Origin of the sequence: Larkinella punicea, assembly GCF_003334855.1 — a bacterium.
GTDB lineage: Bacteria > Bacteroidota > Bacteroidia > Cytophagales > Spirosomataceae > Larkinella > Larkinella punicea.
The window spans coordinates 230,686-288,356 of sequence record NZ_QOWE01000007.1 but is presented as its reverse complement, the minus strand read 5'-3'; the positions used below and the strand labels follow the sequence as shown (position 1 = coordinate 288,356).

General features: G+C 52.2%; 49 protein-coding genes (2 of these 49 only partly in view). 26 read left to right on the top strand and 23 right to left on the bottom strand.

The window, feature by feature from the left end; genetic code table 11:
* The 8 genes in view from DUE52_RS10750 to DUE52_RS10715 are tightly spaced (at most 51 nt apart) and all read right to left on the bottom strand, a layout consistent with a single transcriptional unit that may run on beyond the window.
* Window positions 1-509: the 5' portion of a glycosyltransferase gene (locus DUE52_RS10750; protein ID WP_114406005.1), read on the bottom strand. Its footprint begins 277 nt before the window's first position; only the first 509 of its 786 coding nucleotides appear in the window; its start codon is at window positions 507-509; its stop codon lies beyond the left edge, outside the window.
* Between the two features lie 51 nt (window positions 510-560).
* The gene (locus tag DUE52_RS10745) at window positions 561-1,868 is read right to left on the bottom strand and encodes a T9SS type B sorting domain-containing protein (protein WP_114406004.1); all 1,308 of its coding nucleotides are present in this window, start codon (window positions 1,866-1,868) and stop codon (window positions 561-563) included.
* A 15-nt stretch (window positions 1,869-1,883) separates the two neighbouring features.
* Window positions 1,884-2,789 carry a glycosyltransferase family 2 protein gene (locus tag DUE52_RS10740; protein ID WP_114406003.1) on the bottom strand — a complete coding sequence of 302 codons (906 nt, stop codon included), beginning with the start codon at window positions 2,787-2,789 and terminating at the stop codon, window positions 1,884-1,886.
* Window positions 2,790-2,813: 24 nt separating this feature from the next.
* A complete protein-coding gene (locus DUE52_RS10735; RefSeq protein WP_114406002.1) occupies window positions 2,814-3,650 on the bottom strand; it encodes a PKD domain-containing protein in 837 nt (278 codons plus the stop codon).
* Between the two features lie 41 nt (window positions 3,651-3,691).
* Window positions 3,692-4,816: an acyltransferase family protein gene (locus tag DUE52_RS10730; protein WP_114406001.1), complete on the bottom strand. Its 1,125-nt coding sequence runs from the start codon at window positions 4,814-4,816 to the stop codon at window positions 3,692-3,694.
* A 19-nt stretch (window positions 4,817-4,835) separates the two neighbouring features.
* Window positions 4,836-6,272, bottom strand: a complete 1,437-nt coding sequence (locus DUE52_RS10725; protein WP_114406000.1) for an MOP flippase family protein — start codon at window positions 6,270-6,272, stop codon at window positions 4,836-4,838.
* Between the two features lie 17 nt (window positions 6,273-6,289).
* Window positions 6,290-8,518, bottom strand: a complete 2,229-nt coding sequence (locus tag DUE52_RS10720; RefSeq protein WP_114405999.1) for a GumC family protein — start codon at window positions 8,516-8,518, stop codon at window positions 6,290-6,292.
* A gap of 14 nt (window positions 8,519-8,532) precedes the next feature.
* Entirely contained in the window at window positions 8,533-9,348 is an 816-nt protein-coding gene (locus DUE52_RS10715) for a TolC family protein (RefSeq protein WP_114405998.1), read from the bottom strand.
* Window positions 9,349-9,729: 381 nt separating this feature from the next.
* On the opposite strand from DUE52_RS10715, the gene DUE52_RS10710 reads away from it, so the two are divergent.
* Together DUE52_RS10710 and DUE52_RS10705 are read left to right on the top strand one after the other, a co-directional pair.
* Window positions 9,730-10,953, top strand: a complete 1,224-nt coding sequence (locus tag DUE52_RS10710; RefSeq protein WP_114405997.1) for a glycosyltransferase — start codon at window positions 9,730-9,732, stop codon at window positions 10,951-10,953.
* Window positions 10,954-10,971: 18 nt separating this feature from the next.
* Entirely contained in the window at window positions 10,972-11,592 is a 621-nt protein-coding gene (locus tag DUE52_RS10705) for an acyltransferase (RefSeq protein WP_114405996.1), read from the top strand.
* A 5-nt stretch (window positions 11,593-11,597) separates the two neighbouring features.
* On the opposite strand, the gene DUE52_RS10700 is transcribed toward DUE52_RS10705, so the two are convergent.
* The 5 genes from DUE52_RS10700 to DUE52_RS10680 all read right to left on the bottom strand — a co-directional run bounded on the left by DUE52_RS10700 (window position 11,598) and on the right by DUE52_RS10680 (window position 17,481).
* A complete protein-coding gene (locus DUE52_RS10700) occupies window positions 11,598-12,464 on the bottom strand; it encodes a beta-1,6-N-acetylglucosaminyltransferase (RefSeq protein ID WP_229312134.1) in 867 nt (288 codons plus the stop codon).
* Window positions 12,465-14,180, bottom strand: a complete 1,716-nt coding sequence (locus tag DUE52_RS10695; RefSeq protein ID WP_114405995.1) for a GMC oxidoreductase — start codon at window positions 14,178-14,180, stop codon at window positions 12,465-12,467.
* 13 nt (window positions 14,181-14,193) lie between these two features.
* The gene (locus tag DUE52_RS10690; RefSeq protein WP_114405994.1) at window positions 14,194-14,766 is read right to left on the bottom strand and encodes a gluconate 2-dehydrogenase subunit 3 family protein; all 573 of its coding nucleotides are present in this window, start codon (window positions 14,764-14,766) and stop codon (window positions 14,194-14,196) included.
* A gap of 61 nt (window positions 14,767-14,827) precedes the next feature.
* Complete coding sequence (locus tag DUE52_RS10685; RefSeq protein WP_114405993.1) at window positions 14,828-16,261, bottom strand: O-antigen ligase family protein; 1,434 nt, start codon at window positions 16,259-16,261, stop codon at window positions 14,828-14,830.
* A 41-nt stretch (window positions 16,262-16,302) separates the two neighbouring features.
* The gene (locus tag DUE52_RS10680; protein WP_114405992.1) at window positions 16,303-17,481 is read right to left on the bottom strand and encodes an acyltransferase family protein; all 1,179 of its coding nucleotides are present in this window, start codon (window positions 17,479-17,481) and stop codon (window positions 16,303-16,305) included.
* A 536-nt stretch (window positions 17,482-18,017) separates the two neighbouring features.
* Here DUE52_RS10680 and DUE52_RS10675 point away from each other — a divergent pair.
* Both DUE52_RS10675 and DUE52_RS10670 read left to right on the top strand, forming a co-directional pair.
* Window positions 18,018-18,467 (top strand): response regulator transcription factor, encoded by a 450-nt coding sequence (locus DUE52_RS10675; RefSeq protein WP_114405991.1) that lies wholly within the window; start codon window positions 18,018-18,020, stop codon window positions 18,465-18,467.
* 274 nt (window positions 18,468-18,741) lie between these two features.
* Window positions 18,742-19,929, top strand: coding sequence for a glycosyltransferase family 2 protein (locus tag DUE52_RS10670; RefSeq protein ID WP_114405990.1), 1,188 nt, complete (start codon window positions 18,742-18,744; stop codon window positions 19,927-19,929).
* Between the two features lie 123 nt (window positions 19,930-20,052).
* Here the strand turns inward: DUE52_RS10670 and DUE52_RS10665 are convergent, their stop codons facing one another.
* From DUE52_RS10665 to DUE52_RS10655, 3 genes are all read right to left on the bottom strand, one after another.
* Complete coding sequence (locus DUE52_RS10665) at window positions 20,053-21,765, bottom strand: GMC oxidoreductase (protein WP_114405989.1); 1,713 nt, start codon at window positions 21,763-21,765, stop codon at window positions 20,053-20,055.
* A 13-nt stretch (window positions 21,766-21,778) separates the two neighbouring features.
* Window positions 21,779-22,369, bottom strand: a complete 591-nt coding sequence (locus DUE52_RS10660; RefSeq protein ID WP_310587801.1) for a gluconate 2-dehydrogenase subunit 3 family protein — start codon at window positions 22,367-22,369, stop codon at window positions 21,779-21,781.
* Window positions 22,370-22,570: 201 nt separating this feature from the next.
* Window positions 22,571-23,443, bottom strand: a complete 873-nt coding sequence (locus DUE52_RS10655; protein ID WP_114405988.1) for an AraC family transcriptional regulator — start codon at window positions 23,441-23,443, stop codon at window positions 22,571-22,573.
* A gap of 268 nt (window positions 23,444-23,711) precedes the next feature.
* Between DUE52_RS10655 and DUE52_RS10650 the strand changes: the two genes are divergently transcribed.
* From DUE52_RS10650 to DUE52_RS10580, 15 genes are all read left to right on the top strand, one after another.
* Complete coding sequence (locus DUE52_RS10650; protein ID WP_114405987.1) at window positions 23,712-25,589, top strand: sodium:solute symporter family protein; 1,878 nt, start codon at window positions 23,712-23,714, stop codon at window positions 25,587-25,589.
* 346 nt (window positions 25,590-25,935) lie between these two features.
* Window positions 25,936-27,156, top strand: a complete 1,221-nt coding sequence (locus DUE52_RS10645) for a glycoside hydrolase family 130 protein (RefSeq protein WP_114405986.1) — start codon at window positions 25,936-25,938, stop codon at window positions 27,154-27,156.
* A gap of 222 nt (window positions 27,157-27,378) precedes the next feature.
* Window positions 27,379-30,402 (top strand): SusC/RagA family TonB-linked outer membrane protein, encoded by a 3,024-nt coding sequence (locus tag DUE52_RS10640; RefSeq protein WP_229312133.1) that lies wholly within the window; start codon window positions 27,379-27,381, stop codon window positions 30,400-30,402.
* Between the two features lie 33 nt (window positions 30,403-30,435).
* Complete coding sequence (locus DUE52_RS10635; protein WP_114405984.1) at window positions 30,436-31,959, top strand: SusD/RagB family nutrient-binding outer membrane lipoprotein; 1,524 nt, start codon at window positions 30,436-30,438, stop codon at window positions 31,957-31,959.
* A gap of 175 nt (window positions 31,960-32,134) precedes the next feature.
* Entirely contained in the window at window positions 32,135-33,232 is a 1,098-nt protein-coding gene (locus DUE52_RS10630; RefSeq protein ID WP_114405983.1) for a serine hydrolase domain-containing protein, read from the top strand.
* Window positions 33,233-33,327: 95 nt separating this feature from the next.
* A complete protein-coding gene (locus tag DUE52_RS10625; RefSeq protein ID WP_165840910.1) occupies window positions 33,328-33,540 on the top strand; it encodes a YgaP family membrane protein in 213 nt (70 codons plus the stop codon).
* A gap of 49 nt (window positions 33,541-33,589) precedes the next feature.
* Window positions 33,590-34,225, top strand: a complete 636-nt coding sequence (locus tag DUE52_RS10620; RefSeq protein WP_114405981.1) for a Crp/Fnr family transcriptional regulator — start codon at window positions 33,590-33,592, stop codon at window positions 34,223-34,225.
* A 74-nt stretch (window positions 34,226-34,299) separates the two neighbouring features.
* On the top strand, window positions 34,300-35,100 hold the full coding sequence (locus DUE52_RS10615) for a sulfite exporter TauE/SafE family protein (protein WP_114405980.1): 801 nt from the start codon (window positions 34,300-34,302) through the stop codon (window positions 35,098-35,100).
* Window positions 35,101-35,215: 115 nt separating this feature from the next.
* Entirely contained in the window at window positions 35,216-36,634 is a 1,419-nt protein-coding gene (locus DUE52_RS10610) for an MBL fold metallo-hydrolase (protein ID WP_114405979.1), read from the top strand.
* A gap of 43 nt (window positions 36,635-36,677) precedes the next feature.
* Window positions 36,678-37,250, top strand: coding sequence for a YeeE/YedE family protein (locus tag DUE52_RS10605; protein ID WP_114405978.1), 573 nt, complete (start codon window positions 36,678-36,680; stop codon window positions 37,248-37,250).
* A 17-nt stretch (window positions 37,251-37,267) separates the two neighbouring features.
* The gene (locus DUE52_RS10600) at window positions 37,268-37,747 is read left to right on the top strand and encodes a YeeE/YedE family protein (RefSeq protein ID WP_114405977.1); all 480 of its coding nucleotides are present in this window, start codon (window positions 37,268-37,270) and stop codon (window positions 37,745-37,747) included.
* A 308-nt stretch (window positions 37,748-38,055) separates the two neighbouring features.
* Window positions 38,056-38,322, top strand: a complete 267-nt coding sequence (locus DUE52_RS10595; protein WP_114405976.1) for a hypothetical protein — start codon at window positions 38,056-38,058, stop codon at window positions 38,320-38,322.
* 133 nt (window positions 38,323-38,455) lie between these two features.
* The gene (locus DUE52_RS10590; protein WP_114405975.1) at window positions 38,456-40,882 is read left to right on the top strand and encodes a glycoside hydrolase family 2 TIM barrel-domain containing protein; all 2,427 of its coding nucleotides are present in this window, start codon (window positions 38,456-38,458) and stop codon (window positions 40,880-40,882) included.
* Between the two features lie 392 nt (window positions 40,883-41,274).
* Complete coding sequence (locus DUE52_RS10585) at window positions 41,275-44,325, top strand: SusC/RagA family TonB-linked outer membrane protein (RefSeq protein WP_229312132.1); 3,051 nt, start codon at window positions 41,275-41,277, stop codon at window positions 44,323-44,325.
* An 84-nt stretch (window positions 44,326-44,409) separates the two neighbouring features.
* Window positions 44,410-46,095 carry a RagB/SusD family nutrient uptake outer membrane protein gene (locus DUE52_RS10580; RefSeq protein ID WP_114405973.1) on the top strand — a complete coding sequence of 562 codons (1,686 nt, stop codon included), beginning with the start codon at window positions 44,410-44,412 and terminating at the stop codon, window positions 46,093-46,095.
* Between the two features lie 169 nt (window positions 46,096-46,264).
* On the opposite strand, the gene frr is transcribed toward DUE52_RS10580, so the two are convergent.
* The 4 genes from frr to DUE52_RS10560 all read right to left on the bottom strand — a co-directional run bounded on the left by frr (window position 46,265) and on the right by DUE52_RS10560 (window position 49,238).
* Window positions 46,265-46,825 carry a ribosome recycling factor gene (frr, locus tag DUE52_RS10575; RefSeq protein ID WP_114405972.1) on the bottom strand — a complete coding sequence of 187 codons (561 nt, stop codon included), beginning with the start codon at window positions 46,823-46,825 and terminating at the stop codon, window positions 46,265-46,267.
* A 121-nt stretch (window positions 46,826-46,946) separates the two neighbouring features.
* Entirely contained in the window at window positions 46,947-47,663 is a 717-nt protein-coding gene (pyrH, locus tag DUE52_RS10570; protein ID WP_114405971.1) for a UMP kinase, read from the bottom strand.
* A gap of 119 nt (window positions 47,664-47,782) precedes the next feature.
* Entirely contained in the window at window positions 47,783-48,283 is a 501-nt protein-coding gene (locus DUE52_RS10565; protein WP_114405970.1) for an acyl-CoA carboxylase biotin carboxyl carrier protein subunit, read from the bottom strand.
* 31 nt (window positions 48,284-48,314) lie between these two features.
* Entirely contained in the window at window positions 48,315-49,238 is a 924-nt protein-coding gene (locus DUE52_RS10560; protein ID WP_114405969.1) for a DMT family transporter, read from the bottom strand.
* A gap of 266 nt (window positions 49,239-49,504) precedes the next feature.
* Here DUE52_RS10560 and DUE52_RS10555 point away from each other — a divergent pair, with 266 nt between their 5' ends.
* Both DUE52_RS10555 and DUE52_RS10550 read left to right on the top strand, forming a co-directional pair.
* A complete protein-coding gene (locus DUE52_RS10555) occupies window positions 49,505-50,467 on the top strand; it encodes a glycosyltransferase (RefSeq protein ID WP_114405968.1) in 963 nt (320 codons plus the stop codon).
* Window positions 50,464-51,285: a glycosyltransferase family 2 protein gene (locus DUE52_RS10550; protein ID WP_114405967.1), complete on the top strand. Its 822-nt coding sequence runs from the start codon at window positions 50,464-50,466 to the stop codon at window positions 51,283-51,285. The genes DUE52_RS10555 and DUE52_RS10550 overlap by 4 nt, the downstream gene beginning before the upstream one ends.
* Window positions 51,286-51,297: 12 nt before the next feature.
* On the opposite strand, the gene dusB is transcribed toward DUE52_RS10550, so the two are convergent.
* A complete protein-coding gene (gene dusB, locus DUE52_RS10545; protein WP_114405966.1) occupies window positions 51,298-52,287 on the bottom strand; it encodes a tRNA dihydrouridine synthase DusB in 990 nt (329 codons plus the stop codon).
* A gap of 184 nt (window positions 52,288-52,471) precedes the next feature.
* Between dusB and DUE52_RS10540 the strand changes: the two genes are divergently transcribed.
* Both DUE52_RS10540 and DUE52_RS10535 read left to right on the top strand, forming a co-directional pair.
* Window positions 52,472-53,428, top strand: coding sequence for a CPBP family intramembrane glutamic endopeptidase (locus DUE52_RS10540; protein ID WP_114405965.1), 957 nt, complete (start codon window positions 52,472-52,474; stop codon window positions 53,426-53,428).
* Complete coding sequence (locus DUE52_RS10535; protein ID WP_114405964.1) at window positions 53,421-53,630, top strand: DUF2007 domain-containing protein; 210 nt, start codon at window positions 53,421-53,423, stop codon at window positions 53,628-53,630. The genes DUE52_RS10540 and DUE52_RS10535 overlap by 8 nt, the downstream gene beginning before the upstream one ends.
* 53 nt (window positions 53,631-53,683) lie before the next feature.
* Here DUE52_RS10535 and DUE52_RS10530 read toward each other — a convergent pair whose 3' ends face one another.
* Window positions 53,684-54,214, bottom strand: a complete 531-nt coding sequence (locus DUE52_RS10530) for a hypothetical protein (RefSeq protein WP_133299808.1) — start codon at window positions 54,212-54,214, stop codon at window positions 53,684-53,686.
* Between the two features lie 166 nt (window positions 54,215-54,380).
* On the opposite strand from DUE52_RS10530, the gene DUE52_RS10525 reads away from it, so the two are divergent.
* Both DUE52_RS10525 and DUE52_RS10520 read left to right on the top strand, forming a co-directional pair.
* Window positions 54,381-55,214, top strand: a complete 834-nt coding sequence (locus DUE52_RS10525; protein WP_114405962.1) for a phosphatidate cytidylyltransferase — start codon at window positions 54,381-54,383, stop codon at window positions 55,212-55,214.
* A 90-nt stretch (window positions 55,215-55,304) separates the two neighbouring features.
* The gene (locus DUE52_RS10520) at window positions 55,305-56,036 is read left to right on the top strand and encodes a carboxypeptidase-like regulatory domain-containing protein (RefSeq protein ID WP_114405961.1); all 732 of its coding nucleotides are present in this window, start codon (window positions 55,305-55,307) and stop codon (window positions 56,034-56,036) included.
* Window positions 56,037-56,368: 332 nt separating this feature from the next.
* On the opposite strand, the gene DUE52_RS10515 is transcribed toward DUE52_RS10520, so the two are convergent.
* A complete protein-coding gene (locus DUE52_RS10515; RefSeq protein ID WP_114405960.1) occupies window positions 56,369-57,148 on the bottom strand; it encodes a UDP-2,3-diacylglucosamine diphosphatase in 780 nt (259 codons plus the stop codon).
* Window positions 57,149-57,260: 112 nt separating this feature from the next.
* Here DUE52_RS10515 and DUE52_RS10510 point away from each other — a divergent pair, with 112 nt between their 5' ends.
* Window positions 57,261-57,671: the 5' portion of a hypothetical protein gene (locus DUE52_RS10510; RefSeq protein WP_114405959.1), read on the top strand. Its footprint extends 366 nt past the window's final position; 411 of the gene's 777 nt are visible here — the first part of the coding sequence; its start codon is at window positions 57,261-57,263; the stop codon falls past the right edge of the window.

Here is a 57,671-nt window from a genome sequence, read left to right as displayed (position 1 = left end):
TTGCTCCGTCTTAAATGCGGGTGATCGCTGTAGAGATAAAATTTCAGGTGGTTGGCATACCAGGGTTCCGGTTTGTAAACCATGCGTGAAAAACCTTTGCCATACGGTTTCAGATAAGGGTAGGCGAAGTAGGCGTAAAACCGGACGAGGTCGAGGTCTTTCTCCTGATTCATGATGTCCAGCGCGTCCCTGAAGTGGGTTGCAAACGCGGCTTTCGGCACAAAATCCTCCTGCACATACAGCGTATACGGCGTTTTGACGGCATCCTGCCCCTTGTTGATGTTATTACCGAGTCCCCGGTTTTTCGGCGTGGTGACGAGCTGGAAATCGTATCGCTTCATCAACTCGGTGAGGGCGTTGACGTGTTCCGGCTTGCTGCCGTCGTCCGAAACCACCACACCATCGAAGGAACAGTTCAGGTCTTGAAAAGCCTTTAATAACCGCTCCAGCGAACCGCTGCGGTTGTAATGAGTGACCAGTAAAGTGACGCCCGGAAAGTGATTTTCCATAGTTTTAAAGTAATTAGAATCGTTGCGATCAATGCAGATAAAAACCGGCTTTCAGCGCAGCAGCAGCACCTGGCCGATTTTGATATACGCGCTGGTTTTCTGATTAGGCTCAACCGCCTGATATGTTATTTTCCAGGGATAAACGCCTGCCATACACGGCTTTCCCTGATACATCCCGTCCCACCGGATTCCGTTGGTGCCGGTTTTAAAAATGACGCTTCCCCACCGGTTAAAAATTTGTAATTCAAACGATACGTTGTCTTCGTGGTAAATAACCAGGACATCATTAATTCCATCCTGATTGGGCGTAAAGGAATCGGGTACATAAATTTTAGGTCCCTGACATTCCGACGCCTGAATCGGCGTAATGCTTAGCACATTCGATGCGGTTTTGCATTGCGTGTTCTGGTCGTTTATCGCATTCGGAAATTGCGTACACACCAACCGGTAATACCGTTTGTCGGCGTAAATAACCGGAATCACATACGTTGAACCCGTTGCGTTGGGAATCGCTTCCCACCTCACACTATCCCTGCTTTCCTGCCACTGATACACCGGTTTGTCATAACCGGGTCCCAGCGACGAGGTTACCAACTGCGTTGTATTGGCGCAAACAGCCAGATTGGCACCGGTGTTGCCGCTGTAGGTAATCCGGAGCAGCGGGTGGCAGGGCCGGAACTGAATATCGTCCAGCGCCAGGTCGTTGCCGCAACCGCCCGGCCCGTTGTTGATCAGCTTCACCACCACCATATTGCCATCCGCCGGCATCGTAAACAAAATCGAATACCGAATCCAGGTGGGCGTCATGGATCGCCCGATGGCCCCCGTGTTGATTACCTGAATGCTGCTGCCGTCGGCTCGTTCAATTTTCATGGTGATGTTCGGGTCCAGTGGTACCGGCTCAATCGGATTGCAACCATTGGCCCGAATGGGATTCATCAAATTCAGCACCCAAACCGAAAATTCGTACGTAATGCCCTGACACAGACCCGGAACCGGCTGGCTGTAAAATTCACCGGCTTCATAAGACGCATTCACAATGGCCATCACCCCGTTGCCGTCATCCGGCGTATGATCTTCTTCAACCCTGTGCCAGGTCGAACCGTAGCAGTGGGTCGAATTGGCCAGAATGTATTCCCCGTCACCCGGACAGCGATCGGCTACAAACTGATACGTCGTTTTGCCCGTTTCCAGGGGGGTGACCACGCTGCTGCCAAACGTCTCGTTGATAATGGCCTCCCCTAAAACGCCGTTGCAGGACTGCGCAAAACCGGTCGTCAGAAAGCCCATACCCAGGAGCATCATCAGGATGGTTTTACGAAATAGAATCTGTCCTGCCGCCATCCGATCAGTAACCATAAAACGGGGTTCGGATCAGGAAGGAGTGGTGCCGGACGCCGAAAACGGCAGTCTCAAATCCCGGAAAGCCTGCCGGACGCGGGTCGTAAAGGCTTTGGTGAGGCTACCGTCGGCGATCAGCCGCCGGTCGCTCGTCCACACCCGCGCATTCGGATCGGAGACCCGAACCGTACGGCCTTTTCCCTGCTGTTGCAGCGACAGCGACATCCAGCCGTCTTCGCATTTCCCGGACGGCGGGGGTTTGATCCCGGCGGCCACCAACTCGGCCACCGAACCTTCGCGGCCACTATCCAGCGCAAAACCGCCAACCGCCAGGGCGTCGGCCCGGCGAAAGGCAAAGTTGAACCCGTAGACATTCATGTACACCTTGTCGCGGTTTCGAATGTTGTTGACGAGCTGCGCCGTTTTTTCGTAGCCCCACAAGGCGAGCCGCGACGATTTCTGACTCGGCAAAAACGAATACAGCCCGTAGGTACAAGCAATGTCCGGATTGTGCAGGGGGGCCGTAATGGCCTCCGCCCAGCCCGAGGGATACAGACAATCCGCATCGGCATTGGCCATATAGGTTCCCCGGGCCGCTTCCAGACCGGCCTGCCGGGCAAACGCCACACCGGGCCGGCGTTCGATAATGGAACGAACCCCGCACTTGTCGAGCAATTCCTGCGTACGGTCGGATGAGTTGTTGTTGACCACCAGCAGTTCCGCCGAATGGGAAAGTTTCTGATCGGCCAGCGACGATAGCGTGTGCAATAAGTTAGCCTCTTCGTTGTAAGCCGGAATGACGATGGAAATCTCCGGTTTATCGACGGTATACTGGGCCAGCCGGGAGCGTAATTCTTTGAGTTGTCCCGAAGAAACACTTTCCGGATAATAAACAAATGAATGTTTAGAAAGCCAGTCTGGTAAAAGTAGATTGCTCACGGGCTTACAGGTTGAGGTTCTGACTTATTGAGCTAACAATTTCATGCGGCACTCGCCATTTTTAACCGTAATCACACCCGACCACGAACGGCTTTTCGACTGGGCATAAAAGCTGTAATTTCCGTCGGTATTCTGGAACGTAACATTGCCGTCCAAACCGCAGGAGGTGGGGACTCCGGAGGTCTGAACGGTGTTGATAACGCCCTGCATGGCATTCGCTACGTAGACTTCAATGTCGGAGCCGTCGCCCCGGCCATTGGTATAGAACATCACACTGCCCGAGGTCGGTATTCCGGTGATGGAAACGCTTTTGGAAACCTCGTCAGTGCTGTTTCCATTCTTCGCAATTAATCGCGCCGAATAAATGCCGTTGGCTTTAAATTCTATGGTCGGATTGGCATCGGTCGAGGCCTGTCCGTCGCCAAATTCCCATTGGTAACGGTCGGCATTCACGGATTTATTGGTGAACTGGATGCGACTCGCCGAACCGCTAACCGGGGCAAAATCAAAACCGGCCGTTACGTATTTTACCAAACCGTCAATCTCGATGCTGTTGGAAACCTGGTCTTCTCCGACGTCATTTTTGGCCGTTAGCACAATCGTATAAGTGCCGTCGGTTTTGTATTCGATTTCCGGTGCTTCATCAGTTGAAGCACGCCCATCGCCGAATAGCCACTGATACCGTTTGGCGTTGAGTGACTTGTTGGTTAACTTTATTTTCCCCGGCGAACCGGTCACTTTTTCAACCGAAAAATCAGCAACGGGTTGGGGCGTAATCGTGGGCTGACAACTGATCGTAACGAATACGAGGGTAATCAGATACACGACGGAGTTGATGATAGAATTTGACCTTATTTTCATGAATATTTCCTTTTACTTCTCTTTTCTCTAAACACTTTCCGTTAACTTATTTTTGAAACCACCTTCTTTTTTCCAAACAAAATGGCGTTAATGCCTTTGTTGAAACGCATTTCAATGTGGTGATAGGTCCATTGTGACACGATATAAATCAGGTAATAATTGAAAAACACCAGATAGATATAGGCCGAAGGAGGGAGCTTGAGCAACCGAATAAAAATCACATTGAACAGACTCAACAACAGGGTATGTGTCATGTAAATGGAATAACTGTAGGTTCCAATATTTTTTAAGAGGTTCGATTTTTTTAATAAAGCCGAAAGGATGCCCCGTTCGAATGAAAAAGTCAGGATGGCAATAAAAAAAATGAATTCGTAAATGAATCCGATTGCTTTTAATTCTTTCCCAAAATAAATCATGGTGAACAGAACCAGCATCGACAGAATTTCGGCTATAGAAAAGAATCCTGATTTTAGGGTGACCAGAACCGGATAAAACCGATTGAAAACGTAGTAGCCTAAAGAGCCGGTAAAAAAACCGATAATACCTCGTAAAAAACCGTAGTCAAAGCTGTAATTGATTTCATATCGACCTGTTACAACGACCAGGATGAAGAGTGCCAGAATGGGTAATAAACCCAAAAAAAGGTATTTCAGCGTTTGCAATCCGGTTTTGAACAGCAGCACCAACACGGCACCAAAAAGCAGGTAGGAAACCATTTCCGCACTGATCGACCAGCTTGGAATGTTCCAGCTCACGTCGTGGACACCCGGCATTTTCACCGAATTCAGCAGGAAAAGGGAGGTGAAAAAGGTAAAGACATTGTTGCTTTCGTTAAACGGCTGATTGATGTGGATGTAGCTTGAAAAATAAAGTTTGATATTCTCGATGATGACAAAGCAGACTAGTAAAATAAAATGCAGCGGATAGATTCGGAGCAAGCGTTTCTTGATAAAGGTCCCGAACTCGGCTCCGGTCGCCATGGTGGGGTAACTATACGTAATGACAAAACCACTTAACACGAAAAAGAAGTCGACAAACATGTCTGAATTATCAACAAAAGGGTTGTTGAGTAAGGGCGTGTCGGCAAAAGGTGATGCATGAAACAAGACCACCATCGAAGCAAAAATGCCCCGGAATATATCGAGAACCTGGAATCGATGTTTCATGAGTGGATTCTGGTCTGTTCTACAAAGATTGTCGGAATGTCCTGATTTCTGGCAGGGTTACTTTATACCGCAACGTCAGGGTTAAATAAATCAAGCCGCCAATGGCTACTTCCGCTACCGTATTGAGTACCCCGGCATAACCGACGAAATATTTATAGGCAAAGATCATCAGCACCATCAAGGCACAGAAACTAAGCGGTTTGATGATGTTTGCTAAAAATTCTTTTATAAAACTTCCAATGAGTGAATGAGCAATGTAAAAATTCAGGATTAAACTGATGAAGGTGGTCGTCAGATACGAAAAAGCAATACCCGTCACGTGCCAGTATTTTCCGAAGAAATAAAGCAACGGCACCTTGATCACCAGCGTGGCCAGGTTTAGATAGAACAGCAAATTGGGCTTCCCTTTCGTGAACGCCAGGGTGAACAGCGGGTGGGCCAGACAGCCAAAAAAGCTTTGGAAAACAAAAATCTTAATCAACGGAATGGTGTTGTCCCAGCCCGGCCCGTAAAACAGTGGAACAACGCTTTCGGCGGTGATGTATAAACCGGCCAGAAGCGGCAGATTCAGGTAACTGATGATGTCCAGAATTTTCAAATATGAGTTTTTTAATTCCAGATCATTGCCCTTCATCTTGGCCAAAACCGGGTAGGCGACCTGTAAAATAATGGGATTCAGTTTGTTGATGGGAAAAACCGCCAGTTGATAGGCGATGGTATAATAGCCTAGCGATGTTACACCCAGCAAACTACCAACGATGATGTTATCCGCATTCCCCTGAATAAAACCAATTAAACCGTCACCGACATTGAACAACCCAAACCGGAGGTGTTCTTTAATGATGCTGAGGTTGAAATAAAATGAAGGGATGAAATACTTCAAACCGAGGATAATCGACAGCGCCGTTCGGACCACGTGCATGATCAGATAACCAATGATGAGGGACGTCTCGGCAAATCCATTATAGGCCATGGCAATGGCAATGGACGTACCGGTAAAGGTGCCGATGATTTCAATAATGGCGACCGATTTAAATTGCAGTTCTTTCTGGAGAATGAACAGATAAATCTGGCCTAAATAATTAATAATGAAATAAAAGGAAGCCAGCTTAATGACTTTGTCCAGCCGGGGTTCGTGGTAAAACGAGACGACGAGCGGGGAGCTGAAATAGACGATCAGGAAGACGGTTCCTCCCAGTAATAAACCCATAAAGTACAGGGTTGAAAGTACTTTGGGGTCGTTTTCCTGCTTGGAAATGATGGAGTTGGAAAAGCCTAGATTGCTGAAAATGAAAAAGAAATTGATGATCAGCGTGCTGACGCTGACCACGCCAAAAATTGACGGTTCCAGAATGCGGGCCAGAATGGAAACCTGCAGAAACTGGAACACCGTCGAAATTACGGTGGAAATTGTGATCCATTTCCCGCCACTGATGGCCTGTTGTTTCGTACTCATGTTCCTTTAAAAATCAGCTACGATAGTTTTCCGTATTGAAGCGTCCGCTGGTTTTCCAATGAACGGAGGGTGCGTTGCACTTCCACCGAATGCTCGGGCTGAACCGGTCTTTGCTGGGCATCGGCCTTGCTGGGGGCGTCGATGTAACTGCCGTCGACCCGGTTCAATACCGTTACGACCGTGTGGGTGGCAATTTTCAGGTACATCTCCAGCACTTTCCGCTCCGTTCGGGCCCAGATGCTGTTGACATCCGTCACCAGAATCGAAACCGTACTTTGATCGATCAGATAAACCGGAATCGGACTGCTGATGAGCGCCGGTATTTCCAGAATAATTCGGTCGTATTGGGAGGCATCGAATTTGGTTTCTTCATCGAACAGGTAATCGATTTCCGTGACGTTCATCAGGTCCGAGCGCCGGGTGTAGGGGAAAAATGTAACGCCTTCCTGCTCGATTTTCTGCTGCTCGTCGTTCAGGCGCGGATAACAATAAGCGACCTGCTGGCCGGCTTCGGCATACATCCTGCCGAGGCTGTTGGCCACCCAGGTTTTTCCCTGTTTCGACCGCACACTGAACAGCGTGATCAGGGGCGGATACGGTTTCGTCGCGGTGGTTTTGATGATCTCGAAATTGATCGCATTGCACAACTGCTCGAACATGCTCAGGGCCGTCCGGCCCGCTTTGGAGTCGATCGTGAACTTGCGAACGGTCGGGAAAACGGCGGCAACGGGTCGTCCGATCAACGACTCGGCCTGCTCCGGCGAGCTGATCCGGCGGTCGATCCAGAACCGGATGGCGGTCAACAGCAGGGCAATGAACAAGCCCACGCCGAAGCCCAGCGCAATGAACAGCCAGCGTTTCGATTGCGCGTCGTACGGAAAATTCGGGGCATCCAGCGTGGTCAAGGCCCCTTCGACAGAAATGTCCTGGCGGTGCGTAATGGCCTGATTCAGATAGTGAACCGACGCGATGTGGTCTTTTTCGGCCTGTGTCAAATCCCGGTTTAGCTGCCGAAGTTCGGATTCCAGCGGGCTGTATTCCTCGGTTTTGGCCTGGTATTCGCCCATGCGGGATTTGTAGACTTCGAGCCGGGCCGACGATTCTTCAAAGTCGATTACCTTCTCCAGCCACTCGTTCAACAGGGTGCGTTGCGGGATGGATTCGGGCGTACTTTCGGCCGCCGTATAGTTGCGGGCAGTTACTTTCAGGGCTTCCGAGGCCTGTTCGACCCGGTTCTGCAACCGCGTAACGACGTTTTGCGGCTGTCCATACGCCTGGGCGTTGACCAACTGATTCTGCGCGTCGGTTAAATCGGCCTGTTTTGCTTTCAGATCACCATTGGCCAGCAGCAGAGGCCCCAGTTGCCCCAGGCGTTTGTTCAACGCATCCATGGACGCCTTGGCGGCTTTGTTGGTCATCAGCTCCTTGTTGTAATCGCCGGAAAAAAGCTCACGCGAAGCCGCGACGTTTTTCGATTCCTCCTCGAAATTCAGCAATTTATGCTGCACACTGAAAGCCCGAAGTTTGTTTTCGGCATCATCCAGTCGCTGCTTTGTTGCCTTCGTTTGTTCTTCGTAATAACTGACCACCGAGTTGGTCTCGGCGGTTTTCAGGGTCGTATACCGTTTGTTCAGGATCGTAATGGCATTGCTCAGCGTTTGCTGCGCCACCGCCGGATCAGTCGATTCATACTCCAAATCAAGCATGTCGCTGGGGCTTCGGCGCGTTGCTTTCAATTTCTTGCCAATCGTTGCAATTGAGCAATAGGCGTACGATTTCATCAGGACAAACTGAACGGGGTTGTCGGTAGCGGTGCGGGAGAGGCTGTCGATCCGGGCGTGCAGCGTGGCTTCGTCCGCGTTTTTGGTCAGCGAAAGCCGCAAATTTTCCGGGATGTACAGACGAAGTTCCTGGAAGGCTGGTTGTGACAGAATTTTACCGTCCGGCTTGTCGAGCGGCAGGTGTCGGGTCAGCAAAGACACCCCGATCTGACGCAGGGTTTCCTTCGAATTGAGGGTGGTCAGCAGGTTTTCAAAAGCAGCCGCGGAGTGGTCGATAAAACCGGCCTGCTGATCCGAAAGCAGCGAATAGCCGGACGCCAGACCCGTGTAGAGCGTTGCCTGGGATTTAAAAATCCGGGGGTCATCTTTCGTAAAATAATAAACTGAACCCGCCGTCAGAACGGGAATCAGAATAAACCAGAGCGCATGTTGTTTTAAAAGACGCAGGAAAACCCGTGGTGTCATTGACGAGATTGGAGTTATTTCCGTTTTAGTTGTTGAATCGGAACGCCCACTGTTGCTTCAAGGTAGAAGACGTTTTTCAGGAATTCTCCGCGTGCCTGTTCGGCAATGGACTTCGTTTGGGCGTAGCCATTGCTGGCCGTGGCCATGCTTTTCGGATCGATGCGCCCCTGTTGGGAGTCGGCTTCGGCAATCCGGTAGACCGCAAAAGCCGCCTGTTCGTCCTGAATCCGGATTTTTAAAACCCGCTGCGAGGTCATCAAATCCTGATAGACGGTAACCAGATCTTTTTTTAGTTGTAACTCTGCAATTTCTTTTTTGATTATTGATGTCTGATAATTCGCGCGGGCCTGCCGGATTTTATGCCCTCTGCCAAACAGGTCATACAGACTGATTTGAAGCCCAACGCCCGTCCGGTATCCATTGGCAATCTGCCCCAGGGCATCGGCCCCAAAAGAGGTGTTCGACAGAATTGCCTGGTTCCCGAAGGAGTAATTGGTAAAACCGGTCGCCGACTCCAGAATCTGTATTTTAGAAAGTTTGTAATCCGCATTTTGGGTAATAATGGACTCATTTTCCAGCCGGATCAGGGGAGAACGGGCGAGGGCGAGTTTGTAGATTTCTTCAAAAGGCAGCAGTTGTGTGGACAGATCCTGGGTAATGTCGAGGTAGAGGGTATCGTTGGGTGCCGAAGCCGCCTGAGCAGCGGGCGTTTGGGCGGTGGGAGCCGTCGTTTGACCGTAGAGCAGAGAGGGTATAAATAGACAACATAAAGGCAGTATGATGCCCTTTCGATGTGTATTGAATACTAAATTTAATAATCTGGATGTCATCACAGAGGATCGGCCGGTAGAAGGTCGCATGATATAATTAACAGAATACTGGTAGCAAAAACAGTACCACACTATGGCTGTGAGATTTGTGGCACAGCCATAGCGATAAAGTAGGTATTTTTCTTAACTGATTGTTTTTCTTTATATTGTAAGATAATGAGTCTGCGTATATATACAGGGTGACCCCGGTAATATTTATTTCGAAAATGATTTGAGCCTGACCCATTTTAAATTACCAGACAAATACACTGGCGCGCTATTCCCCTGAAAATTAAGCATACTATTTGCTCTGTTATTTCATGGAAGAGATTGGTGAAGATGCTATTTATCAGACAAAATTAAAGATCATCCAGAAAGTCTAATCAGGTATCATACGGAATCATGAATAAGTTGTCTGGCAGAACGAATTTTGTCATCACATCCCGGCAGCCCTGGGAGGAAAAGCAGTTGGGCAGCAACATTCGGGACATGGCCCGGACTTTGTCCGAAAACAATCCGGTGCTGTTTGTCAACGAACCGCTGGATTGGTCGGCGCGGCTTTCCAAAAAATCGGGCCGGGCGCAGCGACGCGATGAATTTGTGGCCGAAAACCAGGGGAAGCACCTGTTTCAGGCCGAACCGAACCTCTGGGTGTTGTCGCCCCAATCGTTGCTGGGCTCCTTCAACTGGTTGCCCGACACGCCCCTGTACGATTGGGCCAACCGCTACAACGGAACGGTTTTGTCGGACGAAATAAAGCTGGCGGTGAAGGAGTTAGGCTGGAACTCCTTCGTTCTCATCAATGACAATGACATGCTTCAGGGATTTTACCTGAAGGAATTGCTCAAACCGGCGGTGTATGTCTATTACCTGCGGGACAATTTTCTGGCGGTCGATTTCTGGAAACGGCACGGCGAACGGCTGGAACCGCTGCTGATGAGCAAGGTCGATCTGGTGGCGAGCAATTCGCTCTATCTCGCCAATCAGGCGGCCCGGTACAACCCGCGCTCAGTTTATGTCGGGCAGGGGTGTGACCTGAAAATGTTCGATCCGGCAGCTATCCACGAAATACCGGTCGACATGGCCGCGATTCCCCATCCCCGCATCGGCTACGCCGGCGCGCTCACCGGTTTGCGGCTGGATGGCGGTTTGATCGAAACCGTAGCCCGCCAACGGCCTGACTGGCAGATTGTTCTGATTGGTGCCACCGACGATTCGTTCCCCACCGAACAATTGAACGCCCTGCCCAATGTAACGTTTCTAGGTCCCAAATCGCCCCATCAGATTCCGGCCTATCTGGCGGCTATGGACGTATTGATCAATCCGCAGGTTCTGAATGAGGTGACCATCGGGAATTATCCGCGCAAAATTGACGAATACCTGGCGATGGGAAAACCGGTGGTTGCCGGTAAAACGGAAACGATGGCGTTGTTTGACCGACACGTTTACCTGGCCGAAAACGCAGAGCAATTTGTTGCCCGCATCGCCGATGTTCTGAATGGGAATATCCTGTCGTCGCCCGACGAACGGATTGCCTTTGCCTGGGAGCATACCTGGGCCAATTCGGTGGGTGCCTTAACCGATGCCATTGACCAACTGCTTGTTTCTCAGCCCCAAACCACCTGACTCGTTCCTGAAAACCGTATGAAAGCGTTCATCGACCGCAACCCCCGGCTAAAACACCTGATCCACTGGCTGTTGATTCCCCGGCATGAGGCCCGGCCCCGGCGATGGGTGAGCTGGTTCGTGAATCCGTTCATCCACAAACGGCACCGGACGTCGATGGTCCGCTCGTCGGTGCGGCTCGATGTGCTGCCTTTCAGCCCGTTTGCGCTGGGTTCACACAGTGTGATCGAAGCGTTCAGTGTGATCAACAACGGCGTGGGGCCGGTGACGATTGGCGATCGGTGTACGGTCGGCATTGGGTCGGTGGTGATTGGGCCGGTGACGATCGGGACGGATGTGATCATTGCCCAGCACGTCGTTCTGTCGGGTCTGAACCATTCCTACGAAGACGTGAGCCGGTCGATTCGGGAGCAGCCCGTCGTCACCCGGCCGATCGTGATTGAAGACGAATGCTGGATTGGCGCCAATGTCGTCATTACGGCGGGTGTCACCGTCGGGCGGCATTCGGTGGTGGCGGGGGGGAGCGTCGTTACCCGGAACGTTCCGGCATATTCCGTGGTGGGCGGAAACCCGGCCCGCTTGCTGAAGCAGTATGACCCGGTCGAGAAAACGTGGACAAAACCGGCGGTTCAGGTCTGAAAACGTCAGCTTTTCAGGAACGAAGCGTCCAGAATGTCCATGATTTCGGGTTCCGTCGTGCTGTTGAATTTCCGCGCGAACAGCTTCCCGGAGTTCCGCAAGGCGGTTTCGTCCGCGATCGTCAGCGTTTTCGGGCTCGCGTTTCCTTCCGACCAGTCGATGTAGCGCAGGTTCTCGTTGCGCATCGCCGGTTTGAAAGCGGAATTATACAGAATCGTTTGAAAAATCAGTTCGTCGGCCCCCCAGGTCATTTTAAAAAATCGGACGACCTGCGGATGTTCCCGGAGATACAGCAGAATGTAGCGAACCGCGCCCAAAGTAATCGTAAACCATTGGGAACGACCCACAAAGGTTAGATTTTCCGGCGCTTTCCGGTTGGGTAATACCGCATTCAGCAACTTTTCGACCGCGTATTTTCCGGAAAAAGAGTAATTGATGAGGTGGTATTTTTTCACCCGTGGCAGAGCCTCATGCCATTCGTAATCTACCGACAAAAATTCCATGAACTGCGTTCCGGCGTTTTCTTTCAGGAAATCATGGATAAAACCGGGCGGTCTGAGTGGATAATCCTGGCCACTCAACAGATTGATGTATGCATACGGAATGCCGGAAGCGACGATTTGTTCAAACCCGTTCAGCGTGGCCTGAACAATGCTGTAGGCTCCCCAAAACACCTTTTCCCGTTTTCGGATGAAGAAAACGTTCAGGTTTTTCCGCATTTTCAGGAACGGCGTCAGATCGGTTTTTTCGTCAATGTGAATGTAAAAATCCGCATTCGGGTGCTGCAATGACTGAATCAGGCGGCTGAGTTGCTCGGGTTGTCCGTGGGCCAGAATCAAATGGGCCAGTTTCAGGCGGTCGTTCGCTATCATCTACAGATTTAATTTCTTCATTTCAGAAACCGCATGGGCGCAGGCACGGGCCGTCAACGCCATGTAGGTCAGCGACGGATTCTGGCAGGCCGACGAGGTCATGCAACTGCCGTCGGTAATATACACATTTTTGACATCGTGCATCTGGTTGAAGGCATTGAGCACCGACGTTTTGGGGTCGCGGCCCATCCGGGCGGTTCCCATCTCGTGAATGGCCGAACCCGGCGGCTGGTCGAAATAGAATTTTTCCACCTTTTTGAACCCGGCTTTTTCGAGCATTTCTGCCGCGCTGTTTTTGATGTCCGGGCGCATGTTGATCTCGTTTTCGCGGTACTTAAAATTGACCCGCACGAGTGGCAAACCCCATTGGTCGCGCTCCTGGGTGTCGATCGTCACCCGGTTGTCGTCGTAGGGGAGGGTCTCGCCCCAGGCCCCCATCACCACGTTCCAGGGGCCGGGCGTCGCGAGGGTGGCTTTCAGCGATTCACCAAAACCGCTGGTGCCCCGGTATAATTCACCCCACTCGGCCCGTTCGCCCCGGCCCTGGTAGCCAAACCCGCGCAGATAGTCCTTGCTCCGGGTTTCGGGGCTGATGTTGCGGAAGCGGGGAACGTAGAAACCGGTGGGTCGCCGACCGCTATAGTACTGATCCTGAAAGCCTTCAAACTCGCCCTGTGCTCCTCCCATCATGAAATGATCCATCAGATTCCGCCCGACCTGATCGCTAGAATTGCCCAGTCCGTTGGGAAACCGGCTGGAAACGGAATTTAGCAAAATCGAGGCCGTGGCAATTGTCGACGCATTCAGGAAGATGATTCGGGCATAATAATCGGTCACTTCGTGCGTGTGCGCATCGATCACCCGCACGCCGGTTGCCCGGTTTTTGCGTTCGTCATACAGCACTTCGGCCACAATGGAATCCGGCCGTAACGTGAGGTTTCCGGTATGGGCTGCTGCGGGTAAGGTGCCCGAGTTACTGCTGAAATAGCCGCCAAACGGGCAGCCCCGGTTGCACAGGTTCCGGTGTTGGCAGGGGCCACGCCCGTTCCAGCCGCGCGTGAGGTTTGCAACCCGGCCAATGGTAAGAATCCGGTCTTTGTAGTGTCGGCGAATCTGCTGTTTCAGGTGGGTTTCCACGCAGTTCAGCTCCATGGGGGGCAAAAACTGGCTGTCTGGTAAATGGGGGATTCCTTCGGCCTGACCGCTGATGCCGACAAATTTCTCGACGTAATCGTACCAGGGTTCAATTTCCCTGTACCGAATGGGCCAGTCGACGGCAATCCCGTCTTTGGCGTTGGCTTCGAAATCCAGTTCGCCGAGCCGGTAACATTGCCGCGCCCAGGTGAGCGACCGCCCACCGACCTGGTAGCCCCGAATCCACGAAAACGGCTTTTCCTGGATGTAGGGATGTTCCTGGTCGTTGACAAAAAAATGTTTGGTGGCTTCGTTATAGACCGGACAACTGCTTTGAACCGGACTCTGCCGCCGATCCTGCAACACCGTGCTAAGCCGGTACGGGAACTCCCAGGCGCTTTTCTCGGAGGTGGGGTAGTCGGTGATGTGCTCGACGTTCCGGCCCCGTTCCAGCACCAGCGTTTTCAAGCCCTGCTCACAGAGTTCTTTGGCGGCCCAGCCACCACTAATGCCGGAGCCGACGACAATGGCATCGTAGGTATACAATTCTTTTCCGTTGTTTTTAACAGGAATGGGGGTCATGGAAAGATCGTAATTAGCGGATGGCCCAGGATTTTTGTCCGGCAAAAAGCGGAATGCAACCGGTGTAGTGGCCGGGCGTAAAAACATAGGCCAGCCCCTGGGTTGCCCCGGTCATCGACGTATAATAACCGACGCAGGTGTATTCTTTCAAGGTGGTAAAAAATGAATTGCCAATCAGTTTCCGCTCCACTTTTCCGGGAATTCCTTCAAACGGTTTTCCGTCTTTTTCAAAATGCCGCATCACTTCGTTTTGCTCTTTCCGGGAGCATTTTATATACGATTTTCCAAACCGGCTGATGCTGTAGGGATCGACGGCTTTCAGGCCTTCGATGAAGCGGTTTTGGGAAACCTTCAGGGTGTTTTCAAGCACCATTTTCAGGATGAAATTGGGTACACCGGCATCAATGGCGCCCGGCGTATCGGTGGCCGGAATAATCGTTTCAGCCAAAGCGGCCAGGAGTTTTTTCTGGCTGTGGATGTACACCAGATCGGGTTTTTTGTACCAGGAAATCCACTTGAAGCCACTGAAGGCTACACTGCCAGCTCCTAAAAGGGTGATCCCCAGAATGGCTTGGCGACGTTTCATAGAGGTTGAGGAATAAGGATTAGACTGTTTTTAATTACGAATACTGAAAACCGTAAACTGTCTAGCGCTTGTCCCACCGATTGCAGGTGGTAAACAGCAGCGCGTTGATGAACAGCATCGAACTGGTGGGGAACTGACCCAGAACCGGGTTGGAATACCCCATGACGGCAATGCCGACAAACACCGCCACCAGACCCCGCATCGTGGAGGTGAGCCAGGGGTCTTTCAAGTGCCAGACCCGGTAGACCCCAATTGAAATCAGTGCGATCAGCATCGTAATGTACAGAATCATGCCCACCCGACCGGTTTCGATCCAAAGCTCCACATACCAGCTATCCGGCGAAATCTGGGCCGCCCAGTGGTTGGGCGAAAACCGCTGTCCGGTATCGAGCGATGTTCCGATGCCCGCACCGAATGGCAAGTCTTTCAGGTAGTTAGCCAGTTTTTGCTGGTTTTTCAACCGCAACAGAAACGACGGATCTTCCAGCGGGTTCAGGGCCGTTCGCATGCGTTGAATCTGGTAATTCCCGCTACCGGCGTTGGTGTATTTCAGGACAAAAAGCAGGGGAGCCGCCACGCAAATTCCGATGGCAATTTTGACCAGGTCCCGCTTCATGAAGAGATAAAAACCGTAGCCGGCAATCAGCACAAAAAGGGCGCTGCGCGTTCCCGAAACGGCGTAGCCCCAGAAATAGACCAGCAACAGGAACAGGTAACCCAGCTTGCGCGGCCACGTTTCGGCTTCAAAGCTCCAGATAAAGCAAAGGAGTGAAACGGCGGCCATTTCGGCCCCAAACTGCGAAGCATCGGTATAAAACGAGAAACTGCGCAGGTGACCAAACAGGATGTGCGTCGAAGCCGCCCCCGAATTCAGCCAGATCATCTCATTGGTTGTCAGGCCAATGTATTGCTGCTTGAACGCCCACAGTGCCGCCAGAAAGGACCAGACGAGCCAGGTTCGCAGAATAAGCAGAATGTCGGCCCGCGTCAGATCGACGACCAGAATGGTGCAGGTGACGATGAAAAAATGCAGGGAAAAGGAGCGGGCGTGGAAAAACCAGGCAGCCCGGTAGGGCGATTCCGGGTTAAAGATTTCCAGCACCGTGTAAAAGAACCAGATTCCGACGAGGTAAAAAGCGGGGTGGTGCAGCCGTTTCCACGACAATCGCCGGTTGTTCACGATCAAACTCAGCACAGTTAGTCCGAGAATGCCGTCGATAATCATCCCGAATGGAATGCTGACGGGCAGAAAACGGGCGAGGGCATTAACCAGAAAACTGAGCTGTACATAGACCAGAAAACCAAATTTAGGTTCGGCCAGCACACCTCCCACCAGCAGAAGCCCGAGCGGAAGGATGATAATAACCGCCGATCCGAGAATTCCTAGTCTGGCAATTAAAAAGCCGGAAGCCACGGCAATGAGCGTTCCCAGCAGGCTGAATAACCAGAAGTTCTTCTGTATAGCATACGATAAGGAAGCGGTCTGATTGCCCATTTTTGCGAATTGGAACCCCCTGAAAGGCGCTCAAGGTATGGTTATTTGGTGTTGGTCAGGGTCGGTTGAATGGCGTCGGAAACGCCGGGTGGACTAGTGGCCGGCTCGGCAATATTGTCGCCACTAACGACTTTGGAATACTTGATTTTAGCCTTGATAAACCGGCGTTCAAACCATTCGTAGGAGGCCGCAGCCAGCAGAATGGTTAGCAGAATGCTGGCACTGTAGAGCAGCCAGTTGTTGCCCGGAAAAACGGGTTGCAACAGTTTGAAAGCGATTACAATCGCGATCATGTGGTACATGTAAATGCCAAACGAAATCTTGCCGAGGTAATGTAAAATCGGGTGTTCGAGCTTGATGAGTGTCTGTTTATTGGCGGCCAGGTTGAGAATGATCACCGCAAACAGACAGGCATAGGTTTCCTGGTGCAGATACGGTATTTCCACCCCCCGAACGATCATGAAAGCCGTTAGCAGGTATACGCCGGCTTGCAACCAGCGGTTGAACAGCACGCGAAGAATGCCTTCCCGGCGGTAAAAAAGTGCCCAGGCAATCACACCGCCAATCGCCATGCAATCCACATTGAAGCTGTTCCAGAATTTTGCTATAAAGCTGATTGCCTGATTGGTAATGCCATTGGAGGTTAAGAAAAGCAGGCCAAACTTGATCAGCAGATAGACCACAATTGTGCCCACAGCCACCCGCAGCGGATGGCCTACCTTTTTCATCAGCAAAGGCCAGAACGCGTAGAACTGCTCCTCCACCCCAATCGACCAGGTCTGGTTGATGTGGGGTACGGGCGTGGCCACCAGGTTGGGCAGAATGACGATGAACAGAATGACTTTGACCAGGAAGCTTCTGTGCAGTAAATCAGAATAAACCGGAATGTCAAAAAACGGAATGTGGGGCAGTACGAACAAACCTAAAGCCACGATCAGGTAATACAGCGGCCAGATTCTGAGCACCCGTCGCAGGTAAAAATGGCGGATCGCGATCGTACCCGTAACCGCTCTTTCCTGCAAAAGCAGGTAGGTAATCAGAAAACCGCTCAGGACAAAAAAAAGCACGACACCCAGCTTGCCGATCAGATCGACGAAGGGCAGGTGCCAGTAGTTATCGACTTTGAAAATGAGCTTGATTTGTTCGATGTGGTGAATGATCACCCAAAGAGCAGCGATGAATCGTAAGCCGTTTAAATTGGGAAAGTAGACTGCTCGCATCGTACCGGTTGTGTTCACGGGCTACCATTGAAAAACAGTCGTAATCTGTCAGGAGTAGCCTTGAATACTAATCACATATCGTGCCAAGTGTGTCTGGTAATTTGCGTATTCTGTATAATGAGTGATACCCAGAGTAGAAATACGGTAACATTTCCGGCATGAGGCCGTATTCCGGTTTGTTTTCTGGCAATTAGAATGTAGGTGGCATGATTAATTTCTTATATTGCAAAAATAATTACACATTTTGTTTTGACTTCAAATTAGGTACTCTATATTTGTCCCAGTGTTTGATAATAATCAGAAGTGATAAGGGCGTGGGTTAGTGGAAAAATGATTTAAATGCTTATTAAACAGGTTATTAGGTAGTTTTATAGCCAAATAAAACCAGATTCAAAACCCATGCAGATGCTGTTTTTATATCTGGTATTTGCCCGTTAATTTGCAAGAAATGAAGTGGTGTATGAGTGTTTTTACTTAATATTTGAATGTTGCCTTGATTTTTTAGTATGTCGATTTGACCCAAACAACAACTTGCTATGAAAGTTCCGAAAATAAACCTGTTAATTGTAGAGAGTAACCGTTTCCTGGTTCGTATCCTACAGGAGACGCTTGCCCCCGAATTCAATGTGATTGTGGTCTCCAACGGGAATGAAGCCATGAATTTGCTCGAAAAAGGCCTGTCTGTCGATTTTATTGTCACCGACCTGAAAGTGCCGAAGGTGGACGGTTTGGAATTGATCCAACTGGTTCGCAAAAGCAGCCGCTACCATTCGCTTCCCATTCTGGCTCTGTCGGGTTCTGAAGACAGCAACTTCCGCATTCGGTGTCTGGAAAATGGCGCTGATGATTGCATGGCAAAACCGTTTAATCCCCTCGAATTGAAGGCCAAAATCCGGGCAATGCTTCGTCGGGCGTCGAATGCCTTTTCGCGGCCCGCGGTTGGTGTGGCCCCCTTTTACGCACAGGCAGTACCCGTCCGGGCTTAATGAGTGTTTTATTACCAGACATTAATTTCTCTGTCCTACTTATTGAAAGTAGACCCCTGAAAAGTACGCAGCCCAAGCCTGAAAGGAAATCTTTGGGTTAAGAATACGTTTAACTGATTAAATGGTATATTATTTGCTGTCAGATCGGTATGAATCTGATGGTTAGAAAGAGGAAGACCGCCGTAGAAAAAACAGTTGTATCCTGGGTGAAGCGAAGATTATCAGACAAATTGACGAACGAAATTGATTTGTACAGTGATAATTTTACCAGATCATGGATTTTGTAGGATATCTGATTTTTCTGCCAGTCGGTCTGTACCTCGGGTTTAACATTCTGTATCTTCTGATTTGTGCCCTGGCAGGCTGGTTTGGCGGAGACGACAGCGAACCCGCAAGCAAAACCACCACTCGCACCCGCCGAATTGCCGTTCTGGTACCCGCCTACAAGGAGGATAAAGTCATTCTGGACTCGGTCCAGGCCAATCTTCAGCAGACGTATCCTGCTGATTTCTACGATATTTATGTGATTGCCGACTCGTTTCGCGCCGAGACATTGCAGCAGCTTGCCCATTTTCCGGTCAAGGTTCTGGTGGTGAGTTTTGAAGAATCGACGGTTCAGAAATCGTTGACAAAAGCCCTCGAACTGCTTCCGGAACAGGTATACGACATCGTGCTCGTTTCCGATGCCGACAACCACATGGCGCCTGATTTTCTGCACCGCATCAACCAGGCTTTCGACTGTGGTTGGCGGGCGGTTCAGGGGCATCGGGTGGCTAAAAACACGAACACCAGCGTAGCGGTTTTAGACGCCATGAATGAAGAGGTCAACAACCACCTGTTTCGGGGCGGACAGCGGGCGCTGGGCTTCTCGGCATCGCTGATTGGGTCAGGCATGGCGTTTGAACCCGAGACGATGAAGCGGGCGATGGGCCAGATTCGGTCGGTGGGGGGCTACGACAAAGAACTGGAAATGCTGCTGCTGACGGAAGATATTGAGATCGGGTACCTGAAACAGGCACTCATTTATGACGAGAAGGTTCAAAATCTGGAAGTTTTTGAACGCCAGCGTACCCGTTGGATTGCCGCCCAGATTCATTTTGTGAAGCTGTATTTCGGCACCGGCATCCGGCAGTTGATGAGGGGTAACTGGCATGCGTTCAATGGGTTGCTGAAGGCGCTGCTCATCCCACGCGTGCTGTTTCTAGCGTTTCTATTTCTGGGAACACTGGTTGGTTTGGTGATTGGCAATCCGGTGATTTGGGGCTACTTCGGCTTTATGCTGGTAACGTTGCTGTTCAGCCTCCTGATCTCGATTCCGGGCTACCTCTGGCAGAAAATATCGATTCGGGATGTTCTGACTTTCCCGCTGCTGGTCTTTCGCATGATGCGTTCCCTGCTGAAAATCAAAGCCGCCGGGAAGAAATTTCTGCACACGCCCCACGGGGAGACGAGCGTAAAATAGTGAAAAGTTTTATCGCGGAGTTTAGCGGTGAAAAAAAGGAGTCTAGCGGAGTGTATTTTCTCTGCTAAACTCCTTTTTTTCTCCGCTAAACTCCGCGAAATAACCTCCCTCCACTCAAAAAACTCAAAGATTCATCTTTTTCATCTCTTTCACCGCGTAGTCCACCGCCCGGGCCGTCAGCGCCATGTAGGTCAGCGACGGGTTTTGGGTTGAGGTAGACGTCATCGAGGCCCCGTCGGTCACGAACACATTTTTGACGTGGTGCATCTGGTTCCATTTGTTGAGAATCGACGTCTTGGGATCTTTGCCCATGCGAGCCCCGCCCATTTCGTGAATATCCAGCCCCGGATTGCGTTTGTCGTCGCGAACGCGAAGGTTCTTAAAACCGGCTGCGGTGAACATTTCCATCATTTGCTCCTGGTAATCCTTCACCATTTTGTCGTCGTTGTCGTCATACACAATCGACACTTTCAACTGCGGAATGCCAAACGGATCTTTCAGGTCTTTGTCCAGTGCCACGTAATTGCTCTCTTTTGGAATGGTTTCGCCCATCATGTGGGAGCCCACACTCCAGCCGCCCAGCGTCGGATTGGCCAGATTGGCTTTCAGATCGGCACCGAAACCCTCCTGGTTCGACCGGGAAATGCGGTTGGCTGAAAAACCGGCCGCGTAACCGCGCAGGAAGTCGGTTTCCTGTTTATGAACGTTCCGGAATCGCGGAATGTAGGGGCTGTTGGGGCGTCGGCCTTCGGTCGTCGATTCCAGATACCCGTCGTATTCACCCGAAATACCTGCCCGGTAGTTGTGGAATGCGGCATATTTGCCCAGCACACCACTGTCGTTGCCCAACCCGTTCGGAAACCGGTTCGAGGTGGAGTTCAGCAGCACCAGATTGGTGTTCAAAGCGGCCGCATTGACAAAAATGATCCGGGCATAAAACTCGATCATTTCCTTGGTAGTCGCGTCGATCACGCGTACGCCGGTGGCTTTGCCTTTTTTCTCGTCGTAGATAATCGAATGCACCACCGAATGGGGGCGCAGCGTCAGCTTGCCGGTTTTGGCAGCCCAGGGCAGGGTCGAAGCGTTGCTGCTGAAATACCCGCCAAACGGACAGCCGCGCTCACAAATGGTCCGGTGCTGGCATTGCGCCCGGCCCTGTTGCAGGTGAATCGGCTGCGGTTTGGTGATGTGGGCGGCCCGGCCCATGATAACCGGCCGGTCTTTGTATTTGGCCGCCATCTGCTGGCTAAAGTATTTTTCAACGCAGTTCCACTCGTGTGGCGGCAGAAACTCACCGTCGGGCAAGGTGGCTAAACCGTCTTTGTTCCCCGTAATACCGGCGAATTTTTCAACGTGGCTATACCAGGGCGCAATGTCGGCGTAGCGAATCGGCCAGTCGACCGCAAAACCGTCGCGGGCCGGACCCTGAAAGTCGAAGTCGCTCCAGCGCTGGGTCTGGCGCGCCCACAGCAGGGATTTACCCCCCACCTGATAGCCCCGAATCCAGTCGAACGGTTTTTCCTGTACATACGGGTGTTCCGCATCCTTCACGAAAAAATGCGCCGACCCTTCGTGGAAGGCGTAACATTTGCCCACAATCGGGTTTTCTTTCCGGATGCCGAGCGGCAACTGCCCCCGGTGTTCCATTTCCCAGGTGTTGAGCATGGTGGTGGGGTAGTCGACCACATGCTTGACATCGCGGCCCCTTTCCAGCACCAGCGTGCGCAAACCTTTCTCCGTCAACTCTTTCGCAGCCCAGCCGCCACTGATCCCTGATCCGATCACGATGGCGTCATACGTGGTTGCTTTTACTGCATCAATTGCAAAATTTGCCATAGGGTTCGGGCTGCTATTTGTTTTGTTGCGTTTTAGGCGTTGTGTTTTTGGCCACCACCGGCACACAACCGTGGTAGCGACCGGGTACCATTTCGTAGTGGGTGATGTTGTTCATGACGTATTCGGAGGTCATGTAGCCCCGGATGGTCATGCCTTTTACCAGCGAAAAAAATCCTTTTTCGTCGGCATCCGACGACTGGCTCATGGTTTTCAGCACCTCGGCTTTCTCACCGGCATCGAGCGAGGCAAACGATTTGCTGTAGGTTTTCCGGGCGAGGGCTTCCACGGCCGTCAGTCCTTTGGTTAAACTGTCCTGCGCCGACGGTTCCATGCAATCCGTCACAATTTTCTGGATGAACGTGTGAACGCCCAGTGCTTTTGCGCCCGGGGTGTCGGTGGCCGGCAGGATGGTTTCCACCACTTCGGCTAAAACCGCATCGGCGCGAGGGGCCAGAAACGACGCTCCGGCTGGGAGGTTTGCCGAACTCCAGCCGTTTGCCCAACCCGGCAGACTCACCAGTCCGCCCACGGCCACCGCCAAACTTTTAAGTGCTTTTCGTCTTTCCACGAGGTTATTTTTGGTTTTGGGTATTTGGTTTTCCATTTACGGGAACTTTCGTTATTCTTAGGACTTTCGCTTTTGCCCCTAAATCCCCTAAAGGGGACTTATAGCATCCGGATTATGCTGCGTCCAAGTCCCCTTTAGGGGATTTAGGGGCAAAAGCGAAAGTCCTACATTCATTATTCGCTATTTTCAGGCATTTCCATTCACCGAAAACCGTAAACGAAAAACCGACTACCGAACTCATACAAAAACCCGGATTCCCGAATAATTCTGCCGGAACTCGCGGGGGGTACAACCGTTTTTTCGACGGAAGATACGGTTGAAATACGACATATTGTTAAAACCGCATTTGTAGGATATTTCAGTGATGGTGTGGGTCGTATCGATCAACAGCCGCGACGCGTGGCCGAGCCGGATTTCGTTCAGGCTGTCGATGAAGGTCTTCCCGGTTCGTTTTTTGATAAACCGGCTGAACGACACTTCCGGCATGTTCACGACTTTGGACAGATCGGCGAGCGAAATATCCTTGTCGTAATTTGCCTGCATGAACTCGAACGCTTTCTCAATCCGGCGGCTGTTGAAATTCAGCGGATCGTTGGTGAACGACGCGTTCGAGAGCGTCCGCATGTTCCGCGAAATGGACAGATCGTGCAGAATCGACATCAGTTCCAGCACCGAGTCAAAACCGCTTTTCTGCGCCAGGGCTTCAAGGCGGGGGCGCAGCGACTCGATGGTTTCCCGCGAAAACGCAATGCCTTTGGCCGACCGTTCCAGCAGTACCCGGATGAAACTGAGCTGGTTACGCCGAAGCAGTTTTTCATCGAACAAATCGCGGTGAAACTGAATCGTTACCTCATACACTTCCTGGCTTGGCCCCTGGTGATTGAACCACCCGTGTGGAAGATTGCTGCCCACCAGCACCAGTTCCAGATCCTCGATCACGTCCGTATGATCACCGATGATCCGTTTCGTACCGGCGCCATTGGCAATGAAGTTCAGTTCAAACTCCTCGTGCGAATGCAGGGGAAAATCGAAATCCTTCTTGATCCGTGAAAAAAGCGTGTAACAGTCATTCTGGGTCAGGGGGGTAATTTCCCGGTAAATCGCACTCATCGGAATAGCTGGTGACAGGCAAGATAGAAACAAAGATAGGCAAAAAGTACCATACTTTGGGTGAGTATAGTATCAAATCCTTTTACGAATAACTTAGCTATTAATTGGTAATAATTGTATTATACAGGTGTAATTGGTCTAAAACAGGATAATTGGCAGAATTATCATTCACTTTATAATAGCATTTGTTCAAAAGAATGCTAAAAAAGTATTACTCTGTAGTCGGAAAAAGCGTATACTTTTGGAGCATTGAACCAATCTCTATTTCATGAAACTTTCAGCACTTGATCTCAGCATCATAGTCGGCTACCTGGTGGCTGTTATTTTGCTGGGATTGGGGTTGAAAAAACGAGCGGCCCAGAACAAGGAGGCTTACATGCTGGGCGGCAAAACCCTGCCCTGGTATATGCTCGGTTTGTCGAACGCATCCGATATGTTCGACATCTCGGGCACCATGTGGATGGTGGCGCTGGCGTTCGTCTACGGCATGAAGAGCCTCTGGATTCCGTGGCTCTGGCCGGTTTTCAACCAGGTTTTTCTGATGATGTATCTGTCCGTCTGGCTGCGTCGGTCAAACGTATCCACCGGCGCGGAATGGATCGGAACCCGCTTCGGCTCCGGGCGGGGCGCAACGGCTTCCCACACGGTTGTCGTTGTTTTCGCCCTGCTGAGTTGCCTCGGATTCATGGCCTACGGATTTGTCGGGCTGGGCAAGTTTGTCGAAATCTTCATTCCCATTTCCACCGTAGCGCCCTATTTGCCTTTTACGGTTTCACCGGCTTATGTGGCCCCCTTCTACGGCATCATTTTTACTTCGTTTGCGGTTTTTTACGCCATTCTGGGCGGCATGACCAGCATCGTCATCGGCGACATTCTGAAGTACATCATCATGACCATTGCCGCGTTCGTCATTGCGTCGATCGCGATGGACAATCTGGCGGTCAGTTCGTTGAGCGTACCGCAAGGTTGGTACACGCCCTTTTTTAGCTGGCATCTCGACGATCTGAACTGGACCGGGAGGATTGAAGCGGTAAACGCCAAAATCAAATCCGACGGTTTTTCGCTGTTTGGCATTTTTTTCATGATGATGACCTTCAAAGGCATTCTGGCGAGTCTGGCCGGCCCGGCCCCCAACTACGACATGCAAAAGGTGCTGTCGACCCAATCTCCTCAGGATGCGGCCAAAATGAGCGGTATTGTATCCATCGTGCTGCTGCCGGTTCGCTACGCCATGATCATGGGCTTTACGGTTCTGGCCCTGCTGCATTTTGATCAGCTCAACCTGCAGGCCCCCAACGGAGCCATCGACTTTGAGGAAATTCTGCCCGCAGCCATTCTGCAATTCGTTCCGGCGGGGCTGATGGGGCTGTTGCTGGCGGGTTTGCTGGCGGCTTTCATGGGTACATTTGCCGGTACGCTCAATGCCGCGCAGGCCTACATTGTCAATGATATTTACCTGAAATACGTCAATCCGCGCGCATCGAACCGGCGGATTGCCCGGATGAATTACGCGTCGGGGTTGGCGGTGGCCGGTTTTGGTATTTTGCTGGGCTTGTTTGTCCGGGATGTCAACAGCATCCTGCAGTGGATTGTGTCGGCCTTGTACGGCGGTTATGTGGCTGCGAACGTGCTGAAATGGCACTGGTGGCGGTTTAACGCCAGCGGTTTTTTCTGGGGTATGCTGGCGGGGATCGTTCCGGCGCTGATTTTTCCCGCCCTGTTTAAAGAAACCCTGGAGTTGTATTATTTCCCGTTGCTGTTCGGCTTGTCGCTGGCCGGTTGCGTGGCCGGTTCCCTGCTGACACCCCCGACGAAATCCGAAACGCTGAAGTCCTTTTACCGAACCGTCCGCCCCTGGGGGTTCTGGCAACCGATTCACGAGCTGGTCGTGGCCGATGATCCGTCGTTCGAAGTCAACAAAAACTTTAAACGCGATGCGTTCAACGTCGTGGTGGGCGTTGTGGCCCAGTGCTGTCTGACAATGCTGCCGATGTATCTGATCGTCAGCATGTACACCGAATTGTCGGTCACGCTGACGATCCTGGCGGTTTGTGCAATAATTCTCAAAAAAACGTGGTGGGACAAGCTGCCCGCGGAGGAATTGAAGCCGGTTTCAGTAACAGTATCCTCTGTATTAACGCACTAAAATACAGGTAATTGGTGCATTGACGAATTGTTGTAATTGACGTGTTATAAAACCCGGCCATTGATTCCGTAAGGATGCAACAGCACAGCGTCGGTTTGGAGGTCACGTGCCTATCGGCACGCGGGAAATAAATCGGTTCTGTCATCTACCGACGCTACGCTGTCAAGCCCCTGGCGGGGCAAATTATCCCGTAGGGATATAACAGCGGAGCGTCGGTAGAAGAAGAGCGGTTGTGTCATGCTCTGGCGTGCCGTGAGGTACGCGACCATTCGGGGCGAATTATCCCGTAAGCTGGCAACAGCGGAACGTGGACGGATCGGTAGAAGAATTCATATACTATTAACCAATGAAAATTGCCTTTCAGGAACGATTGGAGACCTTGGAAGAGGGCCATTTTGAATTGATTTCGCGTCAGAACGAGAAGCTCAAACCCGGCAATGGCCTCTTCGACCGCTACCAGTACCCGGTTCTGACGGCCCGGCACACCCCCTTGTTCTGGCGGTATGACCTGAACCCGGCCACAAACCCCTATCTGATGGAGCGGTTTGGCATCAACGCAACCTTTAACGCCGGGGCCATCCGGCTGGACGGGAGGTATCTGCTGGTGGTGCGGGTCGAAAGCAGCGACCGGAAGTCGTTTTTCGCGGTGGCCGAAAGCCCCAACGGAATCGACAACTTCCGGTTTTGGGACTACCCGATTGCGATGCCCGAAACCGGCGAACCGGACATCAACGTCTACGACATGCGGCTGGTGCAGCACGAAGACGGCTGGATTTACGGCCTGTTCTGCACCGAACGCAAAGATCCGGCTGCTCAGAAAGGCGACGAATCCTCGGCATCGGCGCAGTGCGGAATAGCCCGGACGCGCGATCTGAAAACCTGGGAACGGCTGCCCGATCTGGTTTCGCCTTCACCCCAGCAACGGAATGTGGTGTTGCACCCGGAATTTGTGAACGGAAAATACGCGCTATACACCCGTCCGCAAGACGGTTTTATCGAAGCCGGAACGGGCGGAGGCATCGGGTTTGGCCTGACCGATTCGATGGAAAATCCGGTGATCGACCGGGAATACATCGTGGATGAGAAACGCTACCACACGGTGTATGAGGTGAAAAACGGGCAGGGACCGGCACCGATCAAAACCGCGAAAGGATGGCTGCACCTGGCCCACGGCGTTCGGAACACGGCGGCCGGGTTGCGCTACGTCCTGTATCTGTTTATGACGGATTTAGAGGACCTAACGAAAGTGATTTACAAACCGGCGGGGTATTTTATCGCCCCCGAAGGCGAGGAGCGCATTGGCGATGTGTCCAATGTCGTCTTCGCCAACGGCTGGATTCTGGACGACGACGGGACGGTTTTCATCTACTACGCATCGTCGGATACCCGGATGCACGTGGCGACGTCTACCCTTGGTCGTTTGCTCGACTATGTGGTCAACACCCCGGCAGACGGGCTGCGGTCGGCCACCTCGGTCGAGCGACTGAACGACTTGATTACGAAAAACCGGATGTACCAGACCGGGCGGGAAAAAACCATGCCGGCTGCTAACGGGCAAGCGGCTTGACGGAGCGATCAGGCACGGATGAGGCCTTGACAATGAATTTATTAGGATCAATTATAGGTTGGTAGTCCGGACAAAGCCAGTGCGTTGAACTGGCTTTGTTTTTCGATTTGTCAACCAGCCAGACTACCCAAAGACTTTAAAAACCACGTTCAATTCCACCTCAATTTTTTACCTACTATGAAAAGAAGTCTATGTTTTCTGAGGATCCTGGTCCTCTCCCTTTTGTCAACCCTCAGCTTTGCGCAAACCGTCGAGGTCAAAGGCAAAGTGACGGAGGAGGGCAAAAGCGAAATAAACGGGGTCAACGTGCTCATCAAAGGCACGACCCGCGGAACGATTACCAACGACCGGGGCGAATACAGCATCCAGGTACAAAAAGGGGCGACCCTCAAATTCAGTTCCATCGGTTTTATACCAAAAGAAGTCGAAGTCGGCAATTCAACCACCATCGATGTGTCGCTGATGCCCGAAGAATCGACGCTGAGCGAGGTGGTGGTGACGGCCCTCGGGATCAAGAAAGAGAAAAAAGCCCTGGGGTATTCTGTTACCGAAGTGAAAGGGGAGGAACTGACCCAGGCGCGAACCGTCAACATGGCGAACTCCCTGCAGGGAAAAGTGGCCGGTTTGAACGTGGCCAACACGGCGACGGGCCCCGGTGGTTCGAGCCGGATTGTGATTCGTGGGAATGGTTCGATTTCCGGCAACAACCAGCCGCTGATCGTGGTCGACGGAACGCCCATCAACAACGACAACCTGGGTTCGGCCGGGATGTGGGGTGGGGGTGATAGCGGAGACGGTATTTCCAGCCTGAACCCCGACGAAGTGGAAACGATCAGCGTATTGAAAGGTGCCACGGCCTCGGCCTTGTACGGTTCCCGCGCTTCCAATGGCGTTATTCTGGTGACGACCAAAGGCGGGAAAGCCAACAAAGGCATCGGCGTTGAGCTGAGCAGCAACTACGTGGCGGAGAACCTGTTACTGCCCACCTACAAAGATTACCAGTATGAATACGGCATGGGCAACAACGGCATTAAGCCGACCACCGTGGCCGAAGCCCTGACTTCGAATAGCTGGGGAACGAAACTGGACGGTTCAAATACCATCAATTTCGACGGAAAATCACGGCCTTATTCGGCTTACAAAAACAACCAGACCGATTTCTACCGCGTCGGAAGCACGTTTACCAATTCGGTGGCGCTCACGGGAGCGACGGAAAGCATCACGTACCGGTTGTCGATGAACGACCTCAACAACAAGTCCATCATTCCCAATAGCGGACTGCGCCGGAACAATTTTGCGCTGAACGTCAACGCCAATCTGGGCCCGAAACTGTCGATTGTCACGAACGTCAAATACATTCTGGAGAAAACCACCAACCGGCCCCGCCTGTCGGATTCGCCCGGAAGTGCGACGTACGCGATCAACGCCATGCCGACCTCGCTGCCGCTTTCGGCCCTGAAAGAAAGCCAGCTCAATGACGACGGTTCCGAGAAAGTCTGGTCCGACAACATTTACATCCAGAACCCGTATGTGGCGGCTAACAACTGGCGGCAGGAAGATAAAAAAGGCCGGATTATCGGCGTCGTCGAGCCCCGCTTCAACTTCACTGACTGGCTTTTTCTGCGCGGTCGGCTGGGTTTCGACAATTTCAACTACCGCAACCTGACCATCACGCCTTACGGCACGCCATTTCAGCCGCGTGGGGGCATGAACGTGGGCAACCGGAATTTTACGGAAACCAATTCCGAGTTGCTGCTGGGCATCAACAAGAAGTTTGGCGACCGGTTTGGGGTCAATGCGCTCTTTGGGGGCAACCTGATGAAACAGACCTACCAGAACTCATCGTATGGCGGCAGCAACTTCAACATTCCGTATTTCTACGACATTTCGAACATCGACCCGGCCGCCCGGAGTTCCAGCGAAAACTACATCGAAAAACGGATCAACTCCGTTTACGGTTCGGCGGAATTCTCCTATAATAGCTATCTGTTCGTGACGGCAACGGCCCGGAACGACTGGTTCTCGACGCTTGCCAAAGGAAACAACAGCATTTTGTACCCGTCGGTGGGGGGGAGTTTTGTGGTTTCGGAGGCTTTCAAATTGCCAACCGCCATCAATTATTTGAAAGTGAGAGCGTCGTGGGCGCAGGCCGGTGGCGACACCGATCCGTATAACCTGTCGCTGTACTACGGTTTGTCGGGGGCGCACCTGGGTGCTCCGCTGGCCCAGATCAACGGCGACCGTGTGCCGAATTCGAACCTGCAACCGCTGACCTCGACCACCTCGGAAGCCGGTTTGGAAACCCGTCTGTTCAACAACAAACTGGGGGTCGACTTTGCGCTGTATACCCGGAAAACCACCAACGACATTGTGGCGGCTACGATTTCCAACACTTCCGGCTACGGCAGCGCGCTGTTCAACGTGGGCGAAATTGCCAACAAAGGACTCGAATTGTTGCTGACCTACCGACTGGCTTCGGCGAAGGATTTCTCGTGGGATGCGTCGTTCAACATGGGCTACAACCAAAGCGAAGTGGTGAGCCTGTATGGCAACCTGACTACGCTGCAGGTGGACGAAAACCGGACGCGGATTGCCTACATTCACCAGGTAGTGGGCCTGCCCTACAGCCAGGTGAAAGGATTTACCTACAAAAAAGATGCGTCGGGCAATGTCGTTTACGACTCGCAGGGCTATCCCTTGCAGGGTAATCTGGTCAATTTCGGCACCGGCGTGGCACCGACGACCCTGGGTTTCACCAACTCGTTCCGGTATAAGGGCATCGGCCTGAGCTTCCTGATCGACGGGAAGTTTGGCGGGGTGATTTACTCCGGAACCAACGCCTACGCCAACCGCCGGGGCTTGCTGAAGTCGACGCTGGAAGGCCGCGAAACGGGCATTGTTGGCAAGGGCGTCAACGAAAAAGGCGAACCGAATACCGTGAGAGTACCGGCGCAGCAATACTACGAGCGGCTGTTCAACATTGCCGATCCGTTTGTCTACAGTGCCGACTTTTTGAAACTCCGGCAGGTGATCATCGACTACACGATTCCGACGCGGGTGTTTGGCAAATCGCCGTTCAAAGGGGCTTCCATCTCGCTCGTGGGCCGGAACTTAGCCATTCTGATGAAGAAAACGCCGAACATCGATCCCGAATCGACCTACAACAATTCGAACGCCCAGGGACTGGAACTGGCCGGTGTGCCGCCAACCCGTACGGTGGGGGTTAACCTGAATCTGAAATTCTAAGTCATGCGCTCATCTTCTAAAAGATACCACCATATGTTACGCAAAATACTGATAGTGACCACGCTTCTGTTTACGTTTGGGGCGTGTACGGAAGATTTTGAAAAAATCAACGTCAACCCCAACACGCCCTCGTCGGTGCCTTTGGACTACCTGTTGTCGGGGGCCACGCTGCACATTCCGGGGTCGGCGGGCGATCCGGGGTATAAGTCCTGGCGGGCCAACTTCATCTACGCGTCGACCGTCATTCAGCAGATGTCGTCGGTAGAGGTCAATTTTTACCGGGGAACGGTATATACCTACCAGGGTGATTTGAGCGAAGCTTATTTCGTGAACTCGTACCCGAATTCGATCAAAAATCTGGTCAATCTGATTGCACTGGCCAAAGCGGATGCGAAAAACGTGAACATTCTGTCGATGGCCCGGATTCTGCGGGTGGTCGAGATGGCCAACATCACGGATCTGTACGGCGATGTTCCGTACAAAGAAGCGGGTTTAGGCTATCTGGACGGTGTTTTCTCGCCGAAATACGATGCGCAGAAGGACATCTACGCCGACTTGCTGAAAGAACTGGAAGAAGCCGGGAAAGCGTTCAGTGCCACGGCCTACATTCCGAAAACCGCCGATTTTGTGTATGCCGGTGATCTGGAAAAATGGAAGCGTGGTGCCAATTCGCTGATGCTGCGGCTGGCCATGCGGATGCAGAAAGTGGATGCGGCCGGGGCGCAGGCCTGGGCCAAGAAAGCCATCGACGGCGGCATTATGGCCAGCAACGACGATAGCTTTTCGATCAAGTTCTCGAACACGGGGGCCGGCACCAACTCCAACGCCAATTCGTGGAACCTCGGCGCGGGACGCGGCATTGCCAACGGGAATAACATCCAGTGGGCCAGCACGTTCATCGATGCGCTGAAAGCCCGGAAAGACCCGCGCCTGGCGGTGATTTCGGCACTGAAAAATGGCGACAAGACTGTGGCGAAACAACGCGGAATTCCGCCTGGAACCGATGCGACGACCCTGAAAACACTGCCCGAAACCAGTCTGGATAATTATTCGCGGGTGGCTCCGAACATGTACGCACTGGAAAATCCGTACTTCATCATGACCCACGCCGAAGCGCGTTTGCTGAAAGCCGAAGCCATTGAGCGGGGGTGGGCTACCGGAACCGCCAAAACCGAGTTTGAAGCTGGTCAAAGCGCGGGTGTCCGGCAATTGGCGTCGTATGGCGGGGTGATTGCGGATGCCGATGTGGCGGCTTACGCGGCTGCCAACCCGTATTCGACCGGGTCGCTGGATGATAAAATGAACGCCATCCACACCGAAATGTGGGTGATCACCGGCTCGGTGCTGAACCACCTCGAAGGCTGGGCGAACTGGCGGAGAACTGGACTGCCCAAACTGACTCCGGTCAATTATCCGGGGAACGAAACCAACGGCCAGATTCCGCGCCGGTTGCGGTATCCGCAGGGAGAACCGGGGATTAACCCGAATATTCAGGAAGCCATTACCCGCCAGGGGCCGGATCTGTTCACGACCCGGATCTGGTGGGACAAGCAATAAGTTTACCAACTAACCTATTTTGAATAGTCAGGAGGCCTCTGGAAACAGAGGCCTCTTTTTCTTTCCAGACAACAGAGGCTAGATTAGAGAGAAAAACCGGAAATGAACGCTCAAATCCGGTTTTGAGAAGATTAGGAGACGGCGGTTTTCGTTATTTGTTTCAAAAACAACACGAATGAAAGTTTTCTACGGCCTTCTACTCCTCCTGTTTTCACAATCGCTGCAAGCCCAGCGCACGTTTTCTCCCGCCGATACCACCGGTTTTGCGGCAATTCTGGAAGCATTGCGACAGAAATACCAGATCCCATCGCTCTCCGTTGGCGTGGTGCATGGAAAAAAGCTGGTCTGGTACAAGGGGTTGGGCTATGCTGATATTGAAAATAAGGTAACACCCACCGAGCATACGGTGTATCATCTGGCGTCGGTTACCAAAACCTTCGGGGCCATCATCCTGATGCAATTGGTGGAAGCGGGCAAGATCAATTTGGATGATCCGGTTACAAAATACGGCATTCAGTTGGGTGCGCGTTGGGGCAACGACGACCGGATTAAGCTCAAACACCTGCTGACCCACACGGCCCAGGGAAACTCGTTCAACGGTTTCAAACCGGGCTACAGCTTTGGTTACAACGGCGATTACTACGGCAAACTGGCTCAGCCCATTGAAAAAGAATCGGGAAAAACGTTCGGGCAGTTGATGGTCGACAACATCATCCGACCGCTGGGGCTGGCCCATACAGCGCCCAATCTGGCCGATACCGCCAGTTTTGCGTTGACGGGCTATAATCGGGAAGCGTATGGCAAGCTAGTGGCCAAACCGTATGATCTGCAAAAAGGCCGGATTGTACCCATCGCGGATCCGACCCATTTCGGCCCGGCGGCCGGATTGATGTCGTGTGTCAGCGATCTGGTGGCCTATTCGACGGCCATTGACGAACAAAAACTCTTAAACCCCCTAACCTGGAAACAGGTTTTTACGCCGACGTATTCCCGAAATGGCAACGCGCTTCCCTACGGCCTGGGGTGGTTTGTGCGTGACTATAAAAGGTTGCGGATTCTTTGGCATACCGGCTGGTGGACGGGCAATTCATCGCTGTTCGTCAAGATTCCCGAACGTGATTTGACGTTTATTATTCTGGCTAATTCGCAGGATTTGAGTCGCCCTTTTTACGCCAAATTTGATATTTTCAGAACCAATCCGAAGCTTCAGAGCAACCTGAGAGCCTCCGCGTTCGCCAAAGCCTTTCTGGATCAATTTGTCGGAAAACCCTGAAAACCGGTTAAACCACCAAAAATCACAGGCTATTGTGATAAATGTCACTGATTAGGTTCCCGGATAGCCGTTACTTCATCCCAAAAAGCAAGGCTATGAAAAAGAACATTGGTTTTTCGGATAAGGTGGTTCGTTTGTTGATTGCCGCCACGTTAATAGGGCTTTATATTGCGGATGTGGTGACTGGCGTATGGGCCGTGGTGGCCCTGGCAGGAGCCGGAATTATGATTGCCACCAGTTTAATGAATTTTTGCCCGATATACGCATTCTTTGGGATAGGCACCAAACGCCGAAAAAAAATGTCTTAAGGAAGACGACCGGCCCGACGTTCGGGTGCGGTGAAAGACAGCGAGAGGAATGATCAACGACAGTCAGGTAGTCAATGCCGCGTTTCGGGGAAGTTTTGAACCGGCGCTAATCGAAGAAATAAACCGGATCGGGATTTATCAGGAAGTTGAAGAAGGTGAATATTTGATCCGGCCGGGGAGTTACATCCGCTCGGTGCCGATTATTCTGAGTGGCTCCATCAAAATTATGCGCCCCGATGCGGTCGGTAATGAGGCTTTGCTCTACTACCTGAGTGGGCTGGATTCCTGCGCCATCTCGATGACGGGCAGTCCCGACAACAAACCCAGCGAAATTACGGCGATTGCCGAAGAAAAAACCCGTCTGATTTTCATCCCGGTCGAGAAAGTCGATGAATGGATTTGCCGGTTTCCGACCTGGAAACAGTTCGTTTTCCGTACCTACCAGCGCCGGTTCGACGACATGATTGCCACCATCGACAGCATTGCATTCAAGAAACTCGACGAACGGTTACTGACCTATTTGAAGAAGAAAACCCAGAGTTGCCAGTGTACGGTTTTGCAGATCACCCACGAAGAAATTGCCCGCGAAATGGCGACGTCGCGGGAGGTGATTTCCCGTCTGCTGAAGCAGTTGGAGCGCGTGGGCTACCTCCGGTTGTCACGCAATAAAATCGAAATTTTGTAGAAAATGGTTGCCCGTGTGACATATATCACGGAACCGCCCGTTTTTCATGGCGTGCTTTGTTAAAAAAAAACAGCATGAGTTCGCATGAAATTCTGGGCTTTACGGCATCGATCCTGATCGGGATTACCCTGGGTCTCATCGGCGGGGGCGGCAGCATCCTGACCCTGCCGGTGCTGGTGTATCTGCTCGGCATCAACCCAACGGTTTCCACCACCTATTCATTATTTGTAGTCGGCACCACCTCGCTGGTCGGTGCCGTTCGCTATATGCAGCAGCGGCTGGTCAACTACCGGGCCGCGCTGGCCTTTTCACTGCCTTCGTTTGCCGCCATTTACCTCACCCGCACTTACCTCGTTCCGGCCATTCCGGACCCGGTTTTCTCAACCCCGGCCTTCTACCTGAGTAAAAACGTCGCCATCATGGTTGTGTTTGCGCTGGTCATGCTGGCGGCTTCCGGCTCGATGATCCGCGACCACCGGATTGAAACGGACGCAGATCAGAACCGGATTAGCCCTAATTTGCTGGCGACAGAAGGGGTTCTGGTCGGTATTCTGACGGGCGTTGTGGGCGCGGGGGGCGGTTTTCTGATCATTCCCTCGCTGGTCTTGCTGGCCCGTTTGCCCATCAAAATGGCCGTCGGGACTTCACTGCTGATCATTGCCGCCAACTCGCTGATCGGCTTTCTGAGCGGGCTGTCACTGACCACGATCGACTGGCGGTTTTTGCTGGTCTTTACGGCCCTGTCGATCCTTGGCATTTTGTTGGGTACCTACCTGACCCGGTTTGTTTCCGGCCCGAAACTCAAAAAAGCTTTCGGCTGGTTCGTGCTGGCGATGGGCGTGTACATTATCGTGAAAGAAACTTTTCTCCAATAGTCCGGCGTGTAACAAAAGTCACGGAACGCCCGTTGCCGCCTTTTTACTTTTGTTACAGGTTGAATCACAAACGCATCAACCTGAATTTTGTTAAACCAGAATCGAATAGAAAACCATGAAAATTGAACAGATTTATACGGGCTGTCTGGCCCAGGGTGCCTATTACATTGAAAGTGAAGGCCAGGTCGCGATTATTGACCCGTTGCGGGAAGTAAAACCGTATGTGGAACAAGCCGCCAAAGCGGGTGCCAGCATCAAATACGTGCTGGAAACCCACTTTCACGCCGACTTCGTGTCCGGTCACCTCGACCTGGCGCGCCAAACCGGGGCTACCATCGTCTATGGGCCGCTCGCCAAACCGAATTTCGAAGCCCACATTGCGACCGATGGCGAAGAATTGCAACTCGGTTCCGTCAAAATCCGGGTGCTGCACACGCCCGGCCACACGATGGAATCGACCTGTTACCTGTTGCTGGATGAAACCGGGAAAGAAACCGCCCTCTTCAGTGGCGATACCTTGTTCATCGGCGACGTCGGCCGTCCTGATCTGGCCCAGAAAGCGGACCTGACGATGGACGATCTGGCGGGCTATCTCTACGAGTCGCTGCGCACCCAAATCATGACGCTGCCGGACGACGTTATCGTCTATCCGGGTCACGGGGCGGGTTCGGCCTGTGGCAAAAACATGAGCAAAGAAACCACCGATACGCTGGGCAATCAGAAGTTGTTCAACTATGCGCTGCGGGCTTCGATGTCGAAAGAGGAGTTTATCAAGGAAGTAACCGACGGTTTGCTGGCCCCTCCGCAGTATTTCCCACAGAACGTTGCGCTCAACAAACAGGGTTACGAAAGCATCGATACGGTTTTGAAACGGGGAGGACAGGCCCTGAGTCCGGAAGCGTTTGAAGCAGCCGCCAACGAAACCGGTGCCTTGATTATTGACACCCGACCGGCGCAGGTTTTCCGTCAGGGTTTCATTCCGAACTCGATCAACATCGGGCTTGGCGGGCAGTTTGCCCCCTGGGTCGGTACGTTGGTCCCGGATGTAAAACACAATCTGTTACTGGTTTGTGAACCGGGTCAGGAGCAGGAGGCATTAACGCGGCTGGCGCGGGTGGGCTACGATCAGGTGCTGGGCTTTCTGGCGGGCGGATTCAGTGCGTGGGAAGCCAGCGGGAAGGAGAGTGACACCCTGTTGTCGGTATCGGCGGAGTCGCTGGCAAACCGGATGGCCGAAGGGGATCTGGAGATTGTCGATGTGCGGAAGCCGGGTGAATTTGCCGCCGAACACATCGCCGGGGTTCGGAACATTCCGCTGGAATACCTCAACGATCACATGGCGGAGCTACCCAAAAACAAAACCCTGTTCATTCATTGTGCGGGCGGCTACCGCTCCATGATGGCCGCTTCGATCCTGAGAGCACGGGGGTACGAAAAACTGGTGGATGTGACGGGCGGTTTTGACGCCATCAAAAAAACCGGTCTTTTTGAAATCACGGATTATGTGTGTCCCACGACCTTGAAAAAGGCGTAACAAATTTGTAAATTAGCCAATTGAATAGAAAAATAGAAAATCTATGGAGTTATTAGAGTTAATCCGTCAGCCCTGGCCCTGGTACGTGGCCGGGCCGCTGATCGGACTGACGGTGCCAGCCTTGCTGTTGATTGGAAATAAATCGTTTGGAATTTCATCGTCGCTGCGACACATCTGTGCGGCCTGTATACCGGCCAATATTCCGTTCTTTTCGTACGACTGGAAACACGAAATCTGGAACCTGGTATTTGTCGCCGGTATTCTGATCGGCGGTTTTCTGGCGGGACATTTTTTGGCCAACCCCGAGGCTATTCAAATTTCACCCCAGACCGTCGCGGATCTGAAAGCCCTTGGTATTCAGGATTTTACAGGATTGATGCCCGGTGATATCTTCAACGTGGCTAACCTGTTCACCCTGAAAGGGCTGGTGTTTTTCGTGCTGGGCGGTTTTCTGGTTGGGTTCGGAACGCGCATGGCGGGCGGCTGCACGTCGGGGCATTCCATCATGGGGATTTCCAATCTGCAATGGCCGTCGCTGGTCGCCACCTGTTGTTTTATGGCGGGCGGTTTTGCGATGACGCACCTGATTTTACCCCACCTCATGAAGTTGTTTTAAAAGCCGGAGATACACGAATGGAAAAAATTGAAGTAGAAGAGATGTTGGCGTGCGATGCACCCAACGACATGAAGCAGGAGGAAGGATTTGTCGGGAACCTGAAATACGGAGTGGTCGGCATTCTGTTTGGCATCGTCTTTGTCAAAGCCGAAATTGTTTCCTGGTTTCGGATTCAGGAGATGTTCCGGCTGCAAAGTTTTCACATGTATGGTGTCATTGGCTCCGCGATTGTGGTCGGAATGCTGTCGATATGGCTGATCAAACGGTTTAGAATCAAAACGATAGCGGGTGATGAGGTGGTATTTCATCCCAAGAAATTCAACTCCGGGCAAATCTACGGCGGTTTGCTTTTCGGTCTCGGCTGGGCCATTACGGGAGCCTGCCCGGGTCCGTTGTTTGCCCAGATCGGCAGCGGTTTCGTGGTTGTGCTGGTGACGCTGCTGAGTGCCATTGCCGGAACCTGGGTGTACGGGTATTTCCGACCCCGGCTGCCGTAACGGAAGTTTCGATTTACCTGAAAATAACCGGGTATACTTTGCCGGTTTTGCCGTCTTACTGATAAAAACAGTCGATCAGGGTAGTCTATAGTCCGGTCATGTGGGCTATTCGCTATGGACACGAAGCAAAACCGATGCAATTCCTAAACCCGTTTTTTATAAAATTTGTACCAGGACTTTTTCAAAACGCCCCTAAATCCCCTGAAGGGGACTTTCTGAATCCGGATGCTGCTGCGTCCAAGTCCCCTTCAGGGGATTTAGGGGCAATATGTCAGGTCGTTACCAGACAAATAGTCTTCGTCTTTTGCGTGAGTTTTTTTCTGCTCATTAACGGAGCCGCGCGGGCTGAAACCGTCTTTTCGGTTCAGGACGGCGGCTACCGGTTTTTCTGGGACCTGGCGATCATGGCGCCGAGCCGATACGACTGGAATGCCGACGACGAAGTCTTACTCAATACCGCCATCATCGGCGCACGGCGGTTTTCAACAAGGAAGAAAAGCCATTCAGGAACGGGGAATGGAAGAACGGGAAACTGCGAATCGATTCCCGTACGTTGCGAAATAATCCCGGTTTGAACGGTTTTCTGGTATATAAATGAAAGTTATTTCGCAGAGTTGAGCGGAGGAAATCAGAGTTACGCAGAGTTTTTTTCTCTGATTAACTCTGATTTCCTCCGCTCAACTCTGCGAAATAACCCTTAAAATAAACATGAAAATACTCCTCCTCGCCTGTAGCCTTCTAACTACGATCCACGCCTTTGCCCAAACCCGAACCCGCCTTTTCGACTCGGATTGGCGGTTTTTGAAAGACAGCACCATCCAGGCCGAAGCACGGGATTACAACGATGCCAACTGGCGCTTCCTCGATCTGCCGCACGACTGGAGCATCGAGGATTTGCCCAACCCGTCGCCGGATCAGGTAGCCGGGCCGTTTTCGCGAGCGAGTGTCGGGGCTACGTCAACCGGGTATACCGTCGGCGGAACGGGTTGGTACCGCAAGACTTTCCGGCTCAAACCGACGGAAAAAGGCAAAACCGTATCGATCTATTTTGATGGAGTTCACATGGAAACCGACGTCTGGATTAACGGGCGTCACCTGGGTTTTCATGCGTATGGCTACACGCCTTTTCAGTATGACCTCACGCCCCATTTATTGCCAACCGGTCAGCAAAATGTCCTGGCGGTTCGGGTGAAAAACAACGGCAAAAACAGCCGCTGGTACACCGGTTCCGGGATTTACCGGCACGTCTGGCTCACCGTCGCCGAGCCGGTTCACGTGGCCCCCCTGGGTATTTCGATTACGACCCCGCAAGTGTCTGACAAAACCGCTCAGGTGCAGGTGCTGACCGCCGTTGAAAACCAGTCTGGAAACGCGATGCCGGTTTCGGTTCAGATTACCGTATTCGCTCCGAATGGCAAACCCGTTGCCAAAACGCAACAGACCGTTGCGGTAGCGGCTCACGGGAAAGGGGAGGCCACACAACGGCTGACCGTAACGACCCCGCAACGCTGGTCGCCGGAAAGACCGGATTTGTACCGGACCCGCGTGGTGCTTTTTTCGGGCAAAAAACGACTCGATAGCGTGACGACGGCCTTTGGCATTCGCTCCATTCAGTTCAGTGCCAAAACCGGTTTTGTGCTGAACGGGAAGCGGGTTATGCTGAAAGGCGGTTGTGTTCACCACGACAACGGGCCGCTGGGTGCTGCTGCCATCGACCGGGCGGAGGAACGCAAAGTGGAACTCCTGAAAGCCAACGGGTTCAATGCCGTACGCGCCAGTCACAACCCACCGTCGACGGCTTTTCTGGATGCCTGCGACCGGCTGGGGCTGCTGGTGATCGACGAAGCCTTCGACATGTGGCAGCGGCCCAAAAAACCGCAGGATTACCACCGGTTTTTCGACGACTGGTGGCAGCAGGATTTGCAGGCCATGATCCTGCGCGACCGCAACCATCCGTCGGTTATCCTCTGGAGCATCGGCAACGAAATCAACGAACGCGCCGAACCCTCGGGGCTGGCGATCACGAAAAAACTGGCGGATGAAACCCGTCGGCTGGACCCCACCCGCCCGGTGACGGAAGCCCTTTGCGTGTTTTGGGAACATCCCGGCAAAGTTTGGACGGATTCTGACCCCGCTTTTGCATTGCTGGATGTGGGTGGATATAATTACGAGTGGAAAAACTACGAATCGGATCACCAGCGGCACCCGGAGCGCATCATCCTGGGGACAGAAACCTTCGCCAAAGAAGCCTTTCAGAACTGGCAGATGGTGGAAAAACACCCGTATGTGATCGGTGATTTTGTCTGGACGGCGATGGATTATATGGGAGAAACCGCCATCGGTCATTCGCTGCTGCAACCGAAAACCACCAAAGACAGCACGATTGCGGTGTTTCCCTGGCCGTGGTTCAACGCCTACTGCGGAGATCTGGATCTGATCGGGTTCAAAAAACCGCAGTCCTACTATCGCGACGTGGTCTGGCGAAACCGCCCGATCGAACTGGCCGTTCACAACCCGATTCCGGCGGGCATGAAAGAAACCGTGACCAACTGGGGCTGGCCGGATGAGCAGCCGAGCTGGACGTGGCCGGGCGCGGAAGGGCAAGCGCTCCAGGTGCGGGTTTTTTCGCGCAGTCCGCTGGTGAAGCTGGAACTGAACGGGAAACTAATCGGGGAACAAACCATTGCCGACACCACCATCACCGCGACGTTTACGGTTCCGTATGAGCCGGGAACCCTGAAAGCCACGAGTTTTGAAAAGGGAAAACCGACGGGTTCGATCGAATTGATTACCGCCGGAAAACCGTACCGCCTGCAACTCAAAGCCGACCGGTCAACGATCCGTGCCGATCGCAATGATCTGTCGTATGTGGCCGTCGAGGTGGTCGATGAAAAAGGGAATCTGGTTCCCACGGCGGCTGTTCCAGTTACATTTCAGCTTGCCGGTGCGGGCGAACTGGCGGGTGTGGGCAACGCCAATCCCACCGATCTGAGTAGTTTTCAGAAACCGGAGAAAACGACGTTCCGGGGCCGTTGTCTGGCCATTCTCCGTCCTACCCTAAAACCGGGAAAAATTACACTGAAAGCCACGGCACCCGGTTTGCAAACGGGGGAATTCACCGTGACGGTGCGCTAAAAATCCAACTGTGGCAGGGTAATTTTAAAGATAACAAAATCGTAACAACAGTAATTTTTGCAATGATGCATGTTTTGGCAAGCAATTTATATTTCAGGGAGTTTATAGTTTTTTTTCGCTTGCCATGTTTCTTCATTTGTTCATCTGACCGACCACATAACTCGGCCCCGGATGGTGAAAACCGTGCTGATTAGCAGGAAATAGATACAACTTCGCTGGGTATTGTGTATAGAGCCAGCCGAATGCTGCCTTTCCGGGTGAGCAAATTTCTGGGTTAGGGGTAGGAGTAATCTGGTGTTGCTAGATATATTAAATTATTTTTAAATATTTGGCGAAAGAATTGGAATTGCACAGATTCCGAGACCTTTGTCACCATTTAACTTTCTACCTATATGATGATTTTCTACTCTTTTTCTCCTCCATTTACAATGCACTGGAGGAGACTTTGCTGTGTCCTGCTCGCCCTAACGCTGCTGGCGGTCGAGGGCAAAAGCCAGGCCTTGGCAACGATTAAAACGTCTAGTTTTCAGGCTGAACGACCGGGCGCCGATGTCACCGTCAGCGGGCGGGTGACGGATGCCCTGACGAACGAGGCCCTGGCGGGTTGCAGTGTCGTTCTGAAAGGAACCCAGCGCGGAACCACAACGGACGCCAACGGCGATTACCGGATTGCCGTGCCGGAAGGCAATGCCGTCCTGGTGTTTGGTTTCATCGGTTTTGTTTCGCAGGAAATAGCGGTCGGCAACCAGAGCACAATCAATGTCTCTCTCAAGGCATCGGCGTCGGAACTGTCGCAGGTGGTGGTCATCGGCTACGGGAGTGCGGCCAAAAAAGACATGACCGGTTCGGTGAAGTCGATCAAAAGTGCCGATTTTAACAAGGGGATCATTAACTCGCCGGAGCAGCTTCTCCAGGGAAAAGTGGCCGGGGTCAACGTCACCTCAGCCAGTGGCGAACCGGGTGGTGCTCAGAATATTACAATCCGGGGTCCGGGTGGGGTTCGGACGGGCAGTACACCCCTCTTTGTGCTGGACGGGATTGCGCTCGACAACTCCAGTACGGGTGGAACCTCCAACCCGCTGAATTTTCTGAACCCGCAGGACATCGAGTCGATCGACGTGTTGAAAGATGCTTCGGCTACTGCTATTTATGGTTCGCGGGGGGCGAACGGCGTGGTGTTGATCACGACCAAGAAAGGCAAATCCGGTTTTTCGACCTTCAATGTATCGTCCAGTCTGGGCATCTCGAACCTGACGCGGGCGTTGCCGGTGTATTCGGCGGATGAATACCGGCGCCAGGTTCCGGCCGTAGGCGGGGTGCTGGAAGATTTCAAGGCATCGACCGACTGGCAGAAGGAAATTACGCAGACGGCCTATACCCAGAACCACAACGTTTCGTTTGGCGGAGGAGCCGAAAAGCTGACGTATTATGGTTCGTTCGGGATTCAGGACCAGGACGGTATCCTGAAAAACAGCGAATTCAAACGGTATACGGGACGGATCAATGTGTCGCAGAAATTCATGGAAGACCGCCTGAATGTGGATGTCAACCTGAATGCAACCAGCACCTACAGCCGCCGTCCACCGGTCGAAAGCCTGCTGGGCGGGGCGATTTCCGCCAATCCGACGCTGCCGGCCTACGATGCCAACGGCGAGCCCTTCAAATACCAGAGTGGGGTAAATCCGCTGATTCCGCTGAAACTGGAAAAGGATGTAACCACCATCAACCGGGTGATCGGGAATATTTCGCCGTCGTTCAAAATCACGAAAGATCTGGTGTACAAACTCAACCTGGGCGTTGACAACTCCAGTTCGGTGCGGGATTTGCAGTCGTTGCCCAACGCGGTTCCTTTGCAGGATGGTCGGCTGGAAACCATTTACAAAACCAATCGCAACGTGTTGATCGAGAATTACTTCACGTATACTTTGTCGACCACGAAGCACAACCTCACGGCTTTGCTGGGGCATTCGTACCAGAAGATTTTTGTGCAGGAACGCAGTTCGAGCATCAACAAATTTCCGATTTCGCCCATCGAGCCGATCTACAACCCCGGTCTGGGGCAGGATCTGACGCTGGCCAATAACCGCCCCGGCGGATACGCCCTGGAAAATGAGCTTCAGTCGTTCTTCTCCCGCGTCAATTACCAGTACAACGACAAATACCTGATGACGGCCACGGTGCGGGCCGATGGCTCGTCCAAGTTTGGGTCCAACAACAAGTACGGTATTTTTCCATCGTTCTCGGTAGGCTGGCGGTTGTCGGAAGAAGCGTTCCTGAAATCGGGGCCGTTCTCTGATCTGAAACTGCGGGCGGGCTGGGGACAAACCGGTAATCAGGAAATCCCGTCGAAAATCACGCAGGCGTTGTTTACCTCGCAGGTGTCGGCCACAACAAGTTATCCGCTGGCTCCCACGGGGCCGTATCCCGCCGGAACGTCGTATTCGCGGCTGGCCAACCCGGACATTCAGTGGGAGGTGTCTTCCCAAACCGACATCGGTCTGGATTTCGCCTTGTTCAAAGGGGCTCTGTCGGGCTCGGTCGATTATTTCCGGAAAGTCTCCAACAACATTCTGCTGGAAGTGATCCCGGCTGACCCCGTTCAACCGGCGGGTACGTTCTGGACCAACGTGCCGGACATGACGATCACCAACCAGGGTGTTGAACTGGATCTGAATTACCGCTATGCCAACCTGAACGGTTTCCGGTTCGACATTGGCGGGAATGTTACGTTCATCGACAACGAGGTGAAAAATTCGCCGTATACCGTCATTCCGTCCGGCTCGGCTTCCGGTTCCGGTCTGACGTCGGCCACCATCAATGGCTACGTGAACGGCCAGCCCATCGGCACCTTTTTCCTCAAGGAATTCACCGGTTTTGACGACAAAGGCATCAGCACCTTCCGCGATGTGGACGGCGACGGCATTGTGACGGACAAAGACCGGGTGGCCGTGGGAAGCGCCCTGCCCACAAAACAGTTCAACTTCAACAGCAACGTGGCCTACAAAGGCTTCGATCTGGCGGTGAATTTCAACGGCGTTTCGGGCAACAAACTGTACGACAATACCGCCAACTCCAATTTCTACAAACTGCGGTTGTCGAAGGGGTTGAATACCACGCCTGAAGCCATCCAGTATGCCAACGAGTCGATCAACAACTCGGCACCGGTTTCGTCGCGCTACCTGAAAAACGGTTCTTATCTGCGGCTCAACAACCTGTCGCTTGGCTACAACCTCAGCCCCAAGCTGCTCGGCATCAACCGCTGGGTTTCCGGAATCCGCTTGTCGGCCACGGGCCAGAATCTGTTTGTGATTACCAAGTACGACGGGTATGACCCCGAGGTGAATACGGACCGGACGGTCAACGGCATTTCCTCCTACGGCATCGACTACCTCAGCTACCCGAAAGCCAAAACGTTCGTTTTGGGCCTGAATCTTACTTTTTAATCCTAAAATTAACACCCTCAACCCCCTAAAGGGGCTAACACATCGGGTTAAAGCCCCCTTTAGGGGGTTGGGAGCGCAAAAATCATGAAAAAGAAAGTCATATTAACCGTCATGCTGGCAGGTCTGTACGTCCTCAATGGCTGTACGAATCTGTCCGAGAATGTGTTGGACGAAGCCTCGGCTTCGGGCCTTTCCGACCGGCAGGCTGCCGATGGAATCATTGCGCCGGTGTATGCCCGGCTACCGGATATTTTCCTGCATACCAACTACTTCGCGCTTCAGGAAATCTCGACGGACGAGGCCATTCTGCCGTATCGGGGTGGTACGGACTGGGGTGATAACGGTATTTATCTGGCGATGCACCAGCACACGCACACCAGCACCGACCCCAACCTGCGCAATACCTGGAACCTGATTTTGCAGGGCGTTTCGCGGTCCATTACCGCCATCAATACGCTGCCGACTTTGAATGATCCGGTTTCCAAAACGTACCTGGCGGAAGCGCGGGGTATGCGGGCGTATTATTCGCTGCTGACGCTGGACCTGTTCGGGCTGGTGTTTGTCAAGGACGATCTGGGCGAAAATTCAACCATTCTGCGGGGTGAGCAGGCAGTGGAGTACATCAAAAACGAACTGCTGGCCGTTGAACCAAATCTGGAAACAGCGGTCGGTCCCGGTCGGCTGACGAAAGGGGCGGTTTGGGGGCTGCTGGCCCGATTGTATCTGAATGCGGCTGTGTATCGGGATCGGTATGCGGCTCAGTTCACGTTCAAACCGGAAGACATGGATAAGGTCGTCGAATACACCGACAAGATCATTAATTCGGGGCAGTACCAACTGTCGCGGGATTACTTTTCGATTTTCAATTCGGACAACAACACCAACAAGGAGTTGATTTTTGCCGTCGATCAGCGGGCTGACCTGAACGGTCATAACCGGATGGCCTACTTCTCCCTGTCCGGCGATCAGTTTCCGCTACCGGCCTATCCCAACGCCAACGGAACCGACGGACCGGGCATTACGCCCGATTACTACCGGACCTGGGTGAATGCCTATGCGCCGAATGACCCGTCGGTCGATCCGCGGTTTTACAAACAGAACCTGTCGATTTATACCAACCCGGCCGATTCGTGCGTAGCAGAAGCGAATTTTAACATCAACCGGGGAATTTTGCGCGGACAACAATACGGTTTGATTCGTCGGAACGGCGTGTTTTTGAAATGCGCGGACGGCAAATACAAGGTCGCCAAGCTGTTCCACGACACCCGGAACCGCCCAACCCAGGCCGTCGACTTCACGGAGCAGATCGACTTCACCGTGGCGGGTAGCAACTACAACACCGGCTACCGGGTCGAAAAATACGAGTTCAGCAAAAAGTCGGTCAGTGGCCGGAATTTTGGCGAAGCCGACATCATTATCCTGCGGCTGGCTGATGTGTACATGATGCGGGCGGAAGCCAAACTTCGCAAGAGTGGTGATGCCGCCAGTGCGCTGGCCGATGTCAATCTCGTTCGGGCGGCCCGGACGGCCACCACACCGCCCCCGGCGCTGACCTCCATGTCGCTGGATCTTTTGTATCGGGAACGCGGGTTTGAATTCTACTGGGAAATGCTGCGCCGGACGGACATGGTCCGGTTTGGCAAGTACGAGGACAAGTGGACGGAAAAGACCAATAGCGACAGGATGAAACGGATTTTCCCGATCCCGCAAACGGCCATCGATGGTGCGTCGAACCTGCCCGGTTATCTGAAGCAGAACGACAGTTACTAAGATCTTTTCTCAAGATCATTAAAACGAAAAACCGCCCACTGGTGATCAGACTGGGCGGTTTTTTTGATAAAACGTTTTGAGGAATTGGAACGCGGATAAATCGGATTGAACGGATCAAAACGGATTTTATCTGCGCAAATCCGCCCAATCCGCTTCATCCGTGTTCCTATTAAACCACCATGATGTCTTTTTCCTTCGCAGCAAAAATATCGTCGATTTTGGCGATGTGGCTGTCGGTGAGTTTCTGAACTTTCTCTTCCCCTTTCTTCACCTCATCTTCCGAAACGCCTTCCTTGGTCAGTTTGCGAATGCCTTCGTTGGTGTCTTTCCGGATGTTGCGGATGTTGACCTTGGCTACCTCGATTTCGGCCTTGACTTTCTTCACCAGATCCCGGCGACGTTCTTCGGTCAGGGCGGGAATGTTCAGCCGGATGTTTTCACCGTCGTTGGTCGGTGACAGGCCGAGGTTACTGTTTCGGATGGCTTTCTCGATTTCGCCAATCATCTTTTTTTCAAAAGGCTTGATGGCGATGGTTCGGGCGTCGGGGGTGGTGACGGAAGCGACGTTGTGGATGGGAGAATTCATGCCGTAATACTCCACCTGAAGGCCGTCCAGCATCGAGGGCGACGCTTTGCCTGCCCGAATTTTGGATAACTCGATATTCAAATGTTTCAACGCCTTTTCCATCGTATCCCGGGCGTCCTCGAGATATAGCTCAATCTCTTCCATTTCTTGAATAGTAAATATCAAATGTCTAATAATAAATGTAAAATGATAAAGTGCGTGCGTTTTACATTTATCATTCGATGTTTATTATTTTTCATTCCTGGTAATAAAGTTCAGCAGTGTTTTAGCCAGTAATCAGTGTCCCGATGTCATCTCCTTCGACCAGCCGGATCAGGTTGCCGGACTTGTTCATGTCGAAAACGATGATGGGGAGGTTATTTTCTTTGCATAACGTAAAAGCCGTCAGGTCCATTACGTTCAGTTTCTTTTCGTAAACATCCTGAAACGAAATGGTAGTAAACCGGGTGGCGGTTTTGTCCTTGAACGGATCGGCGGTGTAGACACCATCCACTTTGGTACCTTTCAAGACCACATCCGCTTCCACTTCGATGGCCCGCAGGCTGGCGGTGGTGTCGGTGGTGAAGTAGGGATTGCCCGTTCCGGCCCCGAAGATGACAATGCGGCCTTTTTCGAGGTGACGGACGGCCCGGCGACGCACATAGGGTTCGCAAACCTGTTCCATCTTGATGGCCGACATCACGCGCGTATACAACCCGTGTTGTTCGAGCGAACTCTGGATGGCCATGGCGTTGATAACGGTCGCCAGCATGCCCATGTAGTCGCCCTGAACCCGGTCCATCCCGCTGCGTTCGCCCTGGATTCCCCGGAAAATATTGCCTCCGCCGATGACGATGGCAACCTGAACGCCCATTTCAACCACTTGCTTGATTTCCAGACTGTAGGCATCCAAAACCGTTGGGTCGATGCCGTACCCTTTGTCTCCGCTTAAAGCTTCTCCGCTAAGCTTGAGCAGAATGCGTTTATATTTTAGTTGAGTCATGAAGGAAAGTTTGGCGGCAAATATAGCAAAAGTTAAGAGTGAAGAGTGAAGAGTTATGAGTTAAAAAGGTTCCTGTGACAGAATGCGTCAGCCAATTCTTCACTCATCACTCATCACGCTTAACTGAATTCGACTAAAACCTGGTTTTTCTCGACGGTTTGGCCCCGGCTGATCCTGACGGTTTTGATGGTGCCGTCAGTGGGGGACTTAATGACGTTTTCCATTTTCATGGCTTCCAGAATCAACACCGTATCGCCTTTGTGAACCGTGTCGCCGGGTTGAACGCTGAGGCTCAGAATCAGGCCGGGCATGGGCGCTTTGATGTCGTTGATTTTGGTCAGGCTGGCCGTGCTCATGCCCATTTGTTCCAGCAACAGGTCGAAACGGTCTTTCAGGGCGATCTGGTGAATCGCCTGGTTGATTTTTATCGTAGCGGTTTTTTCCGTCGGGTTCAGATCGAGAATTTCAGCCGTATACGAACGATTCTGGTACAGAATGTGAAACATCCGGTCGTTCAGCCGGGCCAGATCCCACGTCAGGGGTTGGCCATTCAAAACCGGGAGATCACCCGTAAAATCGATTTCAAACGGGGGCTGATCGTTGACGGAAGCACGAAACATAGATGGAAGGAATTAAGAAATGGGCTAACGCTCACTTTTTATTGATCAAATATACACCCAACAGGCAAATTCCCATACCGGCAACCTGCGGCCAGTGGAGTGGTTCGCCGTCGAAAAGCCCCCAAAGCACGGCTACTACCGGAATGAGGTAGGTTACGGTGGAAGCAAAAACGCCGGAAGTTAACTGAATAATCCGATTAAACAGGATGGTGGCAAAACCGGAACCGACCATGCCGAGTGTAAGCAGCATCAACAGGGCGGGCGTTGAACCCGGAGCCGCCACCCGCGTCGGGAAGTCGGTGGTGGCCAGCCCGAGCAGGGCAATGGGGCCCACCATGGCAAAGGTCGATGCGGTCGACAGCAGGGCGGGCAGGTCACTCAGATACCGGGAAACAATGTTGATGTTGAAACCGTAACAAAGCGTGGCCAGGACAATCAGAAATGCGTAACCGTTGAAGGAAAAAGAACCCGTAGCGCTAAAAAACACCAGAAACACCGATCCGGCAAATCCCAGCAGAATACCGCCGACCTGGAGGAGTTTGGCCCGTCCGCGAAACAGAATGACCCCGATCAGAAACGTAAACAGCGGGCTGAGGGCATTCAGTGTGCCGGCCAGCGAACTGTTCAGGTGAGCACCGGCGGTGGCAAACAGAACGGCGGGAATCAGGTAGCCGAGCATCCCCGAACCCAGCAACGGAAGCCAGCGATCACGCGGAAACTTTTTTCCCAGAATGACCAGATAGGGCAGAAAAAAAAGAAAAGCCAGAAAAATCCGCCCCGTTCCGACCTGCATTGGCGAGAAAACGCCCAAACTGTGTTTAATTAGAATAAAAGACGTTCCCCAGATCAGGGCAACCAGAATGAGCAACAGCCAGGCCAGGAGCCGGCGATTGGCAGCAGGGGCAGGAAGGGGGGCACGGGCGGAGGGGGAACTTTCGGTAAATGGTTTCGTCATAGTTTAAAAACCACCGTTCAAGGCTGTTTGGTTCTGTCAGGGAATAAAAAGTTGCATAGGCAAATGGCTGGAAAAGAAACCATTATGAAACGATTGAGGTTGTTGGAAATACAACTGCCGCTAAGCCGCAACGCTGTTCAACTATTTCGCGTAGTAGAATGCAACGCTACCTGACCGATTCCTGTCCTGAACGGTAGTGCCCCGTCTCTAAAAAAATCGTAAAACCGGTAACATGAAGTTACCATCCTATCGCCACCGGATTGGGTATGAAACTGTCGGTTATTATTCTGAATTATAACTCCAGCGGCTACACGCTGGACTGTGTCAATTCCATCCGAAAATACACACAGCTTGGTGATTATGAGATTGTTGTTGTTGATAATGGCTCACAGGAGGTTGACTTTGACCGATTGTATTCCCTCAATCAACAACCCTTTCTGAAACTGATCCGGAGCCGGGTCAATCTCGGTTTTGCGGGCGGGCTACTGCTGGGTTTGCAGGTGGTCGATCCATCGTCAACTTATTATTTCTTTCTGAACAACGATTGCCAACTGCTCGACGATGTTTGCAGCCGCCTGTATGCGTTCATGGAAGACCACAAAGCGGTGGGCGTTTGCACAGGGCAGGCTGTCAACCGGGCCGATGAACATGAACCATCGTTCAATTATTACCCCTCGCTGAGCGGAAACTTGCTGGGCCACGGTTTGATGCGTTGGTTTCATCCGGCGGATTACCTGCCTCGCCGACAGAAATACCAGGAACCCGTGCCCGTTCCGGTGGTGACAGGCAGTGCGCTTTTTGTTCGGGCCACGGCGTTCTGGCAGGTGGGCGGTTTTGATCCGGCGTATTTCCTGTATTGCGAAGAAGAAGATTTGTGTCGGCGGTTGCGGCAACGGGAATGGCGGGCGATGTTGATTCCGGATGTCCGGTTTCGGCACCTGGGGGGCGGTAGCACCCGGCGGAATCTGCTGATTGAAAAAGAATACTACATTTCTCTTTTCTATTATTTCCGTAAAAACGAGAATGTCCTGAAACAACTCCTGCTTCAGCTTTTTTATACGCTGAAAGTAGGCAGGAAGGCTTTTCGGAGTACGCATTTTGCGCAACTGGCCTGGTTCATTTTGCGGGGAGCGCCCGGCCGTGAGAGCCTTCGGTATCGCCAGGGACTACCGGTAATTGCCCGCCCGACCACTGACCATCAGCCAACCTCTTCACTGCTATCCCAATGAAAATTCCGGTCAAAGCCCCCCTTTCTGTTGTCATCATTACCCTGAACGCCGAAAGAACGTTGAAGCTGGCGCTGGAGTCGGTTGTGGAGTGGGTGGATGAGGTTATTGTGGTCGATTCGGGCAGCACCGATGCCACCCTGACCATCGCGAGCGATTTTAATTGCCGGGTTACCTACCGGAAGTTCAACGGGTTTGGGCCGCAGAAGCAATACGCGATCGATCAGGCCAAAAATGACTGGGTGCTGGTGCTTGATGCGGATGAAATTGTGACGGAGCAGCTTGCCAACGAAATAGCCGCTTTGTTTGTCGGCGAGCCGATCCATGCGGGGTATACGTTGCCGCGTAACCTGATTTTCCTGGGCCGGATTTTGCGGCACAGCGGCCAAAACCGCCAGCCGGTGTTGCGGCTGTTCAACCGGCACCACGGTCGCATGACGCCCGTTCCTGTTCATGAGTCTGTTCAGGTGGAAGGCTCCATTGGACAGCTTTCGGGAATCCTGATTCACTACAGCTACGGATCATTGCACGATTATGTGCTGAAAATGAACCACTACACAACGCTGAGTGCCGAAGAAATGGCGTTGCGGCACAAAAAAGCCAATATCCCGCTCCAGGGTTTGCGTTTCCTGTTTACGTTTCTGAAAATCTATTTTTTCAAAGGCGGACTACTCGATGGTTACCCCGGTTTTGTGTGGGCGTTGTTGTCGGCGATTTATCCGGTGATCAAGTATTCAAAATTGCAGGAACTGCACGATAACGACGAAAAGCCCAAAACGAAACCGGTTCTGGCTTTTGGCCAGACACCCGGTTTTCGTTAAAACCGCAAAACATCAGACGGTTTCGACTTCATATACATCCGTAATTTCGTCCAGAATACCGGCGATTTCTCCATAGGTATCTGCCTGCACGAGCCGGAGCCGGAACGGTTTGAAATTTTCCAGTCCCTTGAAATAATTGGTATAGTGTCGGCGCATTTCGAAAATGCCGGTTTTCTCTCCTTTCCAGCGAATCGAAAAGTCGAGGTGCTGCTTGCAAATGGCCACCCGGTCGGCAAGGGTTGGAGCGGCCAGGTGTTCGCCGGTCCGGAGGAAGTGCTTGATTTCGTTAAAGATCCAGGGGTAGCCAATGCTGGCCCGGCCAATCATAATACCGTCGACGCCGTACTGATTTTTATACGCCAGGGCTTTTTCGGGGCTATCGATGTCGCCGTTGCCGAAAATCGGAATTGTAATGCGGGGGTTTTCTTTCACCCGCCCAATCAGCGTCCAGTCGGCCTCACCCTTGTACATTTGCACCCGTGTCCGGCCGTGGACCGTAAGGGCTTGAATGCCAATATCCTGTAGCCGTTCCGCCACTTCCATGATGTTCCGGGTGTTGTCGTCCCAGCCCAGGCGGGTTTTCACCGTGACGGGCAAGTGCGTGGCTTTCACGACGGCTTCGGTCATTTTCACCATCTTCGGAATATCCTGCAGCAGAGCCGCCCCGGCACCCCGACACGCTACGTTTTTGACCGGACAGCCGTAATTGATGTCGATCAGGTCCGGGTTGGCGCGGCTGGCAATTTCGGCACAGGCCCGCATCGTTTCGATATCCGATCCAAACAACTGAATCCCAATCGGGCGTTCGTATTCGAAAATATCCAGTTTCCGGACGCTTTTGGCCGCGTCGCGAATGAGTCCTTCCGACGAAATGAACTCCGTATACATCAAATCCGCCCCATTGGCCTTGCAAACCGCCCGGAACGGCGGATCGCTCACATCCTCCATCGGAGCCAGCAGCAGGGGAAAGTCTCCCAGTTCGATTGTGCCAATTTTAACCATATACCGCTAACAATGCGTTTTTGAAAGATGTTCGCCAACCGGTCATGTTTTCAGACGTACACCAGTCAGGTTTTCAAAACCTGACTGGTGTACGTCTGAAAACATGACCGGTGTGAGCCGATTCCATAAAAAACCGGCACGGTTTTGAATTCCTGACTAGTTTGGGCGTAAATTTACAGCAATTATGGAAGACTTCCGCCTGACGCCTTCGTCCAATCCCCCCCTGCATCCGTTTCGTAGCCTGTTGGTTCTGCTGGGGTTTGTTTTGTTGGGAATGTCACTGGGCGGTTTACTGGCCGGGGTGTTCCTGACGGCCTGGGCATCGGCCAGCGGCAACACGTCCATTACGGATATTACCGGTATTTTGACGAATCCCGCCGATTATCCGGGGAGCTGGCATTTGCTGATGCTGATTCAGGCGGTGAGCCACCTCTGTTCGTTTCTGCTTCCCTGCGTGTTGTACCTCCGCTGGATCGAGCGCAAATCGTGGGCGGAGTTCAATGCCCGGCCACTGACGGCGGTTCAATCCGTGGGTTTGGTGGCGCTGTTGACCATCACCTTCATGCCGTTGAACGGGCTGATCATCGAGTGGAATCAGAACATCGATTTTCCGGACAGTCTGGCCGGGCTGGAAGCGTGGATGAAACAGAAAGAAGACCAGATTTCCGGCCTGACGACCTTCCTGACCGATTTTAGCTCCCCCCTCGATCTGGTGATTGCATTGGTAGTGATTGGCATCATCCCCGGTATTGGTGAAGAGGTGTTGTTCCGGGGCATGTTACAGCGAAAACTGGCCCAGTGGACGGGCAATGTACACGTTGCGATCTGGGTTTCGGCGCTCATTTTCAGTGCCATTCACGTCCAGTTTTACGGTTTTGTGCCGCGCGCCTTGCTGGGTGCGCTGTTTGGATATGTGTACATCTGGTCGGGGAATATCTGGGTTCCCATCCTGGCACACGCGGTCAATAACGGGTTTACGGTATTGATGGTGTGGTTGTATCACCGGCAGATGATTTCGGTCGATATTGAAAATACGAATTCGGTTCCTTTGACCGGCGCGTTAATTTCACTACTTTTAACCATAGGTTTTTTAACCTTTTTTCGAAAAACGAATCAATCGTCGTCTCAACCTTATGTCTGATCAGTGGGAGAAAGTACTGGTGACACCTACCACCTACCGCGCCGAACTGGCAAAAGTGTTGTTAGCCGAGCACGAAATCAATGCCGTCGTTGTCAATAAAAAAGATAGTAATTATCTTCTGGGGAACTGCGAAGTGTATGTGCAAACCGAGGATGCGGCCATGGCAAAGATTTACCTGATTTCGGCCGATTTGGAATATTGAAAAGCGAATGACCAATTACCCGGACCGGCGCAAACCTGTTCGTGATTGGTCATTTATTTTTTGTCGTCATTTTTTTTCGCGTACGAAATCACAGTATAAATGCCCTCCTTGGGTTTGCCGGACATTTCGAGGGTAACCACCGTGCGGGCGGTTTCCCAGATGCTCGAACGGCTCAGATGACTCAGCAGGACGGCATCGCCGTAGCGCTCGGGACGGTTTTTATACAGGGGATAGTTCCACGACCAGTAGTCGCCGGAAGGAGGGCCGTAACGATCTGACAGGGTTTTGACCAGGGTTTGATACTCGTCCCAATGCTGTTGGGCGCGGACATGACGATCGGTGAAAATGTACAGGGCTCCAGCGAGTTGATCGTTGACAAAGGCGAATTTCACCGAAGCCGGGAAGTTATAAAACCAACGTTGTCGGTAGTGAAGCGTCGTATCCGTAATCCGAAACGGAACCGTCTGTTCAACCGCCTGAACCTCTTTGCGGCTCATGCCCCAATGCAATGAGCGAAGGTCGTTTTCTGGTTGCAGAATATTTCCTGTCAATTGAAAAAACAGGCATAGCAGGACGAGAAGCATACAGGGCGGGGTCGGTGAGTAGAACGCTGGCAAATCCTACTCTAATGATTGAGAACTGTAAATAAAGTTAAAAATAGACGGAAAGAGAAACCAGGGTAGGAACGAGCTGTTCGTATTTTGTTATTTTCGCCGGATAAACCACCCTGATTTGTAGTTAACTTTCTACATGAAAGAACGTTTAAATCGGATGACGAATCTGCAACAGCGCGTAATTGCTGCGGCTGTCGGCGTCATCATCATCTTGTTTGGAATCTGGTATAGTGACTGGACGTTTGCGTTATTGTTCTGTGCCATCAGTGCGTTGACGCAACTGGAATTTTATAAATTACTGGGTCTCGATGGCAACCAACCGCTGACGTATTACGGTACGGCGGTAGGGTGTTTGATTTGTATACTAACCTATTTGATTGAAAAACAGATTGTTGACTATGATAGCTATTTTCTGATCTGTCCGGCAGCATCCATGATTTTTTTAATCAAATTGTATAAAAAGCGGGATTTAAAACCGTTTACCAATATCGGGTTTACCTTTCTGGGACTGATTTATGTCGCCGTTCCGTTCGCACTGCTGAATGTGCTGGCGTTGCGGGGCGGCACCTACCATCCGGGTTTGATGCTGGGCTGCCTGGTGTTGTTGTGGGCGAGCGATATTGGTGCGTATTTTGCCGGAACCAAATTTGGCCGACGGAAATTATTTGAACGCGTATCGCCCAAAAAATCGTGGGAAGGAGCGGTTGGCGGAGCTCTGGCGGCTGCGGTTATCGCCTTTTTTCTGACTATTTTTGTCGATGATCTGCGGCCGTGGGAGTGGTATTGTGTGGGCGCCATCATTGTGGTAACGGGAACCTACGGGGATCTGGTCGAATCGCTGTTCAAGCGCAGCATTGCCATCAAGGATTCCGGCTCCACGATTCCGGGACACGGCGGTTTTTTAGACCGGTTCGACGGCTTGCTGCTGGCAGCACCGTTTATTATTACTTTTTTGAAACTGTTTGCGTGACACTGACACGGGCTGGCACAGCCAACGCCTTGTTATGGAACCCTAAACCTGGACCATGCGCCGTTGAGACCGGCGTTTTACGATTGAGACATGAAGACTTCATTCATACAACTTGTTGTTATTCTGACCCTCGCGTCGGGATTGATGCTGACCACCAGCCACACCGCGCGGGCGCAGGGGCAGGAAAAACTGATCATGTTTACCGGGATCATTACAGCCGGAAAAACGTCTGAGCCGCTGCCGGAAGCCTACATTTCCATCCCGCGCGCGGGTCGGGGCGTGTTGTCCAACAGCATCGGATATTTTGCCATCCCGGTTTTGCCGGGCGATAGCATCGTTTTTAGTTACCTCGGTTTCAAGAAACAATACCACATCATTCCACGTCGGTTAACGGAACAGTCGTATTCGGCGGTGGTGGCGATGCAGGAAGATGTGCAGATGTTGACCGAAGTAAAAGTCTATCCATATCCAACAGAAGAACTTTTCAAACAGGCTTTTGTCAACCTGAAATTGCCGGATGAAAAAGAACGGGAGAACATGGCCCGCAACCTCAGCGCCGAATCCATGCAGCGATTGGCGGCCTTGACGCCCATGAGTGCCGCCGGGAATTACCGGTATTACCTGAACCAGCAGTGGTTTGGCCGCGAATCGATAACGGGTCGTTCGCAACTGACCACGATTCCGTTCCTGAATCCGTTTGCCTGGGCGAGCTTCATCAAGTCGGTTAAAAACGGTGATTTGAAGAAAAAGGATTTCCGGCAGGAACTCAACGCCACCCCACCGGAAGGCTTGTCCCGGCAGGATATTCTGAAGAATAACTAGGGTTTACGGTTTACGGCGGGCAGTCGATGCAGTTTAGTAAACCGTTCACTAAATATCGAATGTTGAATCAGTAGTGTACGAAGGATGCATTTTTTTTACCCTCTTTGGCTGTTGGTGTAGAACGATCTTTAGAATGGTTTTTTCTGATACTGTAACGCGGCTAACCATCCCTCATTTGCGTTAGCATCGACAAGCGTTTGCAAAAAACGTGACCAAAAAAGGGAAGGGAAAACGGTTTACCAATCATTTAAATCCTTCGTACAGTACTGATAACGAATATCGAATGTTGAAGTCGGCAACCGCAGGAACGACAACCCGTCGAAAACCGAAAACTACTTCCCCTCGAATTTCAATAGTTTCGTGGTTTGTCCGTCAAACCGGGCATAGGTGTTGAGATTGATCCATTCTCCGAGATTGATATACCGGCTGTTTTCGGTCACTTTCAGATCCAGCGACAGGTGACGATGGCCGAAAATGTAGTAATCGTGGTGTTGGCGGGTCTCCATTTCCTTGCAATATTGCCAGAGCCACTCCTGTTCATTTCCCCTGAACACATCGGTTTTATGCTGCTCGGCGGCTTTGCGCTTGCGTGACCAGCCATTGCCGAAAAGGACACCGATATCGGGATGAAGCCAGCGGAAAAACCACCGGGCCAGCCCATTCTCAAATATTTTTTTGAGCTGTTTATACTTGAAATCGCCGGGACCCAGGCCGTCGCCATGACCGACCAGGAAGTGTTGATCACCAATCTGGTACGATTTCGGTAACCGGTAAACCGGAATCCCCATCTCTTCGGTAAAATAGTCCGCCATCCACATATCATGATTTCCGGAAAAGAGCTTTAGCTTGATACCAGCGTCCGACAATTCGGCCAGTTTTCCCTGAAGGCGGGTGAAGCCTTTGGGAATCACGTGTTTGTATTCAAACCAGAAATCAAAGACGTCGCCGACCAGGAAAATGGCTTCGGCATCCTTGCTGACCAGGTCGAGCCAGCGGATAACCCGGCGTTCCCGTTCGCGGCTAACGGTGGGTGTAGGCATTCCTAAATGAAAGTCGGAAGCAAAGTAAACGGCTCGGTCCGGAGGGAGCGGTAGGAGTTCAATGGATGGCATGAATATTTTTTCAGGAATACAAAGGTAACACATTGCTTCTTTACCTCCGAAACTCGGATATTGCATTCTCAACGACGAAACCGTCGATTAACCCACAGTTTGCAGAGATGATATGAAAAAACGGTTTATTGCCTTGGTCGGTTTGGTCGGATTTATGGGCGTAGGAAAGGAGGGAGGTCAACCGTTAAAGGCTCAGTCGCCCCTGGCGATGGTAGCAGTAACAAAAAATCCACCGGCGTTGGTCGAGAAGTTGGTTTTTGATCGGGTGCTGGTGTATGAACAAACGGATTACAACGGTTCGGTGGTTCGGTATCAGGTTTTATTAAACTCCAAAACCGGCCAGTTCGGCTTCGACCGGAAGCTGGCGAATCTGAGTTTTCCAGGGGTGGTAGGTGGCTATACGTTCGTTACGGGCCAGCCCGATGGTAGCTACCGGGTTTATGTGGCCGACAAATATGAAGGCAAAATTATCATGCGTTACAACGTTGGCAGTGCCTATTATGCCCCCAATCGGGCCGCTGCC

Excerpts from the sequence above, each read along its gene's own strand:
- DUE52_RS10745 (WP_114406004.1), bottom strand. The coding sequence starts at position 1,868 with ATGGTTACTGATCGGATGGCGGCAGGACAGATTCTATTTCGTAAAACC.
- DUE52_RS10735 (WP_114406002.1), bottom strand. The coding sequence starts at position 3,650 with ATGAAAATAAGGTCAAATTCTATCATCAACTCCGTCGTGTATCTGATT.
- DUE52_RS10730 (WP_114406001.1), bottom strand. The coding sequence starts at position 4,816 with ATGAAACATCGATTCCAGGTTCTCGATATATTCCGGGGCATTTTTGCT.
- DUE52_RS10725 (WP_114406000.1), bottom strand. The coding sequence starts at position 6,272 with ATGAGTACGAAACAACAGGCCATCAGTGGCGGGAAATGGATCACAATT.
- DUE52_RS10720 (WP_114405999.1), bottom strand. The coding sequence starts at position 8,518 with ATGACACCACGGGTTTTCCTGCGTCTTTTAAAACAACATGCGCTCTGG.
- DUE52_RS10715 (WP_114405998.1), bottom strand. The coding sequence starts at position 9,348 with ATGACATCCAGATTATTAAATTTAGTATTCAATACACATCGAAAGGGC.
- DUE52_RS10710 (WP_114405997.1), top strand. The coding sequence starts at position 9,730 with ATGAATAAGTTGTCTGGCAGAACGAATTTTGTCATCACATCCCGGCAG.
- DUE52_RS10705 (WP_114405996.1), top strand. The coding sequence starts at position 10,972 with ATGAAAGCGTTCATCGACCGCAACCCCCGGCTAAAACACCTGATCCAC.
- DUE52_RS10700 (WP_229312134.1), bottom strand. The coding sequence starts at position 12,464 with ATGATAGCGAACGACCGCCTGAAACTGGCCCATTTGATTCTGGCCCAC.
- DUE52_RS10695 (WP_114405995.1), bottom strand. The coding sequence starts at position 14,180 with ATGACCCCCATTCCTGTTAAAAACAACGGAAAAGAATTGTATACCTAC.
- DUE52_RS10690 (WP_114405994.1), bottom strand. The coding sequence starts at position 14,766 with ATGAAACGTCGCCAAGCCATTCTGGGGATCACCCTTTTAGGAGCTGGC.
- DUE52_RS10685 (WP_114405993.1), bottom strand. The coding sequence starts at position 16,261 with ATGGGCAATCAGACCGCTTCCTTATCGTATGCTATACAGAAGAACTTC.
- DUE52_RS10680 (WP_114405992.1), bottom strand. The coding sequence starts at position 17,481 with ATGCGAGCAGTCTACTTTCCCAATTTAAACGGCTTACGATTCATCGCT.
- DUE52_RS10675 (WP_114405991.1), top strand. The coding sequence starts at position 18,018 with ATGAAAGTTCCGAAAATAAACCTGTTAATTGTAGAGAGTAACCGTTTC.
- DUE52_RS10670 (WP_114405990.1), top strand. The coding sequence starts at position 18,742 with ATGGATTTTGTAGGATATCTGATTTTTCTGCCAGTCGGTCTGTACCTC.
- DUE52_RS10665 (WP_114405989.1), bottom strand. The coding sequence starts at position 21,765 with ATGGCAAATTTTGCAATTGATGCAGTAAAAGCAACCACGTATGACGCC.
- DUE52_RS10660 (WP_310587801.1), bottom strand. The coding sequence starts at position 22,369 with ATGGAAAACCAAATACCCAAAACCAAAAATAACCTCGTGGAAAGACGA.
- DUE52_RS10655 (WP_114405988.1), bottom strand. The coding sequence starts at position 23,443 with ATGAGTGCGATTTACCGGGAAATTACCCCCCTGACCCAGAATGACTGT.
- DUE52_RS10650 (WP_114405987.1), top strand. The coding sequence starts at position 23,712 with ATGAAACTTTCAGCACTTGATCTCAGCATCATAGTCGGCTACCTGGTG.
- DUE52_RS10645 (WP_114405986.1), top strand. The coding sequence starts at position 25,936 with ATGAAAATTGCCTTTCAGGAACGATTGGAGACCTTGGAAGAGGGCCAT.
- DUE52_RS10635 (WP_114405984.1), top strand. The coding sequence starts at position 30,436 with ATGTTACGCAAAATACTGATAGTGACCACGCTTCTGTTTACGTTTGGG.
- DUE52_RS10630 (WP_114405983.1), top strand. The coding sequence starts at position 32,135 with ATGAAAGTTTTCTACGGCCTTCTACTCCTCCTGTTTTCACAATCGCTG.
- DUE52_RS10625 (WP_165840910.1), top strand. The coding sequence starts at position 33,328 with ATGAAAAAGAACATTGGTTTTTCGGATAAGGTGGTTCGTTTGTTGATT.
- DUE52_RS10620 (WP_114405981.1), top strand. The coding sequence starts at position 33,590 with ATGATCAACGACAGTCAGGTAGTCAATGCCGCGTTTCGGGGAAGTTTT.
- DUE52_RS10615 (WP_114405980.1), top strand. The coding sequence starts at position 34,300 with ATGAGTTCGCATGAAATTCTGGGCTTTACGGCATCGATCCTGATCGGG.
- DUE52_RS10610 (WP_114405979.1), top strand. The coding sequence starts at position 35,216 with ATGAAAATTGAACAGATTTATACGGGCTGTCTGGCCCAGGGTGCCTAT.
- DUE52_RS10605 (WP_114405978.1), top strand. The coding sequence starts at position 36,678 with ATGGAGTTATTAGAGTTAATCCGTCAGCCCTGGCCCTGGTACGTGGCC.
- DUE52_RS10600 (WP_114405977.1), top strand. The coding sequence starts at position 37,268 with ATGGAAAAAATTGAAGTAGAAGAGATGTTGGCGTGCGATGCACCCAAC.
- DUE52_RS10590 (WP_114405975.1), top strand. The coding sequence starts at position 38,456 with ATGAAAATACTCCTCCTCGCCTGTAGCCTTCTAACTACGATCCACGCC.
- DUE52_RS10585 (WP_229312132.1), top strand. The coding sequence starts at position 41,275 with ATGATGATTTTCTACTCTTTTTCTCCTCCATTTACAATGCACTGGAGG.
- DUE52_RS10580 (WP_114405973.1), top strand. The coding sequence starts at position 44,410 with ATGAAAAAGAAAGTCATATTAACCGTCATGCTGGCAGGTCTGTACGTC.
- frr (WP_114405972.1), bottom strand. The coding sequence starts at position 46,825 with ATGGAAGAGATTGAGCTATATCTCGAGGACGCCCGGGATACGATGGAA.
- pyrH (WP_114405971.1), bottom strand. The coding sequence starts at position 47,663 with ATGACTCAACTAAAATATAAACGCATTCTGCTCAAGCTTAGCGGAGAA.
- DUE52_RS10565 (WP_114405970.1), bottom strand. The coding sequence starts at position 48,283 with ATGTTTCGTGCTTCCGTCAACGATCAGCCCCCGTTTGAAATCGATTTT.
- DUE52_RS10560 (WP_114405969.1), bottom strand. The coding sequence starts at position 49,238 with ATGACGAAACCATTTACCGAAAGTTCCCCCTCCGCCCGTGCCCCCCTT.
- DUE52_RS10555 (WP_114405968.1), top strand. The coding sequence starts at position 49,505 with ATGAAACTGTCGGTTATTATTCTGAATTATAACTCCAGCGGCTACACG.
- DUE52_RS10550 (WP_114405967.1), top strand. The coding sequence starts at position 50,464 with ATGAAAATTCCGGTCAAAGCCCCCCTTTCTGTTGTCATCATTACCCTG.
- dusB (WP_114405966.1), bottom strand. The coding sequence starts at position 52,287 with ATGGTTAAAATTGGCACAATCGAACTGGGAGACTTTCCCCTGCTGCTG.
- DUE52_RS10540 (WP_114405965.1), top strand. The coding sequence starts at position 52,472 with ATGGAAGACTTCCGCCTGACGCCTTCGTCCAATCCCCCCCTGCATCCG.
- DUE52_RS10535 (WP_114405964.1), top strand. The coding sequence starts at position 53,421 with ATGTCTGATCAGTGGGAGAAAGTACTGGTGACACCTACCACCTACCGC.
- DUE52_RS10530 (WP_133299808.1), bottom strand. The coding sequence starts at position 54,214 with ATGCTTCTCGTCCTGCTATGCCTGTTTTTTCAATTGACAGGAAATATT.
- DUE52_RS10525 (WP_114405962.1), top strand. The coding sequence starts at position 54,381 with ATGAAAGAACGTTTAAATCGGATGACGAATCTGCAACAGCGCGTAATT.
- DUE52_RS10520 (WP_114405961.1), top strand. The coding sequence starts at position 55,305 with ATGAAGACTTCATTCATACAACTTGTTGTTATTCTGACCCTCGCGTCG.
- DUE52_RS10515 (WP_114405960.1), bottom strand. The coding sequence starts at position 57,148 with ATGCCATCCATTGAACTCCTACCGCTCCCTCCGGACCGAGCCGTTTAC.